The 48,720-nt window shown below is 73.0% G+C and carries 38 protein-coding genes; 31 read left to right on the forward strand and 7 right to left on the reverse strand.

Annotated elements, in window-relative coordinates; all coding sequences use genetic code 11:
• Positions 1–99: 99 nt before the first annotated feature.
• Positions 100–873, reverse strand: a complete 774-nt coding sequence (locus tag ACFWGZ_RS10550) for an SDR family NAD(P)-dependent oxidoreductase (RefSeq protein WP_382451222.1) — start codon at positions 871–873, stop codon at positions 100–102.
• 86 nt (positions 874–959) lie between these two features.
• Between ACFWGZ_RS10550 and ACFWGZ_RS10555 the strand changes: the two genes are divergently transcribed.
• Positions 960–1,805, forward strand: a complete 846-nt coding sequence (locus tag ACFWGZ_RS10555) for a helix-turn-helix transcriptional regulator (protein WP_382451223.1) — start codon at positions 960–962, stop codon at positions 1,803–1,805.
• 135 nt (positions 1,806–1,940) lie between these two features.
• Positions 1,941–4,256: a beta-L-arabinofuranosidase domain-containing protein gene (locus tag ACFWGZ_RS10560; protein WP_382451224.1), complete on the forward strand. Its 2,316-nt coding sequence runs from the start codon at positions 1,941–1,943 to the stop codon at positions 4,254–4,256.
• A gap of 11 nt (positions 4,257–4,267) precedes the next feature.
• Here the strand turns inward: ACFWGZ_RS10560 and ACFWGZ_RS10565 are convergent, their stop codons facing one another.
• Complete coding sequence (locus ACFWGZ_RS10565; protein WP_382451225.1) at positions 4,268–4,648, reverse strand: winged helix-turn-helix transcriptional regulator; 381 nt, start codon at positions 4,646–4,648, stop codon at positions 4,268–4,270.
• A 110-nt stretch (positions 4,649–4,758) separates the two neighbouring features.
• On the opposite strand from ACFWGZ_RS10565, the gene ACFWGZ_RS10570 reads away from it, so the two are divergent.
• The 3 genes from ACFWGZ_RS10570 to ACFWGZ_RS10580 all read left to right on the forward strand — a co-directional run bounded on the left by ACFWGZ_RS10570 (position 4,759) and on the right by ACFWGZ_RS10580 (position 7,215).
• Entirely contained in the window at positions 4,759–5,583 is an 825-nt protein-coding gene (locus tag ACFWGZ_RS10570) for an enoyl-CoA hydratase/isomerase family protein (protein WP_382451226.1), read from the forward strand.
• A 70-nt stretch (positions 5,584–5,653) separates the two neighbouring features.
• A complete protein-coding gene (locus tag ACFWGZ_RS10575) occupies positions 5,654–6,301 on the forward strand; it encodes a transcriptional regulator (RefSeq protein ID WP_382451227.1) in 648 nt (215 codons plus the stop codon).
• On the forward strand, positions 6,298–7,215 hold the full coding sequence (locus ACFWGZ_RS10580) for an ornithine cyclodeaminase family protein (protein ID WP_382451228.1): 918 nt from the start codon (positions 6,298–6,300) through the stop codon (positions 7,213–7,215). The genes ACFWGZ_RS10575 and ACFWGZ_RS10580 overlap by 4 nt, the downstream gene beginning before the upstream one ends.
• Positions 7,216–7,231: 16 nt before the next feature.
• Here ACFWGZ_RS10580 and ACFWGZ_RS10585 read toward each other — a convergent pair whose 3' ends face one another.
• Positions 7,232–7,381 carry a hypothetical protein gene (locus tag ACFWGZ_RS10585; protein ID WP_382451229.1) on the reverse strand — a complete coding sequence of 50 codons (150 nt, stop codon included), beginning with the start codon at positions 7,379–7,381 and terminating at the stop codon, positions 7,232–7,234.
• 72 nt (positions 7,382–7,453) lie between these two features.
• On the opposite strand from ACFWGZ_RS10585, the gene ACFWGZ_RS10590 reads away from it, so the two are divergent.
• Genes ACFWGZ_RS10590 through ACFWGZ_RS10600 form a run of 3 tightly spaced genes read left to right on the forward strand, consistent with a single transcriptional unit; the run spans position 7,454 to position 9,588 of the window.
• Positions 7,454–8,314: an alanine racemase gene (locus ACFWGZ_RS10590; protein ID WP_382451259.1), complete on the forward strand. Its 861-nt coding sequence runs from the start codon at positions 7,454–7,456 to the stop codon at positions 8,312–8,314.
• Positions 8,315–8,327: 13 nt separating this feature from the next.
• Positions 8,328–8,735 (forward strand): winged helix-turn-helix transcriptional regulator, encoded by a 408-nt coding sequence (locus ACFWGZ_RS10595; RefSeq protein ID WP_382451230.1) that lies wholly within the window; start codon positions 8,328–8,330, stop codon positions 8,733–8,735.
• A gap of 25 nt (positions 8,736–8,760) precedes the next feature.
• Positions 8,761–9,588, forward strand: a complete 828-nt coding sequence (locus ACFWGZ_RS10600; protein WP_382451231.1) for an alpha/beta fold hydrolase — start codon at positions 8,761–8,763, stop codon at positions 9,586–9,588.
• Here ACFWGZ_RS10600 and ACFWGZ_RS10605 read toward each other — a convergent pair whose 3' ends face one another.
• On the reverse strand, positions 9,589–10,011 hold the full coding sequence (locus ACFWGZ_RS10605) for a MarR family winged helix-turn-helix transcriptional regulator (protein WP_382451232.1): 423 nt from the start codon (positions 10,009–10,011) through the stop codon (positions 9,589–9,591). It abuts the gene before it with no gap.
• A gap of 94 nt (positions 10,012–10,105) precedes the next feature.
• On the opposite strand from ACFWGZ_RS10605, the gene ACFWGZ_RS10610 reads away from it, so the two are divergent.
• Positions 10,106–10,849 (forward strand): alpha/beta fold hydrolase, encoded by a 744-nt coding sequence (locus ACFWGZ_RS10610; RefSeq protein WP_382451233.1) that lies wholly within the window; start codon positions 10,106–10,108, stop codon positions 10,847–10,849.
• On the opposite strand, the gene ACFWGZ_RS10615 is transcribed toward ACFWGZ_RS10610, so the two are convergent.
• Positions 10,850–11,605 (reverse strand): NYN domain-containing protein, encoded by a 756-nt coding sequence (locus ACFWGZ_RS10615; protein ID WP_382451234.1) that lies wholly within the window; start codon positions 11,603–11,605, stop codon positions 10,850–10,852.
• 48 nt (positions 11,606–11,653) lie between these two features.
• On the opposite strand from ACFWGZ_RS10615, the gene ACFWGZ_RS10620 reads away from it, so the two are divergent.
• The 12 genes from ACFWGZ_RS10620 (at position 11,654) to ACFWGZ_RS10675 (ending at position 34,008) form a co-directional block, all read left to right on the forward strand.
• Positions 11,654–12,544: an alpha/beta hydrolase gene (locus ACFWGZ_RS10620; protein WP_382451235.1), complete on the forward strand. Its 891-nt coding sequence runs from the start codon at positions 11,654–11,656 to the stop codon at positions 12,542–12,544.
• 38 nt (positions 12,545–12,582) lie between these two features.
• Entirely contained in the window at positions 12,583–12,984 is a 402-nt protein-coding gene (locus ACFWGZ_RS10625) for a hypothetical protein (RefSeq protein ID WP_382451236.1), read from the forward strand.
• A gap of 38 nt (positions 12,985–13,022) precedes the next feature.
• Positions 13,023–14,087, forward strand: a complete 1,065-nt coding sequence (locus ACFWGZ_RS10630; protein WP_382451237.1) for a FecCD family ABC transporter permease — start codon at positions 13,023–13,025, stop codon at positions 14,085–14,087.
• Positions 14,084–15,133, forward strand: a complete 1,050-nt coding sequence (locus tag ACFWGZ_RS10635; RefSeq protein WP_382451238.1) for a FecCD family ABC transporter permease — start codon at positions 14,084–14,086, stop codon at positions 15,131–15,133. Before ACFWGZ_RS10630 ends, ACFWGZ_RS10635 begins: the two co-directional genes overlap by 4 nt.
• 122 nt (positions 15,134–15,255) lie before the next feature.
• A complete protein-coding gene (locus tag ACFWGZ_RS10640; RefSeq protein WP_382451239.1) occupies positions 15,256–16,053 on the forward strand; it encodes a hypothetical protein in 798 nt (265 codons plus the stop codon).
• A 35-nt stretch (positions 16,054–16,088) separates the two neighbouring features.
• A complete protein-coding gene (locus tag ACFWGZ_RS10645; protein ID WP_382451240.1) occupies positions 16,089–16,922 on the forward strand; it encodes an ABC transporter ATP-binding protein in 834 nt (277 codons plus the stop codon).
• A 94-nt stretch (positions 16,923–17,016) separates the two neighbouring features.
• Entirely contained in the window at positions 17,017–18,045 is a 1,029-nt protein-coding gene (locus tag ACFWGZ_RS10650) for an iron-siderophore ABC transporter substrate-binding protein (protein ID WP_382451241.1), read from the forward strand.
• Between the two features lie 33 nt (positions 18,046–18,078).
• On the forward strand, positions 18,079–19,875 hold the full coding sequence (locus ACFWGZ_RS10655) for an ABC transporter ATP-binding protein (RefSeq protein ID WP_382451242.1): 1,797 nt from the start codon (positions 18,079–18,081) through the stop codon (positions 19,873–19,875).
• 15 nt (positions 19,876–19,890) lie between these two features.
• Positions 19,891–30,693, forward strand: coding sequence for an amino acid adenylation domain-containing protein (locus tag ACFWGZ_RS10660; protein WP_382451243.1), 10,803 nt, complete (start codon positions 19,891–19,893; stop codon positions 30,691–30,693).
• Complete coding sequence (locus tag ACFWGZ_RS10665; RefSeq protein WP_382451244.1) at positions 30,680–32,371, forward strand: ABC transporter ATP-binding protein; 1,692 nt, start codon at positions 30,680–30,682, stop codon at positions 32,369–32,371. Before ACFWGZ_RS10660 ends, ACFWGZ_RS10665 begins: the two co-directional genes overlap by 14 nt.
• Positions 32,368–33,333: an alpha/beta hydrolase-fold protein gene (locus ACFWGZ_RS10670; protein WP_382451245.1), complete on the forward strand. Its 966-nt coding sequence runs from the start codon at positions 32,368–32,370 to the stop codon at positions 33,331–33,333. Before ACFWGZ_RS10665 ends, ACFWGZ_RS10670 begins: the two co-directional genes overlap by 4 nt.
• A 282-nt stretch (positions 33,334–33,615) precedes the next feature.
• On the forward strand, positions 33,616–34,008 hold the full coding sequence (locus tag ACFWGZ_RS10675) for a VOC family protein (RefSeq protein WP_382451246.1): 393 nt from the start codon (positions 33,616–33,618) through the stop codon (positions 34,006–34,008).
• Here the strand turns inward: ACFWGZ_RS10675 and ACFWGZ_RS10680 are convergent.
• Complete coding sequence (locus ACFWGZ_RS10680) at positions 33,988–34,320, reverse strand: YciI family protein (protein ID WP_382451247.1); 333 nt, start codon at positions 34,318–34,320, stop codon at positions 33,988–33,990. The genes ACFWGZ_RS10675 and ACFWGZ_RS10680 overlap by 21 nt on opposite strands.
• A gap of 167 nt (positions 34,321–34,487) precedes the next feature.
• Between ACFWGZ_RS10680 and ACFWGZ_RS10685 the strand changes: the two genes are divergently transcribed.
• Genes ACFWGZ_RS10685 through ACFWGZ_RS10700 form a run of 4 tightly spaced genes read left to right on the forward strand, consistent with a single transcriptional unit; the run spans position 34,488 to position 38,850 of the window.
• Complete coding sequence (locus ACFWGZ_RS10685; RefSeq protein WP_382451248.1) at positions 34,488–35,561, forward strand: hypothetical protein; 1,074 nt, start codon at positions 34,488–34,490, stop codon at positions 35,559–35,561.
• A gap of 1 nt (position 35,562) precedes the next feature.
• Positions 35,563–36,696: a toxic anion resistance protein gene (locus ACFWGZ_RS10690; protein WP_382451249.1), complete on the forward strand. Its 1,134-nt coding sequence runs from the start codon at positions 35,563–35,565 to the stop codon at positions 36,694–36,696.
• The gene (locus ACFWGZ_RS10695; RefSeq protein WP_382451250.1) at positions 36,693–38,288 is read left to right on the forward strand and encodes a substrate-binding domain-containing protein; all 1,596 of its coding nucleotides are present in this window, start codon (positions 36,693–36,695) and stop codon (positions 38,286–38,288) included. The genes ACFWGZ_RS10690 and ACFWGZ_RS10695 overlap by 4 nt, the downstream gene beginning before the upstream one ends.
• Positions 38,275–38,850 carry a hypothetical protein gene (locus ACFWGZ_RS10700; RefSeq protein ID WP_382451251.1) on the forward strand — a complete coding sequence of 192 codons (576 nt, stop codon included), beginning with the start codon at positions 38,275–38,277 and terminating at the stop codon, positions 38,848–38,850. Before ACFWGZ_RS10695 ends, ACFWGZ_RS10700 begins: the two co-directional genes overlap by 14 nt.
• Position 38,851: 1 nt before the next feature.
• Here the strand turns inward: ACFWGZ_RS10700 and ACFWGZ_RS10705 are convergent, their stop codons facing one another.
• Entirely contained in the window at positions 38,852–40,519 is a 1,668-nt protein-coding gene (locus ACFWGZ_RS10705; protein WP_382451252.1) for an FAD-binding dehydrogenase, read from the reverse strand.
• A 106-nt stretch (positions 40,520–40,625) separates the two neighbouring features.
• Here ACFWGZ_RS10705 and ACFWGZ_RS10710 point away from each other — a divergent pair, with 106 nt between their 5' ends.
• From ACFWGZ_RS10710 to ACFWGZ_RS10735, 6 genes are all read left to right on the forward strand, one after another.
• Positions 40,626–41,723, forward strand: a complete 1,098-nt coding sequence (locus tag ACFWGZ_RS10710; protein WP_382451253.1) for a PucR family transcriptional regulator — start codon at positions 40,626–40,628, stop codon at positions 41,721–41,723.
• Between the two features lie 390 nt (positions 41,724–42,113).
• Positions 42,114–44,438: a glycoside hydrolase family 3 C-terminal domain-containing protein gene (locus ACFWGZ_RS10715; protein ID WP_382451254.1), complete on the forward strand. Its 2,325-nt coding sequence runs from the start codon at positions 42,114–42,116 to the stop codon at positions 44,436–44,438.
• Between the two features lie 8 nt (positions 44,439–44,446).
• Positions 44,447–45,082 (forward strand): TetR/AcrR family transcriptional regulator, encoded by a 636-nt coding sequence (locus ACFWGZ_RS10720; protein WP_382451255.1) that lies wholly within the window; start codon positions 44,447–44,449, stop codon positions 45,080–45,082.
• A 6-nt stretch (positions 45,083–45,088) separates the two neighbouring features.
• The gene (locus ACFWGZ_RS10725; RefSeq protein ID WP_382451256.1) at positions 45,089–45,364 is read left to right on the forward strand and encodes a PASTA domain-containing protein; all 276 of its coding nucleotides are present in this window, start codon (positions 45,089–45,091) and stop codon (positions 45,362–45,364) included.
• 305 nt (positions 45,365–45,669) lie between these two features.
• On the forward strand, positions 45,670–48,354 hold the full coding sequence (locus ACFWGZ_RS10730; protein WP_382451257.1) for a BTAD domain-containing putative transcriptional regulator: 2,685 nt from the start codon (positions 45,670–45,672) through the stop codon (positions 48,352–48,354).
• 133 nt (positions 48,355–48,487) lie between these two features.
• The gene (locus tag ACFWGZ_RS10735; RefSeq protein ID WP_382451258.1) at positions 48,488–48,661 is read left to right on the forward strand and encodes a thiazolylpeptide-type bacteriocin; all 174 of its coding nucleotides are present in this window, start codon (positions 48,488–48,490) and stop codon (positions 48,659–48,661) included.
• The last annotated feature ends 59 nt before the right edge of the window (positions 48,662–48,720 follow it).

Below are 48,720 nucleotides of genomic sequence, written 5' to 3' on the forward strand. Positions count from 1 at the left end.
GCGTCGCACCGTCCATTTACCGGGCCGGTGCCGCCACCCGCGGGACGGCACCACGGCCAGTTCGTTCGACCGCCGCGGACGAGACTCGCTGGACGGGCGCTAGGCGCCCGCGCCGCCGTCGACCGGCACGATCGCGCCGGTCACCATCGACGCGCGGTCGCTGAGCAGCCACGCCGCCACCTCGGCGACCTCGCGCGGCTCGGCCATGCGTCCCATCGGGACCGACTTGGCGAGCTGCTCGACGATGCCGGGCGTCGCGGCCTCCCACGCGTCGATCATCGCCGTCGCGGTGCCGCCAGGGGTGATGCCGTTGACCCGGATCCCTTCCGGCGCCCAGGTCACGGCCGCGCTCTCGGTGATGCTGTTGAGCGCGCGCTTCATGGCGCCGTAGGCGGGCAGCACCGGGTTCGCCCGGCGGCTGCCGATGCTGGAGGTGTTCACGATCGCGCCGCCTCCGGAGCGGCGCATGAGGGCCGCCTCGGCGGTCATGGCGGTCCAGTGGCCGCGGAAGTTGACCTCGAACTGCCGGTCGACGTCCTCGTCGCTGGTCTGGTCGATCGGGCCGGGCTGCTGGATCGTGGCGCCGTTGTTGAAGGCGCCGTCGAGCCGGCCGTGCAGCTCCTCGACCCGGGCGACGGCGGCGCGGACGCTGTCGCGGTCGCCGAGGTCGACGGAGATCGCGTCGGCGGTGCCGCCGCCGGCCCGGATCTCCCCCACGACGGCGTCGAGGGCGTCGGTGCCGCGGGCGGCGAGCACGACGGAAGCGCCTTCCTCGGCGAAGAGCCTGGCCGCCGCCTCGCCGATGCCGCGGCTGGCGCCGGTGATGAGCACGACCTTGCCGGCGAGCAGACCGGCGGAGTTGTTGTTCGTCATGGTCACCAGCCTTGGTCCCGGCCACGACCGGATACAGGTACCAGCGGTACCAGGCTCCGCCACCGCGGCACGGCCATACTCGGGTCATGGACAAGCAGCAGCTCGCCGAGTTCCTGCGCAGCCGCCGGGAGCGGTTGCGGCCGCAGGACGTCGGTCTGCCCTCCGGCCCGCGCCGCCGCACGCCCGGCCTGCGCCGCGAGGAGGTCGCGGTGCTCGCGCACATCTCCACCGAGTACTACGTCCGCCTCGAACAGGGCCGCGCGCCGCGCCCGTCGGCGGAGGTCCTCGCCGGGATAGCGGGCGCCCTGCTGCTCACCGACGACGAGTCCGGCCACCTGCACGTCCTCGCGGGCACCTCGCCGAACCGCTCCGGCCTGCACCGCCGGGACGTCCGCCCGAGCATCCTCGTGCTGCTCGACCGGCTGCCGCAGACGGCGGCGTTCGTCGTGTCGGCGGCGTTCGAGGTGCTGGCGTGCAACGACCTCACGGCCGCGCTGATGGAGGACTTCCGCGAGCTCGCCCCGCGCGACCGCAACCTGGCGCGCCGCGCGTTCCTCGACCCGGACCGGTCGCTGTACGGGGTGTCCGACGCCACGGAGTTCCGGCACCACGCCGTCATGCGGCTCCGGACGGTCGTCGCGCGCTACCCCGCCGACCCCGCGATCACCGGACTCGTCGACGAGCTGCTCGCCGGCAGCCCCGAGTTCGCGCGGCTCTGGGAGCGGCACGACGTGCAGGCCGCGACGATGCTCACGAAGTCGTTCGACCACCCGATGGTCGGCAGGATCACCGTCGACTGCGACTCGCTGGAGCTCACCGAACGCGACCAGCACCTGGTGCTTTACAGCGCGCCGCCCGGATCGCGCGACGCGGAGGCGCTGGCGCTGCTCGACGTCGTGGGCACCCAGGCCTTCAGCATCGACCGGCCCTGATCATGTGAGCGATAACATCGAGGCCGGTTCCCGCTTCACAGAAGCTAAAGTGAACGCTCACATTTAGCGTTGACCCCGCGGGCCGCCCGCCGCTACACCTGGACGAGCAGCGTTGCCGAGCGGGTGGAGCCCTCCATGTCCTCATCGTTGAGTCGTCGCCGGCTTCTCCAGGCCGCGGGGGTGGCCGCTCTCGCGACCGCCTCCCCCGCCCTCACCCCCGGCGCGGCGCAGGCCGCCGCGGTACCCCCCGCGCGCGGCGACGCCGGCGTCTCGGCCTTCCCGTTCGACCTGACCGAGGTGCGGCTGACCCAGGGCCGCTGGCTCGACAACCAGAACCGGGTGCTGTCCTACCTGCGGTTCATCGACGTCGACCGGCTGCTCTACAACTTCCGCGCCAACCACCGCCTGTCCACCGGCGGCGCCGCGGCGCTCGGCGGGTGGGAAGCCCCGAACTTCCCCTTCCGCACGCACAGCCAGGGCCACTTCCTCACGGCCTGGGCCCAGGCGTGGGCCGTCCTCGGCGACACGACGTGCCGGGACCGGGCGAACTACATGATCGCGGAACTGGCCAAGTGCCAGGCGAACAACGCGTCCGCCGGGTTCGCCTCCGGCTACCTGGCGGGCTTCCCGGAGTCGGACTTCGACGCACTGGAAGCCGGGTCGCCGAAAGCGGTGTCGTACTACTCGCTGCACAAGACGCTCGCCGGGCTGCTCGACGTGTGGCGGCTGATCGGCAACACCCAGGCGCGCGATGTGCTGCTGCGCCTCGCCGGGTGGGTGGACACGCGCACGTCGCGCCTGTCGTACGCCACGATGCAGCGCGTCCTGGGCACGGAGTTCGGCGGCATGAACGCCGTGCTGGCCGACCTGTACCAGCAGACCGGCGACGCGCGGTGGCTGACGGCGGCGCAGCGGTTCGACCACGCCGCGGTGTTCGACCCGCTCGCCTCGGGCCAGGACCGGCTCAGCGGCCTGCACGCCAACACGCAGGTGCCGAAGTGGATCGGCGCGGCGCGCGAGTACAAGGCGACGGGCACCACCCGGTACCGCGACATCGCGCTCAACGCCTGGAACATCACCGTGAACGCGCACACCTACGTCATCGGCGGCAACAGCCAGGCCGAGCACTTCCGCGCGCCCGGCGCGATCGCCGCGTACCTCGGCACGGACACGTGCGAGGCCTGCAACACCTACAACATGCTGAAGCTGACCAGGGAGCTGTGGCTGACCGACCCCGGCCGGGCCGCCTACTTCGACTACTACGAGCGCGCCCTGCTCAACCACCTGATCGGCCAGCAGAACCCGGCGGACCCGCACGGCCACATCTGCTACTTCACCGGGCTCAACCCCGGCCACCGCCGCGGCAACACCGGACCCGCCTGGGGCGGCGGCAACTGGAGCACCGACTACAGCACGTTCTGGTGCTGCCAGGGCACCGGCATCGAGACCAACACCAAGCTCGCCGACTCGATCTACTTCCACTCCGGCACCACGCTCACGGTGAACCTGTACGCGCCGTCGGTGCTGACGTGGTCGGCGCGCGGCATCACCGTCACCCAGAGCACGACCTACCCGGCGAGCGACACCACCACGTTCACGGTCACCGGCACCGCGGCGGGCTCGTGGACCATGAGGTTCCGCATCCCGGCCTGGACCACGGGCGCGACCGTCAGCGTCAACGGCACCGCGCAGGACGTGACCGCCACCCCCGGCAGCTACGCCTCGCTGACGCGGTCGTGGACGTCCGGCGACGTGGTGGCGCTGCGGTTGCCGATGCGCGTGGTCGCCCAGCCCGCCAACGACAACTCCGGTGTCGTCGCGCTCACCTACGGCCCGGCGGTGCTCGCGGGCAACTACGGCAACACCGGGCTGTCGTCGTTGCCGTCGCTGGACGTCGGCTCCGTCACCCGCACCAGCACGTCGTCGCTCTCGTTCACGGCGACGGCCAACGGGACGCCGGTGAGCCTCGGGCCGTTCCACGACGCGCACGGCTTCAACTACACCGTCTACTGGAACTCCGGCGGGGGCGGCGCCGGCAGCCACCGCCTCGTCAACGCGGGCACCGGGATGGTGCTCGGCGTCCAGAACATGTCCACTTCGGATGGTGGCCTGGCCGTGCAGTGGCACGACAGCGGCACCGCGGACCACAACTGGCAAATGATCACCGACGGCTCCGACGTCCGGTTCCGCAACGTCCACAGCGGCAAGGTGCTGGGGGTGGAGAACATGTCGACCGCCGACAACGCGCGCGTGCTGCAGTGGGGCGACACCGGCACCGCCGACCACCGGTGGACGCTGCTCCCCCAGGGCGACGGCACGCACAAGATCCGCAACGCCCACAGCGGCAAGCTGCTCGGCGTCCTGAACGGCTCCACCGCCGCGGGCGCGCAGATCGTGCAGGACTCGGACAACGGCAGCGCGGACAACCGCTGGCGGCTGGTCGCCAACTGACGGCGCGGGGATCAGGCCGTCGGCGCGGCGGCCTGGTCGTCGTACTCCCGCTGGCAGCGCTGGATCTGCTCGCCGTGCTCGACGGTCCAGGCGTAGAGGTGGCCGAACGGCACGCGCAGCGACTCCCCCAGCGGCGTCAGCGAGTACACGACGCCGACCGGCGAGGTCGGCAGGACGGTGCGGACGATCATCCCGTTGCGCTCCAGCCGGCGCAGCGTCTGGGTCAGCACCCGCTGCGTCACGCCGCCGAGCCGCCGCTTCAGCTCGTTGAACCTGGTCGGCTTCTCCAGCACCGCCATGGCCATCATCGACCACTTGTCGGCGATCTGGTCGAGGATCGGCCGGCTCGGGCAGTCGGGGCTGAAGACGAGGTCCGGCTCGGTCGCGGTCACGGGTGGTGTCCTCCGGCATCCCTGGTGTCCCGAAAGTGCGTTCTTGCGCGAGGCTAGCAGCAGATTCGACCCTAGGTATCCATCGAATACCAAGCTGAACGGATCCGCTCATGAACTCCACGCTGCGCACCAGCACCGAAGACGGTGTGCTGACGGTCGTCTTCGACAACCCGCCGGTGAACGCTCTCGGCGCCACGACCATGCGCGAGCTGCGCGACCTGCTGACGGGACTGGAGAGCGACGACTCGGTGAAGGTCGTCGTGTTCGAGAGCGCGAACCCCGAGTTCTTCCTGGCCCACGTGGACATCGCCGTCCTGGACCAGCGCGAGGAACTGGAGGCGCTGGCCGCCTCCGCGCCCGAGGGCGTGAACGTGTTCCAGGCGGTCGGCGAGCAGATCCGCCACCAGCCGCAGGTGACGATCGTGAAGCTCGCGGGCAAGGCCCGGGGCGGTGGCGCGGAGCTGGTCGCGGCCGCCGACCTCGCGTTCGCCGCCGAGGAGACCGCCGGGCTCGGCCAGGTCGAGGCGCTCATGGGCATCACGCCCGGCGGTGGCGGCACCCAGTACCTGAGGGAGAGGGTCGGCCGCCACCGCGCGCTGGAACTGGTGCTGGCCGGCGAGCTGGTCGACGCCCGGACGGCCGCGGCGTACGGCTGGATCAACCGCGCGGTGCCCGCCGCCGAACTCGACGAGCACGTCCGCCGGGTCGCGCGCAACATCGCCTCGCTCGCCGCCGGGGTGATCGCCGCGGCGAAGAAGGCGTTGCCCCCCACCGAGTTCGGCGCGGGGCTCGTCGCCGAGAACGACGCCTGGGCGTCGCTGGTCACCCGTCCCGCCGCCCAGGCACTGCTGAGCGGCGCGCTGGCCGCCGGCGCCCAGACCGTGGAGGGCGAACGGGACCTGGAGGGCCTGATGCGTGGCATCGCCCACTCCTGAGTGACGACCGGCCCGGCCCCGTGTGACACTTCGTCCAGAATCTGACACTTTGTTCAGACCTGGAGGTGGCGTGACAGGAACCGCGGATGCCGTGTTCGCGGCGATGACCCCCGTGCTGGAGGGCATCGCCGCGACGTTCGGGCGCAGTTGCGAGGTGGTGCTGCACGACTACCGCGACCCGGAGCGGTCGGTCGTCGCCGTCGCGGGAGCGGTCACCGGGCGGCGCGTCGGCGACGCCATGAGCGAGATCGGCCTGCGCGTGCTCGCCGCCGGGGACGACGCGCGCAACGAGGTCGGGTACATCACCCGCGCCCAGGACGGGCGGCTGCTCAAGTGCACGACCCTGCCGTTGCGCGACGTGGACGGCACCCTGATCGGCGCGCTGTGCGTGAACGTCGACCTCTCGGCCATCAACCGCGCCACCGGCGTGCTCTCCGACCTGCTCGGGCTGTCGGCGGCGGAGGACACCGGCGCGACGACCGACTTCTCCGGCGACCTGGACCGGGTCGTCGACTCGCTGGTCGGACGCGCGGAACGGGCGCACGCCGTGCCCGTGACCGCGCTGGGCCGCGAGGACCGGCTGGCGCTCGTCCGGTCGCTGCACGACGCCGGGGTGTTCGGCCTGCGTGGCGCGCCGGGACGGATCGCGCAGCGCCTCGGGATCTCCCGCACCGGCCTCTACAACGACCTCGCCGAACTGAAGAAGGACAAGCCGTGACCCCCGTGTTCCTCGGCGAGGCCGAGTCGGCGGCGCTCGTCGACGACGACCTGGCGCTGGCCGCCGCGCGCGAGGCGTTCCTCGCGACCGCCACCGGGGCGACGTTCCCGGTCGTGATCGGGCACTCGTCGGAGCCGCGGAACAGGTTCACCCTCAAGTCCGGGTCCGCGGGCGACCTCGTCGGCGTGAAGGTCGGCAGCTTCTGGCCCGGCAACGCGGACCTGCCGCGGCACAGCTCGACGATCGTGCTGCTCGACCCCGCGACCGGCAGGCTGCGCGCGGTCGTCGAGGCCGCGGCGGCCAACGCCTACCGCACCGCGGCGGCCGACGCGCTCGCCGTGCAAGCGTTGTCACGCGAGGACTCCCGCACGCTGACGGTGATCGGCACCGGGCACCAGGCGCTGCACGAGGTCCGCGCCGTCCGCCGCGTGCGGCCGATCGACCGGGTCCTCGTCGTCGGCCGGCGCGCGGACGCGGCACGGGAGTTCGCCGCCGCGGTGACCGCGCGGCTCGGGCTCCCCGCCGACGCGGTCGACGCCCGGACCGGGGTCACCTCCGCCGATGTGCTCGTCACGGCCACGACCGCCCGCGAGCCGTTGTTCGACGCCGCCTGGGTCCGGCCCGGCACGCACGTGTCCGCGATGGGCGCGGACGGTCCCGGCAAGCAGGAGCTGCCCGTCGCGCTGCACGACCGCGCGTCGCTGTTCTGCGACCTGCCGGACCAGTCGAACGCGATCGGCGAGTTCCAGCACACGCCGGTCGTGCCCGTCGCGCTCGGCGCGGTGCTCGCCGGTGACGCCGCGGGCCGCACCTCGGACGACGACGTGACGGTGTTCGACAGCTCCGGTTTCGCCCTGCAGGACCTCACCCTCGCCGCCGCGCTGCTGCGCCGTTCGTCAGGAGAGCCCCGATGACCGCTGTGGACACCCCCTACGCGGTGGTGGACGTCGATCGCCTGGACCGCAACGCCTCCCGGTTGCGCCACCACCTGCGGTCGCTCGGCGTGCCGCTGCGGCTGCACGTCAAGACGGCGAAGTCCGTCGACGTCGCCCGGCGCGTCCACGGCAGCGGCCCGATCACCGTGTCGACGCTCGCGGAGGCCGAGCACTTCGCCGGCGCCGGGTACCGCGGGACGTCCTGTACGCCGTCGGCATCGCTCCGGACAAGCTGCCGCGGGTGGGCGCCCTGCTGCGCCGCGGCGTCGCGCTCACCGTCCTGCTCGACAGCCTCGCGCAGGCCGAGGCGGTCGCCCGGTTCGCGCGGGAGGAAGGCCTCCGCGTCCCCGCGCTGGTCGAGATCGACTGCGACGGCCACCGCGGCGGCGTGCGACCCGGCGACCCCGCCCTCGTCCCGATCGGCCGGGCGCTCGGCGGCAACCTCGCCGGGGTGCTCACCCACGCCGGGGAGTCCTACTCCGCCTGCACCCCGGACGCGCTGCGCGAAGCGGCGGAGAACGAGCGGGAGGTCGCCGTGCGGGCCGCGACCGTGTTGCGGGACAACGGTTTCGCCTGCGAGGTCGTCAGCGTCGGCTCCACCCCGACCGCCCACGCGGCGACGGACCTGACCGGGGTCACCGAGGTCCGCGCGGGCAACTACGTCTTCTTCGACCTCGTCATGGCGGGCATCGGCGTCTGCACCACCGACGACCTGGCGCTGTCCGTCGTCGTGACCGTGATCGGCCACCAGCCCGGCCGCAACCAGGTGATCACCGACGGCGGCTGGATGGCCACCTCGCGGGACCGCGGCACGCAGGCCCAGGCCGTCGACCAGGGGTACGGGCTCGTCGCCCGCCTGGACGGCGAGCTGGTCGACGGGCTGCTGATGACCGGGGCGAGCCAGGAGCACGGCGTGCTCGGCGCGCGCGACGGCGGGCCGGTGCCGGACCTGCCCATCGGCACGCGGCTGCGCATCCTGCCCAACCACGCCTGTGCGACGGCGGCCCAGCACGACCGGTACGAGGTCGTCGGCACCGGCGTCGCGCCTGCGACGTGGAGCCGGCTGCGCGGCTGGTGACTACCCTCGCAGGATGCCCCAGCGGACCGGTCGCGGAGACCTCTTCACCCCCAGCTGCCCGACCAGGCTGCTGCTCGACCGCATCGGCACCAAGTGGACCTCGATGGTCGTGAAGCTGCTGGCCGAGGCCGGTGCCGGCGAGGTCCGCTTCGCCGAGCTGCAACGGCGGATGCCCGGCGTCTCGCAGAAGATGCTGTCCTCGACGCTGCGGTCGCTCACCACCGACGGCCTGGTGGCGCGGCGGGTCGAGCCGACCGTGCCGCCGAAGGTGCACTACCGGCTCACCGAGCTCGGGCACTCGCTCGAGGTGCACCTGGCCGGCCTGCGGGAGTGGGCGGAGACGCACATCGGCGAGATCGTGCGGGCCGGGGCCGTTACCCGCGAGGAACCACCTGACGCGGAAGTGCCGTCTTCCCGATGACGCCGGGCGTTCCTACCGTCGGGGCATGATCGAACCGCGCAAGATCCACGCCAACGGCGTCGAGCTGAACGTCGCCGTGACGGGCACCGGGCCCGCGATCGTGCTGCTGCACGGGTTCCCGCACACCTGGCAGCTCTGGGAACCGGTCATCCCCGCGCTCGCCGGGACCCGCACCGTGGTGGCACCGGACCTGCGCGGCCTCGGCGCCTCCTCCCGTCCCGCCTCCGGCCACACCGCCGCCGACGTCGCGGCGGACGTGACCGGGCTGCTCGACGCCCTGGGCATCGAGCGCGCCGACGTGGTGGGCATCGACCTCGGCACGCCGCCCGCGTTCCTCGTCGGGCTCGAACACCCCGGCCGCGTGCGGCGGCTGGTGCTGATGGAGGCGCTGGTGGGCACGCTTCCCGGCGCGGAGGAGTTCCTGCGCGGCGGTCCGCCGTGGTGGTTCGGCTTCCACGGTGTTCCCGGGCTCGCGGAGACCGTCCTGCCGGGACACGAGCGCGAGTACCTCGACTTCTTCCTGCACGCGGGCACGGCGGGCGACGGCGTCACCCCGCGGTTCCGCGAGGCGGTGCACCGGGCCTACACCGGCCGGGAGGCGCTGGCGTCCGCGTTCGAGCACTACCGGGCGCTGCCGGAGAGCGCCCGGCAGATCGCCGGGGCCGTCGGCCGGCGGCGGCTGCTCGTGCCGACGTTCACGGTCGGCGCGGCCCCGGTCGGCGACGCGACGCGACGGCAGGTGGAACTCGTGGGCGACGACGTGCGCGGCGTCGTCCTGCCGGACTGCGGCCACATCGTCCCGCAGCACCGGCCGGAGGCGCTTCTCGCGGCGCTGCGGGGATTTCTCGGCTGATCAGGCGGTCGGGTCGGTCGCGAGCGCGACGTCGAGCAGCTCGCCGAGCTGCTGGACCTGCGTCGCGGAGAGGTGCCGGAACGACAGGTCCACGACGCCGTCGGCGAGCTCCTGCCCCGCCACGCGCAGCCGCTCGCCCTCCTCGGTGAGCCGGTGGCGCACGGGCCGCCCCGGCCCCGGCAGCCGTTCGATCAGGCCCCGGTCGGCCATCCGCGCGGCGAGCGTCCCGAACGACTGGTCGGTCTGGAACGTCAGCACCGCGAGGTCGTGCAGCGAGGCGTCCGGGTGGCGGTGCAGGTGCCGCAGCACGTCCCACTGCACGAGCGACAGCCCGAGCGGCGCGAGCGCCCGGCTGAGCGCGCGGTGGTGGCGGTGCTGCAGGCGCTTGACGGCCAGGGCGACTTCGGCGGGCTGGTAGGGCATGCCGCCGAGCCTACCGCAGTGAACTCAGGTTGCTTAGGTAAGGAACCTGATCTAAGTTTCCTTACCTAAGCAACCTGAGTTCAAAGGAGCCCCCATGACCTCCACCCGGATCCCCCTCGGCACGGTCGAGCTGACCGTCCGGGACCGCGACCGCACCCGCCCGTACCTGCTGCTGCACGGCGGCGGTGGCGTGGCGACGATGGCCGGGTTCGCCGACCTGCTCGCCGACCGCGCGCACGCCCGCGTGCTGCTGCCCACCCACCCCGGTTTCGGCGGCACGCCCAAACCGGACGACCTCACCGGCGCCACCGGCCTCGCCCGCACGTACGCCGCCCTGCTCGACGAGCTCGACCTGACCGGCGTCACCGTGGTCGGCAACTCCTTCGGCGGCTGGGTCGCCGCCGAGATCGCCCTGCTCGGCAGCCCGCGCGTGCGGGCCGCGGTGGTGGTCGACGGGATCGGCGTCGAGGTCGAGGGCCACCCGCAGACCGACGTCCGGGGCCTGTCCCCCGCCGAGCTCCAGCAGCTCTCCTGGCACGACCCGGCCCGGGCCCCGCGGCCCGCAGGCGTGCCCGGCCCCGGCCCGGACGTCCAGGCCCTCCTCGGCTACACCGGCCCCGCGATGACCGACCCGACGCTCGCCGGGCGGCTCGGCGGGGTGGAGGTCCCGGTGCACTTCGTGTGGGGCGAGAGCGACGGCATCGTCAGCGCGGACTACGGCAGGGCGTTCGCCGCGGCGGTCCCGGGGTCGACGTTCGCGCTGCTGCCGCGCAGCGGCCACCTGCCGCAGCTGGAGACGCCGCAGGAGCTGCTCGACGTGCTGCTCGCGCCGCGATGACTACGCGACGGGCCGGCGCCGCTTGTCGCGGGTGTAGATGATCGCCGACTTGCCGTCGCCGGGGCTGCGCCGGTCGAACTCGAACAGCGTGGTCGCGGTGATCAGGTCGCTCAGCTTGGAGTAGCCGTAGGTGCGGGAGTCGAAGTCGGGGCGCTGCTTGGTGATGATGCTGCCCACGGACGCGAGCGCCGCCCAGCCGTCGTCGTCCGACGCCGCCTCGACCGCGGTGCGCAGCTGCTTCACCAGCGCCTTGTCCGCCTTGAGCTGCTCGGCGGCCGTGGAGGTCTTCGGCTTCGGGGTGGCCTCGACCGGCGGCGCGATCAGGTTCTCGATGTAGATGAACTTGTCGCAGGCGGCCACGAACGGCTGGGGCGTCTTGCGCTCGCCGAAGCCGTAGACGGTGAGGCCGGACTCGCGCAGGCGCGCGGCGAGCCGGGTGAAGTCGCTGTCGCTCGAGACGATGCAGAAGCCGTCGAAGCGGCCGGAGTAGAGCAGGTCCATCGCGTCGATGACCATCGCCGCGTCGGTGGCGTTCTTGCCGGTCGTGTACGCGAACTGCTGGATCGGCTGGATCGACTGCGCCAGCAGGTGGTCCTTCCAGCCCTTGAGGCTCGTGCCGGTCCAGTCGCCGTAGGCCCGCTTCACGTGGGCGGTGCCGTACTTGGCGACCTCGGCCAGCAGTCCTTCGGTGATCGACGGACGCGCGTTGTCCGCGTCGATCAGCACCGCGAGCCGTGCCGTGTTCTCGCTGGCCATCAGTCCGAGCCCCTCGCCGTCCGTCCACACCGGTCGCTGGGATTATCCGTGATCGGCGGAAGGCGGACAGTGGACCTGCACAGCTTCATCGACCCCGGGCTCCTCCAGCACGTCGGGCAGGCGCGCGCGGAGAACGCACAACGCGGCATCAGACGAGGCCCGGGCACCTACGAGGAGGTGCTGGCCGCGCGGACGCCGCCGGCCGGCGGCTCCGAGGTCGTCGAGGCCGGCGGCCGGAGCGTGCCCGTGCGAATCCATCTGCCCGAGGGCGCCCCTCGGGGCGTTCTGCTCGACTTCCACGGCGGCGGCTTCTACCTGGGCTCGGCCGCGCAGGACGACGAGCGCAACCGGCGGCGGGCGGACGCGCTCGGCGTGGCGGTCGTCAGCGTCGACTACCGGCTCGCCCCGGAACACCCCTGGCCCGCCGCCCCCGACGACGCCGAGACCGCGGCGCTGTGGCTGCTCGAGCACGCCGGGGAGCGGTTCGGCACGACCAGGCTCGCGATCGGGGGCTTCTCGGCGGGCGCCACGCTCGCCGTCGCCGCCCTGCTGCGGCTCGGGGACCGCGCCGCGCGCTTCGCCGGGGCCGCCCTGCAGTTCGGCACGTACGACCTGAGCGGCACGACGCCCGCGGGCAGGCTGATCGCCGGCGAGTACTTCCTCCAGGCCTACGCGGGCCACGCGCCCGACCGCACCCTGCCCGACATCTCCCCCGTCTTCGGCGACCTGCGCCACCTGCCGCCGGTGCTCGTGGTGGTCGGCGCGCTGGACGTCCTGCTGGAGGACAACCTCGCGATGGCGGCCCGGCTGGCGGTGGCAGGCGAGGTCGAGCTGAAGGTCTACCCGGAGTCGCTGCACGGCTTCACCAACCGCGACAACGAGATCGCCCGCGCGGCACGGCGGGACATCGAGCGCTGGCTGGCCGAGCGGCTCTCCTAGACTCCGGGTCCTCAAAGATCGACAACCGAGGTGGCGAGATGAAGCTGGCCGATGTCACGCGGACCGCACTGGCCTGCGTCCGGATCTTCAACGGCGCGCTGGGCCTGGTCGCCGCGAACCGGATGGCGGCGAGCCTGGGCGACGAACTGGGCGACGACAAGCGGTTCGTCTACCCGGCCCGCATGTTCGGCATCCGCACGCTGGTCCTGGGCGTCGACCTGCTGACGCTGCGGCCGGACGCGCCGAACGCCCGCCGGGTGCTGGGCCAGGCCGTCCTGATCCACGCCACGGACACCGCCGCCGCGCTCTACGCCGGCAGGCGCGGCGAGCTGCCGGCCAAGGCGGCGAAGCTCACGACGATCATCTCGGCCGTCAACACCGGGCTCGCCGTCGTCTCGCTCGTGGCGTCGGAGAAGACCGGCCGTCCCGGCACGAAGTAGGTAAGGCTGCCCTGAGCGGACGGGTAACGTACCGGGGCGTGAGCATCGTGGTGGAGCGGCGCGGGCCCGACCCCGCGCCGGTGGGGGCGAGTCCGCGCCGGCGGCGGCTGACCGGGCTGGCGTGCCTGGTCGTGCTGCTCGCCGCCGGAGCGGTGCTGTCGCTGGTGATCGGCGCCCGCGCGCTGTCGCCCGCCGAGGTGTGGCAGGGGCTCTTCGGCGATCCCGGCACCGACCAGCGGCTCGTCGAGATCACGCTGATCGTGCAGACGCTGCGCGTGCCGCGGACGGTGCTCGCGGTCGTCGCGGGTCTCGCGCTCGGCGTCGCGGGGGCGTTGATCCAGGGCCACACCCGCAACCCGATCGCCGACACCGGCCTGCTCGGCGTCAACGCCGGGGCGTCGTTCGCGGTGGTGCTCGCGGTCCACCTGGTCGGCCTGCAGAACCCGGTGCAGTACCTGTGGTTCGCGCTCCTGGGCGCCGCGGCGGCCGGGGTGGTCGTGTTCGGCCTGTCGAGCCTCGGCCGCGGCGCCGGCAACCCGCTGACGCTGGTGCTGGCGGGCCAGGGCATCACGATCTTCCTGACGGCGATGACCGGCGCGGTCGCGCTGGCGGACAAGCAGGCGCTCGACGTGCTGCGGTTCTTCAACGCGGGTTCGGTGCAGGGCGTCGGCTGGAACGTGATCATCGTCGCGTCGGTGTTCATCGCCGCCGGGCTGGTGCTGGCGGCGCTGAACCTGCCCGCGATCAACCTGCTGAACCTCGGCGACGACGTGGCGCGCGGCCTCGGCGTGAACATCGCGCTGGGCCGGACGACCGGCGTGCTGGCCGTGACGCTGCTGGCGGGCGCGGCGACGGCGGCGTGCGGGCCGATCGCGTTCCTGGGCCTGATGGTCGCGCACGTCGCGCGGTGGTTCACCGGCCCGGACTACCGGTTCCTGGTGCCGTGCGCCGGTCTGCTCGGCGCCGTGGTGCTGCTCTTCGGCGACATGGCGGGCCGGCTCGTCGTGCGCCCGGCCGAACTGCAGGCGGGCATCGTCATCGCCCTGCTCGGCGCCCCGTTCTTCGCGGCGCTGGTCTGGCTCGGGAAGTTCAGGCAGGCATGAGCACCGGCATGCACCCCGGAGTCCGCGTCGGCCCCTGGTCGTGGGTCTGGCGGCCGTGGACCGCGCTCGCGACCCTGCTGCTGGCCGCGGCGACGTTCCTGGTCTTCTGCGTGTCGATCTCGGTGGGCGACTTCACGATCGAGCTCGGCGCGGTGCTGCGGACGCTGGTCGGCCAGGGCGAGCGCGTCGACGAGTTCGTCATCATGGACCTGCGCATGCCCCGCGCCCTGGTGGGCCTGATCGCGGGCATCGCCCTCGGCGTCTCCGGCGCGCTCACGCAGTCGGTCGCCCGCAACCCGCTGGCGAGCCCCGACGTCCTCGGCATCACCTCCGGCGCCAGCGCCACGGCGGTGTTCGTCGTGACGGCGAGCGGTGGCGCCGCCCTCGGCGGCTCCCTGGGCCTGCCGGCCGCGGCGCTGCTGGGCGGCCTGCTGACCGGGTTGCTCGTCTACTTCCTGGCGTGGAAGAAGGGCATCGACGGGTTCCGGCTGATCCTGATCGGCGTCTCGGTGAACGCGGCCATGCAGGCGGTCACGACGTGGCTGCTGGTGCTGGCGGACATCCGCGACGTGGCCCGCGCGCAGGCGTGGCTCGTCGGGTCGCTGAACGCGCGCACCTGGACCGAGGTGTGGACGTCGCTGTGGCTGACGATCGCGCTCGTCGTGGTCGTGCTGTTCGTGGCGTTCCAGTTGCGCCCCATGCACTTCGGCGACGACGTGGCCGCCGGGCTCGGCGTCCGGCACGGGGCCGTGCGGGCGGTGCTGCTGCTGTGCGCGGTGCTGCTGGCCGGTGTCGCGGTGAGCGCGGCCGGGCCGGTGCCGTTCGTGGCACTGGTGGGACCGCAGATCGCGATGCGGCTGCTGCGGTCGCCGGTGCCGCCGCTGGTCGCGTCCGGGCTGTTCGGGGCGTTGCTGCTGATCGGGTCGGACCTGGTCGCCAGGGCGCTGCTGCCGAACGACCTGCCGGTGGGGATCGTGACCGCGATCATCGGCGGGCCGTTCCTGGTGTACCTGCTGGTGCGGGCGAACGTGAAACGCGCGGCCTGAACCGTTCTCCGTTGTTCCAGCCGAATCATTGCTGGAAAACGACGCACCGTCGTGCCATCATTCTCGCCGCACCGTTCCGGTGACCATTCCAGAACTATTCCCGGCGAGCGGCCAACATTCCCATGCGAATCCCACACCAGGACCAGGACACACCGGCCGAGTCCGCCGCACCGCCTCCCTCGGCGCGCGCCAAGGTCTTCAGCGGCGCCGGCGTGTTCGCCGACGTCGCGGCCGTGGTGGTCGTCCTCCTGGAGGGCAGGGGCGCCGTCGCGGCGGTCGTGGCGGCGATCGCGGTGCTCGCCGGGATCGGGACGATCGCCCTTCGGTTCCGCGGAAGCCTGCGCATCGGCCTGATCATCCTGACCGTCGCGGCCGTCGTCCTCACCATCGCCTACCTCGGCCCGGAGCGGGTCCGCGGGTGGATCAAGCCGCCGGGCCCCGGCGCGGACGGCCGGACGTCCGTCTCGCACACCACGTCCCCGCCGGCACCTCCGGCACCTCCGGTGAAGGTGCTCGAGATGCCGCTGCACATGCCGTACAAACCGCCGCAGAACTCGCTCGACCTGGAAACGTCGACATTTCCGGTGAGCAGCACCGACAAGAGCGCCGACATCGCGATCGAATGCCGCGACGTCGAGGACTTCCGTTCGAGCTGCCCGCCCGGCGGGACGATCGACTACTACGCCGAGCCCCTCAACGGGACGGAACTGGTGGCCGCGGACTCCCCCGACCCCGCGGCCTGCCGCGACCGGGCCGGGTACAGCGGTTCCCAGGTGCCCGTGCGGCAGTCGGCGTTCTACTGCCTGCGGACGACCGGCGCGTACGCGGTCCTCCGCATCACCTCCGCCCCGGTCACCAGACCCGCCGGCGCGGCCGAGGTGATCACGGTGCGGCTCGAGGTGACGATGACCGCACGGTAGCCCTGAGGCCAGGCTCACCGAAGTAAGGTCGTCCTATGGCCGCGTTGCGCACAGATGCCGCCCGCCTGGGCGCGGAGGGCGTCACGGTCGGGTACGCCGACCGGGTCGTCCTCGACAACCTCGACGTCACCATCCCGACGGGCGTGATCACCACGGTCATCGGCCCCAACGGCTGCGGCAAGTCGACGTTGCTGCGCACGCTGTCGAGACTGCTCAAACCGCGCCAGGGCACGGTGCTGCTGGACGGCGGCGACATCGCGCGGCTCAAGACCAAGGACGTCGCGAAGCGGATGGGCCTGCTGCCGCAGACCCCGATCGCGCCGGAGGGGCTCACGGTCGCCGACCTCGTCGCGCGCGGGCGGCACCCGCACCAGAGCTGGGTGCGGCAGTGGTCGAGCGACGACGCCGACGTGGTGGCCGAAGCGTTGCGGATGACCGGGGTCGCCGACCTCGCGCACCAGCCCGTCGACTCGCTGTCGGGCGGGCAGCGGCAGCGGGTGTGGATCTCCATGACGCTCGCGCAGGGCACGGACCTGCTGCTGCTCGACGAGCCGACCACCTACCTCGACCTCGCGCACGCCATCGACGTCATCGACCTCGTCGACGACCTGCACGAGGGCGGCTGCACGATCGTGATGGTGTTGCACGACCTCAACCTCGCGGTCCGCTACAGCGACAACCTCATCGTGATGAAGTCCGGCTCGATCGTGGCCCAGGGCCACCCGAGCGAGGTGATCACCGCCGAGCTGCTGCTCGACACGTTCGGCCTGCAGGCCGAGGTGATCGACGACCCGGTGAGCGAGCGGCCGCTGATCGTGCCGATCGGGCGGACGCACGTGGTACCGAAGAGTGACCGAGGACTAGGTTAGCCTGCCCTAACCAGGTGATAAGGTTCGGCTGTCCTAATTTCCCCCGCCGCGTGGGCAGCGAAGAACGAGGTGCCGAATGGGCCAGAGAACGACCATGACCTGGAAGCGACTGACCGCCGTGGCAGCAGCCGCGGTGGTCGGTGCCAGCGTCCTCGCCGGGTGCGGTTCCTCCACGCCTGCCACGACTCCCGACTCGGGCAACGCCTCCGGGGGCACGTTCCCGACCAAGGTCGAGCACTTCTTCGGCACGACGGAGATCAAGGAGGCGCCCAAGCGCGTCGTCTCCCTCGGCTACACCGACGACCAGACGATGCTCGCGCTCGGCACCGTGCCGGTCGGCATGGTCGACCAGTACCCCAACCCGGACGGCAAGTCGCCCGACATCAACACCCAGTGGGCCTGGGTGAAGGACAAGTGGGGCTCGGCCAAGCCCGAGGTCGTCATGAAGAACGGCGACACCGAGCCGAACTACGAGAAGATCGCGCAGCTGCGGCCCGACCTGATCGTCGCGGTCTACTCCGAGGCCGACCAGTCCTGGTACGACAAGCTCACCAAGATCGCTCCGGTGGTCGGCCGCACCAAGGCCGAGAAGGAGCCGTTCTCCGCCAAGTGGCAGGACAACGCGCTGCAGGTCGCCAAGGCGCTCGGCAAGGAGGCCGAGGGCGCCGAGATGATCAAGGACGTCGACGACAAGATGGCCGAGGCGAAGAAGGCGAACCCGGCCTGGGCGAACGAGACCGCGGTGGTCACCTCCTGGTACAAGGACGCCGTCGCGCCGTTCGCCACGACCGACGTGCGCGGCCAGGTGATCACCGGCATCGGCTTCAAGGGCAACACCAAGGTCGACGAGCTCGCGGCCGGCAAGTTCTTCGTGACGCTGTCGCCCGAGCGCATCGACGTGATGAACGTCGACCGGATCTTCGTGATCGCGGACGAGGCGGACCAGAAGTCGCTCAAGGGCTTCGAGCTCTTCGGCAACCTGCCCGCGGTGAAGGCCGGCAAGGTCCACTGGCTGCTCGACAGCGAGGGCCCGGCCATCGGCGCGGCGATCTCGCAGGCCACGCTCGCGTCCATGCCGTACGCGGTCGACGAACTGGTGAAGGCCGCCAAGTCGGCTGCCTAGCACGGACAACCCCCTCCGAAAGGCTTCTCCCTCGTGACCACGAGCGTCTCCGCCGCGTCCGCACCGATCCTGCGCACCGCGACCGGACGGGAAGCCCTTCGCTGGGTGCTCGATCACTGCCGTTCCGCTCCCGGGCTGCCGGTCGCCACCGTGGTGGCGACGGTGGCCGGTGCGGTGCTGCAGATCGTCCCGGTGTTCCTGCTGGGCACGGTGGTGGACGGGGTCGCCGGGGGGAGGGACCCGTCCGTCCTGTGGACGATCGGCACCGCCACGGTCGTGGCCGCGCTCCTCGGCGCGGTTATGACCGCGGTGTCCACCTACCTCGTCGGCCGGGTCGGCGCGGAGATGCTGGCACGGCTGCGGGAAGGCGCTGTCCGCGCGGTGCTCGGGATGCCGAGCGCGCGGATCGAGCAGGTCGGCCGCGGCGACGTGCTGTCGCGCGTCGGCGACGACGTCGCGGTGATCTCCAAGGGTTTCCGCACGGCCATCCCGACGATCTTCTCGGCGGTCGTGCTGGTCGTGATCGCGACGGCGGGCATGTTCGGGCTCGACTGGCGGCTCGGCCTCGCCGGCGCCTGCGCGCTGCCCGCCTACTGGTTCGCGCTGCGCTGGTACCTGCCGCGCTCGCAGCCGCTCTACCGCGCCCGCTCCGAGGCGCAGGCCGCCCGCGCCCAGGCGTTGATCAGCGGCCTCGACGGCATCGCCACGGTCCGCGCCTACCGCCTGGAGAGCACCTTCCGCGACCGGGTGACCGCCGAGTCGTGGCGGGTGCGCGACATCGGCATCGACGTCTTCCGGTTCTTCGGCCGGTTCATCGGCCGGGAGAACCGCGCCGAGTTCATCGGGCTCGGCCTGATCATCGTCGTCGGCTACCTGCTGGTGACCAACGGGCAGTCGTCGCTCGGCCAGGTCTCCGTCGCAGCGTTGCTGTTCCACAAGCTGTTCGTACCACTCGGGCTGATCATGGCGTTCTTCGACGAGGCGCAGAAGTCCGGCGCCGGGCTGACCCGGCTCGTCGGCGTCACCACCGAGTCCGGCGGCGACGAGCTCGTGCGCAGCGCGGTCGCGGTCGCGGCGGACGCCCGGCCGCTGCCGGTGTCGGTGCGCGGGCTTTCCTTCCGCTACCCCGATTCCGAGCACGACGTGCTCCAGGACGTCGACCTGGAGATCCCCGCCGGCACGTCGCTCGCGCTGGTCGGCGCGACCGGTGCGGGCAAGACGACGCTGGCCGCGCTGGTGGCCGGCACCGGCACCCCGCGGACCGGGTCCGTCCACATCGGACCGACGAACCTCGCCGACGTCGACGAGGCCGGCGCCCGCGCGCTGGTCAGCATCCTGACCCAGGAGGCCCACGTCTTCGCCGGTCCGCTGGCGGACGACCTGCGCCTGGCGGCACCGGACGCGACCGACGAGGAGCTGATGGACGCGCTGCGGACCGTCGGTGCCGGCACGTGGGTCGAGGCGCTGCCCTCCGGGCTCCGGACCGACGTCGGCGAAGGCGGCGAACGCCTCGACGTCACGAAGGTCGCCCAGATCGCGCTGGCCCGGCTCGTGCTCGGCCGCTCCCCCGTCGTCGTGCTCGACGAGTCGACGGCCGAGGCGGGCAGCCAGGGCGCTGCCGCATTGGAACGCGCCGCCCTCGCGGCGTGCCGCGGCCGCACGACGCTCCTGGTCGCGCACCGGCTCACCCAGGCGGTCGCGGCGGACCGGATCGCCGTGCTCGACGCGGGTCGCGTGCTCGAACAGGGCACGCACGACGAGCTCGTCGCGCGTGACGGGCGTTACGCGGCACTTTGGGCTGCTTGGCGATTCGGATCCACAAGTGGTTAGGTTAGGCTCACCTTTATGGAACAGGTGCTGCTTTCGACCGCCCGGATCGCTTCCGTCCGGCGCCGTGCCGGTGAGTACCCGCAGCGGACCATCGCGGTCGCGAGCGCTGTCGCACTGACCCGCTGGGCGGATCCCTCGCTGCAGGTCGACGGACTGGACCTCGGCCCCGGCACCCCGTTCGGCGACCTGCTCCTCTGGGCCGACAAGGGCCAGCACTGGGACGTCGCGGAAACCCCCGGCGGCTGGACGATCCCGCTGCCGCGCGGCACCGACCCCGTTGCGGCGCAACGGGTGCTCGACGACCTGGCCGAGTTTCCCCACCGCACCGTCGGCACCCTGACCGCGCAGACGCCCGGCGAACGCCTCGCGGACCTGGCGCGGTGGAACGACACCGAGCACCCGCGCGAGCGGCCGAGCATCGTCGAGCTGTTCCGCGAGCAGGCCCGGCAGCGCCCGGACGCGGTGGCGGTCAACGACGGCGACCGCGCGTTCACCTACGGCGAGGTGCTGGCGCGCTCGAACCAGCTGGCCCGCCACCTGCTCGGCCGCGGGCTCACCACCGAGCAGGTCGTCGGCGTCTCGCTCGACCGCTCGGCGGAGATGGTCGTCGGCCTGCTCGCCGTGCTGCAGGCCGGGGGCGCGTTCGTGCCGCTCGACCCGCAGTGGCCGGCGTCGCGCCGCGAGTCCGTGATCACCGACGCCCAGGTCGTGCTCCTGCTGGGCGCGGGTCTGGAGGGCGAGCCGGAGGCCGTCGGCGTGGACCTCTCCGACTGGGCATTCGAGGGCTTGCCGGCGGAGCCCGCCGACGTCGCGATCGCGGGCGCGCAGCTCGCGTACGTGATGTTCACGTCCGGCTCGACCGGCCGCCCCAAGGGCGCGATGATCCGCCACGAGGCGATCAGCGAACGCCTGCTGTGGCAGGTGGACCAGATCCTCCACTTCGGACACTCGGACGCGTCGCTGTTCAAGGCGCCGCTGTCGTTCGACATCTCCGTCAACGAGATCTTCCTGCCGCTGGTGTGCGGCGGGCGGACCGTCGTCGTGCGGTCCGGCGGCGAGCGCGACCCGCACCACCTGCTGGCGACGATCGACCGCCACCGCGTGACGTTCGTGTACCTGGTGTCGTCGATGCTGGACGTGCTGCTGACCATCGCGGGCGAGGGCGAGCTGGCCAGTCTGCGGCACGTGTGGTGCGGCGGCGAGGTGCTCACGCCGGAGCTGTACGACCGGTTCCGCACGCGGCTCGACATCCCGATGTACCACGGCTACGGCCCGGCCGAGGCCACGATCGGCGTCTCGCACGTCGTCTACCGCGGCGAGGCCGAGCGGCTGTCGACGTCGATCGGCAGGGCCAACCCGAACACCTGCCTGTACGTGCTCGACGACCAGCTGCGGCCGTGCCCGGCCGGTGTCGGCGGCGAGCTCTACATCGGCGGGTTCCTGCTGGGCCGCGGGTACGTGAACGCGCCGGGGCTGACGGCGTCGCGGTTCGTGGCGAACCCGTTCGCCGGCGACGGATCGCGGCTCTACCGCACCGGCGACCTGGCGCGGTTCGCACCGGACGGGTCGCTCGACTTCCTCGGCCGCGCCGACAACCAGGTCAAGATCCGCGGCATGCGGCTGGAGCTGGAGGACGTCGAGGTCGCGCTCGCCGAGCACCCGCGGGTGCGCCACACCTGCGTGGTGGTCAGGAAGAACTCCGCGGGCGGCAACTACCTCGTCGGCTACGTCGTGCCGTCCGACGACGAGCTGACGCCGGACGCCGTGAAGCGGTGGGCGACCGAGAACCTCGTCGAGTACATGGTTCCCGCGCACATCGTGGTGATGAGCGAGTTCCCGTTGACGCCCAACGGGAAGCTCGACCGCCGCGCCCTGCCGGAGCCGGTGGCCGACACCGGGCCGGTGTCGGCCGCGGAGAACGACGACGAGGCCGCGGTCTGCGCCGCGGTCGCGTCCGTGCTGGGACGGGAGCAGGTCGGCGCCGACCAGGACTTCTTCGAGCTGGGCGGCGACAGCATCCTCGCGATCTCGCTGCTGTCGGCGTTGCGCGCGGAGGGCGTGTTCGTCACGGCCACGCAGATCTTCGTCCACCGCACGCCGCGCGCGCTGGCCGCCGTCGCGACCCGGGACGGCGCAACGGCGGTGGACCACGACGACGTGCCGACCGGCCCGGTGGCGGGCCTGCCGATCGTGCAGTGGCTCGGCGAGACCACGGACGCGGTCGACGGGTTCGTGCAGTCGGTCGTGCTCAACACCCCCGCCGCGCTGACCGCCGACGCCCTGACCCGGATCCTGGACGCCGTCGTCGAGCGGCACGACATGCTGCGCGCCAAGCTGGTTCGCGGCGAGCGCTGGTCGTTCGACATCCCCGCCGACGGCCGGGCGTGGTGGGAGGAGAACAACGCGCCGGTCGACGAGTGCGTCGCCTCCGCGACCGCCGGGCTGGACCCCGAGGCGGGCGTGATGCTGCGTGCCGTGTGGCGGTCCGAGGCCCGGCAGCTCGTCGTCGTGATCCACCACGTCGTGGTCGACGGCGTGTCGTGGCGCATCCTGTTCGACGACCTCGCCCAGGCGTGGCACCAGATCTCGTCCGGTGAGCCCGTCGAGCTGCGGCCGGTCGGCACGTCGTTCCGACGCTGGACCCAGCTGCTGGAGCAGGCCGACTTCGCGGCGGACCTGTCGTACTACCGGCGCCCGTTGCCGGGTGAGGACCAGCTGCTCGGCCGGCGTGCGTTGGGTGAGTCCGACGTCGTCGCGGGCGAACAGGTCCGGACGGTGGCGGTCGGCGCGGCGGCCACCGCGGCGTTGCTGGGCGACGTGCCCAAGTTGTTCCACGCCAAGGTCAACGACGTCCTGCTGACCGGTCTCGCGGTCGCGCTGGCGAAGTGGCGGCGGGACAACGGGCAGGACCAGACGTTCGCGCACGTCGAGCTGGAGGGCCACGGCCGTGAGGGCCGGTTCGTGCCGCTCGACCCCGACCTGTCCCGCACGGTCGGGTGGTTCACGACGCTGTTCCCGGTGACCGTCGACCCCGGTGACGTCGACGACCTGCCGTCGGCGTTGAAGCGGGTGAAGGAAGACCTCGCGCGCGTGCCGAGCAACGGCGTGTCGTACGGCGCGCTGAAGTACCTGGGGCGCCACGAGCTCACCGCGCCGCGGCCGCAGGTGCTGTTCAACTACCTCGGCCGGTTCGGTGGTGGCGCCTCGGGCGACTGGCAGCTCGCGGAGAACGCGGGCCAGCTCGGCGAGAAGCGCGACCCGGCCATGCGGCTGCCGCGGGCGCTCGAGTTCAACGCCTCCGCCGAACCCGGCGCGGACGGCGAGCTGGAGCTCGTCACGGTCCTCTCGTGGCCGTCGGGGGTGTTCACCGACGACGACGTCGCGACCATCGGCGCGTACTTCGCCGAGGCGCTGGAAGCCTTGGCGGCGTCGACCCGGGGAGGTCACTCGCCCAGCGACTTCGACCTGCTGCCGCTCACCCAGGCCGACGTCGACGCGCTGGACTCGCCCGCGCTGCGGGACGTCCTGCCGCTGACGCCGTTGCAGGAGGGCCTGTACTTCCACTCGGTGTTCGACGACGAGTCGGCGCACCGCTACGTCGAGCAGCAGCTGCTGACGCTGACCGGCGCCGTCGACGCGCGCCGGCTCGAAGCCGCGGCGGCGCGCGTGCTGGAGCTGTTCCCGAACCTCGCGGCGCGGTTCGCGTCGCTGGCCGACGGACGGGTCGTGTCCGTGCTGGAGTCGGGGGTGCGGCCGGAGTTCTCCACCGTGGACGGTCAGGGCATGACCGGCGAGGAGATCGCCGGCCTCGCCGAGCGGGACCGCGTCGCCGGGTTCGACCTCGCCCGCGGGCCGCTGATGCGCTTCTCGCTGATCCGCACGGCACCGCAGCGGTACGTGCTGGTGCAGACCGTGCACCACATCATCGCGGACGGCTGGTCGGTGCCGCCGATGCTGCGCGCGTTGCTGGCGGAGTACGACAAGCCCGGTTCGGTGCACGTGCGCGGGTCGTACGCCGACTACGTGCGCTGGCTCGTGCGGGCCGACGCCGCGGAGAGCGACCGCGTCTGGGCGGACGAACTGGCCGGGCTGCCCGGTCCGTCGTTCGTGGCGCCGGGACACACGCCGTCGGAGCTGTTCGCCGACGCGGTGGCCGACGCGGCGCCCGACCTCGATGACCGGACGCGCGCGGCCGGTGTGCCGCTGAGCGTCGCCGTGCACAGCGCGTGGGGTGTGACGCTGGGCGCGCTGCTGGGCCGCCACGACGTCGTGTTCGGGTCGACGGTATCCGGCCGGGACGCGGACGTGCCGGGCATCGCCGAGATGGCCGGCCTGTTCATCAACACGATCCCCGTGCGCGTGAAGTGGTCCACGTCGTCGCGCGAGCTGCTGGACTCGGTGCGCGCGCACCAGACGGCGGTGTTGCCGCACCAGCACGTCTCGCTGACCCGCATCGGCCGGCAGACGCCGCACGGCTCGGCGTTCGACACGCTCGTCGTCTTCGACGTCGCGACGGACGTGACGTCGTTGCAGGGCCCGTTCACGATCGCCGAGGTCGTCAACGAGGGCGCGCCGCACTACCCGTTGACGCTGGTGGTCGAGCGCGGCGGTGACGGCGCGCTGCGGTTCAACCTCATCCACGACACCGCGGTGGTGCGCGAGGCGGGTGCCCGGGCGATCCTGAAGGCGTTCTGCGACACGCTGGACGCGCTGCTGCGCCTCGACGGCGTTCCCGTGCCGGAGCTGCCGGCCGGGCGTGCCGCGGCCGAGATCGCGCCGGTGACGCTGGCCGGGTTGTTCGACGCGGCCGCCGAGCGCGACCCGTCGGCGCGGGCCGTGACGGCGTGCCACCTCGACGGCAGCTCCGAGAGCCTGACGTACGGGATGCTCGCCGACGCCAAGACCCGCCTGGCGCGCACTCTCGTGAACGCCGGTGCCGGGCCGCACAAGCGGGTCGCGGTGGCGATCCCCCGGTCGCTGCAGCAGGTCGTCGCCCTCGTCGCGATCGTGTCGGCCGGTGGCGCCTACGTGCCGCTCGACCTCGCGTACCCGGACGAGCGGCTGGAGTACGTCCTCGCCGACTCGGCCCCGGAGGTCGTGCTCGTCGAGGCGGAGCACCGCGACCGCTTCGAGCGCCTGCTCGCCGCCGCCGGTGTCGCGGCACGGGTCGTGGTCTGCGGCGAGGACGTGGTTGGCGACGGCGTCCTGCCGGAGTTCGACTGGCGCGCCCCGGCCTACGTGATCTACACGTCCGGTTCGACGGGCAGGCCCAAGGGCGTCGTCGTGCCGCACTGCGCCGTGGTCGCGTTGCTCGCGAACACCCGGCAGGACATGGACTTCGGGCCGGACGACGTGTGGACGCAGTTCCACTCGTACTCGTTCGACTTCGCCGTGTGGGAGCTGTGGGGCGCCCTGGCCCACGGCGGCGAGCTGATCGTCCCCGACCACGGCCTGACCCGGTCGCCGGTCGACTTCCACCGGCTGGTCCGCGCGCGCGGCGTGACGGTGCTGAACCAGACCCCGTCGGCGTTCTACCAGTTCATCGAGGCGGACCGGCGGGCGGAACCGCTGCCGGCGCTGCGCCGCGTGATCTTCGGCGGCGAGGCGCTGGAGCTGTCGCGGCTGCGCGGCTGGGTGGAGCGCCACGGCACCGGCCGGCCCGAGCTCGTGAACATGTACGGCATCACCGAGACCACGGTGCACGTGACGCACCGGGTGCTGGACGACGCCGACTTCGCCTCCGGCCGCGAGGTCAGCCCGATCGGCGGCCCGATCCCCGGCCTGCGCACGTACCTGCTCGACGCGGCGCTGCGCCCGGTCGGCGTGGGTGAGGTGGGCGCGATCTACGTGTCCGGGCCGCAGCTGGCCTCCGGCTACCACGACCGGCCCGCGCTGACCGCGCACCGGTTCGTGGCGGACCCGTTCGCGGGCGGCGGAGCGCGCATGTACAACTCGGGCGACCTGGCGCGGCGCACCCCGGACGGCTCGCTGGAGTTCGTCGGCCGCGCCGACGACCAGGTGCAGCTGAAGGGCTTCCGGATCGAGCTGGGCGAGGTGGAGTCGGCGATCCGCGCGGTCGCCGGCGTGGTCGACGTGGCCGTGACGGTCGCGGACTCCCGCGACCACCTCGTCGCGCACGTGGTGGGGACGCCCGCCCGGGACGTCCAGGCGGCCCTGGGGGCGGCGCTGCCGGCGCACATGGTGCCGCAGCGGGTGCTCACCCTGGACGCGTTGCCGTTGACGGTGAACGGCAAGCTGGACCGCAAGGCGCTGGAGGACCGCGCGCGGTCCGAGGAGCCGGCGGCCGTTCCCGCGGCACCGGCGCTGGACTCGCTGGTCGCGCTCTTCTCGGAGGTGCTGCCGGGCTCCGCGGTGGACGCGGACACGGACTTCTTCGCGGCGGGCGGGGACAGCATCATCGCGATCTCGGTGGTGAACCGGGCCCGCGGCCTGGGGCTGCGGATCGCGCCGCGCGACCTGTTCCTGGACAAGACACCCCGTGCGCTGGCCGCGCGGTTCGCGGTGGCCCCGGTCGCGGCGCCGGTCGTGGCCGAGGCCGCCGACGGCCCGGTGGTGCCGACGCCGATCGTGCTGCGGCAGCGGGAACTGGGCGGCGACCTGCGGCGCTTCGCCCAGGCGCGGCAGGTGGAGTGCGCGAGCCGGGAGGCGGCGGAGCGCGCCGCCAGGGCCGTGCTGGAGACGCACGCGGCGCTGCGGACGCGGCTGACGGTCGAGCACGGCGTGTGGTCGTTCGGAATCGATCCGGACTGGCGGGCCCCCTGGGGAGATCGGGTCCCCACTCCCATCGTCTCAAGCGGGTCTGACAATTCCGGCGACCCGCGGGCCGCCGCCGACGCCGCCGCCGACGAGGCCGCGGACCGCCTCGACCCCGAGGCCGGCGTCCTGGCGGCGTTCACCTGGCTCGAGCACAGCAAGACGCTCGTCGTGGTCGTCCACCACCTCGCGGTCGACGCCGTCTCCTGGGTGATCCTGCTCGACGACATCGCGGCGGCCGCCCGCGGCGAGGACCTCGCGCCGGCGACCACCCCGTTCGGCACCTACGCGAGTGCCCTCGCCCTCGCCGCGCAGTCCGCCCCGGACCTGGCCCGCTGGGTCGGCAGCCTCGACGCCCCGCCGCTCACCCCGCGCACCGGGAACCGGCGCGAGGTGACCGTCACGCTGTCCGCCGAGATCACCACCGGCGTGGTCCACACCGCGCCCACGGCGCTGGGCCTCGGTCTCACCGAACTGCTCTGCGGTGCCCTGCGCACCGCCCTCACCGAGATCCAGGGCACCCCGACGGACCTCGTCGTCGAACTGGAGCGCCACGGCCGGGTCCCGGTCCACGAGCACCACGACTACACGCGCACGGTCGGCTGGTTCACCTCGATCGCGCCGGTGCGGCTCAGCCCGCACACCGACCCGGTCGCGGCGGCCCGCGAACTGACCGAGCGCCAGCCGGACGAGCAGGCCCACGTCCGGTTCGGGCAGCTGCGGTACCTCAACCCGCAGACCGCGCCCGTGCTCGCCGCCCTGCCGCGGCCGCAGGTGCTGTTCAACTACCTGGGCCGCGGCAGCGAGGACAGGGCGCTGCACGTCGACGCCGGCCACCAGCCCAGCCCGTACGCGGTCGAGGTCAACTGCTGGGCCGACACCGCGACCGGGAGCATCAAGGCCACGTTCGCGCTGACCGAGGACGTGTCCGACGAGATCGCGGCGCGGTGGCTGCTGGCGCTCGAACGGATCGCGGACGCCTCCGCCACCGCGCGCCGCACCGCGCCCCTCTCACCGTTGCAGCGCGGCCTGTACTTCCAGGCCGCGCTCGGCTCCGGCGGGCAGTACGTGGCGCAGAGCTGCTTCGCGTTCGGCCGGCGCCTCGACGTCGACGCGCTGCGCCGGGCCGTCGAGCACGTCATCGCCCGGCACCCGGTCGTCGGCGCCGGGTTCGAGGACGAGGACGGCACGCCGGTCCAGGTGCTCACGCCCGGCGGGCAGGCCCGGGTCCGCGCGGTCGACGTGCCGGACCAGGACGCCGTCGAGGCCATCCGGACCGAGGACCGCGCCACCGGGTTCGACCTGCAGGACCCGCCGCTGGTGCGGCTCACCGTCCTGCGACTGCCGGACGGCCGGGACACGCTGCTGTTCAGCTACCACCTGCTGCTGTGGGACGGCTGGTCGCGCGAGATCGTGCTGCGCGAGCTGTTCGGGGCCTACCGGGCGTTCCTCGCGGGCGACCCGGTCGACTCCTCCCCCGCCTCCCCGAGCTTCGAGGGGTACTGCCGGGCGCTCGCGCGGAAGGACGTCCAGGCGGCGGAACGGTTCTGGGCCGGCTACCTCGCGGAGCTGCCGGGGCCGACGCTGCTCGGCAACGGGTCCACTTCGGACACGCTGCCGGTCAAGATCGTGCGCACCCTCGGCGAGGAGGAGTCCGCGCGCGTCAAGGACGCGGCCGCGCGCAACGGCGTGACGCTCAACTCGGTCGTCACCGGCGCGCTGGGGTTGCTGCTGGGCAGCGAGACCGGCCGGGGCGACGCGGTCTTCGGCGTCACGGTCTCCGGGCGCGAGGAGGAAGGCACCGAGGACGTCGTCGGCGTGCTGCTCAACACCGTGCCGATGCGGGTGTCCGCGCGGCCCGGTGACACCGCGGCCGAGTTCCTCGCCGGCGTGCAGGCCTCGCGGGTCGCGGCGATGGAGCACGAACACCTCGGCCTCGGTGAGATCCAGCGCGCGAGCGGGCACGACCAGTTGTTCGACAGCCTGTTCGTGCTGCAGAACTTCCTGGGCGACGACACGTTCGCCGAGTTCGACGCGCAGAACGGGATCGTCGCGCACGAGTCGGAGGACTCGACGCACTACCCGTTCACCTGGGTCGTGACGCCGGGCAGGCAGCTCACCGTCAAGCTCGAGTACCGGCCGGAGGTCACCGATCCCGCGCTGGCACAACGACTCTTCGACGAGTACGTGCGGATCCTCGGCGACCTCGCGAGGACCGGCGGACCGATCGGCGCCATCCGCGGCACCGGACCCGAGCCGGAACCGAATCCCGCCACCGACTTCGGCACCGAGACGGTCGTGGACCTGTTCGACGTCGCAGCGGATCGCAACCCGGACCGGGTCGCCCTCGTCGCGCACGGCAAGACGATGACGTTCGCGGAGCTGCGCGACCGCAGCCGTGACCTCGCGGGTGTCCTGGCGGACAGGGGAATCGGCGTCGAGACGTCGGTCGCCATCGCCGTGCCGCGCTCGCTCGACTGGGTCGTCGCGCTGTTCGGCGTCCTGCGCTGCGGCGCGGCGTACGTGCCGCTGGAGCTCGACCACCCGGACGAGCGGATCGCCGCGATCATCGACGACGCCCGGCCGGCGCTGACCGTCACGACCGGTGCGGTGGCGCCGCGGATCCAGGGCCCGGTGTTCGAGCTCGACGCGCCGTGGCCGGACGCCGAACCGGTGGTCACGTTCGCGCAGGACGACCCGGACCGGCTCCGGCACGCGGCCTACACGATCTACACCTCCGGTTCGACCGGCAAGCCCAAGGGCGTCGTCACCGAGTACGCGGGCCTGACCAACATGCTCGTCAACCACCAGCGGCGGATCTTCGCACCGGTGCTGGCCGAGCACGGGCACCGGACGTTCCGGATCGCGCACACCGTGTCGTTCGCGTTCGACATGTCGTGGGAGGAGCTGCTCTGGCTCGCCGACGGCCACGAGGTGCACATCTGCGACGAGGAGCTGCGCCGCGACGCCACCGGGCTCGTCGAGTACTGCCGGGAGCACGAGATCGACGTCATCAACGTGACGCCGACCTACGCGCAGCAGCTGGTGGCCGAGGGGCTGCTCGGCGGCGGGCACAAGCCCCCGCTGGTGCTGCTCGGCGGTGAGGCGGTGACGCCCGCGTTGTGGCAGCTGCTCGCCGACACCCCCGGTGTCGTCGGCTACAACCTCTACGGGCCCACGGAGTACACGATCAACACGCTCGGCGTCGGCACGTTCGACTGCGTCGACCCGGTGGTGGGCGTGCCGATCGACAACACCGACGTGTACGTGCTCGACCCGTGGCTGCGGCACGTTCCGGACGGCGTCGCCGGCGAGCTGTACGTCTCGGGCGTGGGCATCGCGCGCGGCTACCTCGGGCAGCCGGGGCAGTCCGCGGAACGGTTCGTGGCCTGCCCGTGGGTGCCGGGCGAACGCATGTACCGCACGGGCGACCTGGTGATCCGGCGCCCCGACGGCAACCTGCTCTACCTGGGCCGCACCGACAAGCAGGTCAAGATCCGCGGCCACCGGGTGGAGCTCGGCGAGGTCGAGGCGCGGTTCGCCGCCCACGAGGGCGTCCGGTTCGCCGCCGCGGTCGCTCAGGCCGACCCGCAGGTCGACGGCGCGTACCGGCTCGCGGCCTACCTCGTGCTCGCGGACGGGGCCGACCTCCCGGTGATCGCCGCCGAGGTCGGGGCGGGCCTGCCGGACTACCTGCGGCCCACGCACTTCGCCGCGGTGGACGCGATCCCGCTGACGGTCAACGGCAAGGCCGACACCGCCGCCTTGCCCGAGGCCCGTCCACTCGGCACGCTGGTCGCGCAGGAGGTCGGGGATCTGACCGAGACGGAGGTCGTCGTCCGGGAGCTGTTCGCCGAGGCGCTCGACCTCGACGACGACGAGGTGGGCATGACGAGCGGCTTCACGGACCTGGGCGGGCACTCGATGCTCGCGGTCCGGCTGATCGGCCTGCTGCGCCGCGAGTTCGGTCCCGTCGTGACGATCCGCGACCTGCTGTCCCTCTCCACCCCCGAAGCGATTGCGCGCCACGTTGACGAACACTGAAGTCCGCACCGGCCGGGAGATCCTGCGGATCGCCCTGCGCCGCAACCGCGGAGCCATGACCTCCGGGACCCTGCTGATGGGGTCCTACCAGGCGGCCGAGACCGCCGTGCCGATCCTGCTCGGCGTGATCGTCGAGTACGCGCTGCGCGGCGGTGAGGTCGGCTCGCTGGGCCTCGCGCTGCTGGCGCTCGGGCTCGTCATGGCGACCGTGTCGTACTCGTGGCGCTTCGGCATGCGGATCCTGCAGAAGGCCAACACCACCGAGGCGCACCGGTGGCGGGTCGCGGTCGCGGACCGCGGGCTGCAGCCGGTGGCGCGCGAGGCCGGCCTGAAGTCCGGCGAGGTGCTCACCGTCGCCACCGAGGACGCCGACCAGACCGCGGACATCATCGAGGTGGTGCCGCTGCTGATCAGCTCGCTGGTGTCGGTGGTGATCACGGGCGTGGTGCTCGCGGTGATCAGCGTGCCGCTGGGGGTGCTGGTGTTCGCGGGCACGGCGGCGATCCTCGGAGTGCTGAGCGTGCTGTCCCGCCGCATCGGCAGGAACACGCAGGTGCAGCAGGAGAAGGTCGCGCGGGCCGGGGCCAAGGTGTCGGACCTGATCGCGGGACTGCGGCCGCTGCACGGGTTCGGCGGCAGCTACGCGGCGTTCCAGGCCTACCGCCGGGTGAGCACCGAGGCGAAGGAGCAGTCGATCGTCGTCGCACGGGCCAACGGCGTCTACGCGGGCCTGGCGCTGGCGCTGAACTCGGTGCTGGCCGCGGCGGTGACGCTGTGGGCGGGCTACCTGACGTTCCAGGGCACGATCACGATCGGGCAGCTGGTCATGGTGGTCGGCCTGGCGCAGTTCCTGATCGAGCCGCTGAAGCTGTTCTCCGAGATGCCGAAGTACGTGATGATCGCGCGGGCGTCGGCGGACCGCATGGCGCTGGTCCTGGCCGCGCCCGCCCGCATGACGCCGGGCACCGGGGTGCCGGGGCCGGAGAGCGGCCTGGAGGTCGCCGGTGTCTCCAGCGGACCGCTGCGGGACCTGACGTTCTCGGTCGCGCCGGGCGAGTTCGTGGCGATCGCGGCCTACCAGCCGCAGGCCGCCGCCGAGCTGGTGTCGGTGCTGTCGGTCGAGACGCCGCCCGCCTCGTACGCGGGTGCGGTCCGGGTGGGCGGGCAGGAGATCGCCGCGCTGACCATCGAGAGCGTGCGGGCCTGCCTGCTGGTCAACCCGTCGCACCACGAGGTGTTCGCCGGAACGCTGCGGGAGAACGTCGACCCGTCCGGCACCAGCACGCTGGTGGACGAGGCCGTGTCGGCCGCGATGCTCACCGACGTGGTGGCGCTGCACTCCGACGGTCTCGACCACGCGGTGCGCGACCGAGGCGCGAACCTGTCCGGCGGCCAGCGCCAGCGGCTCTCGCTCGCCCGCGCGCTGGCGGCCGGCCCGGAGATCCTGGTGCTGCACGACCCCACCACGGCCGTCGACGCGGTCACCGAGCAGCTGATCGCCCGCAACGTCGCGGACCTGCGCCGCGGCCGCACGACCGTCGTGATCACCAGCAGCCCGGCGCTGCTCGACGTGGCCGACCGCGTCGTCGTGCTCGACGACGGCGCGGTCGCCGGCGAGGGAACGCACCGCGAGCTGCTCGGCCGCGACTCCTCCTACCAGCTGGCGGTGGCCCGATGACGAGGTTCGAGTGGCGCGGCGGCCCGGCCACGCTCAGGTTCGAGAGCGCGCTGGACCCGGTCGAGCTGACCCACGAGCACGGCGACCTCTGGTCCGCCGAGGTGCAGATGCCGCCCCGGCTGCGCGTGACGTACCACTTCGTGGACGCCGGCGGCGACGAGCACGCCGACCCGGCGAACCCCGCGGGCGCGGGCCCGAACCGATCGCTCTTCAGCACCCCGGACCTCGGCCCGCAGCCGCACTGGCCGCTCGTGGGCCCGGACGACGTGGCCGACGTGCCGTCGCTGCGCATCCGGTGGACCGGGGCGTTGGGGCGCAAGACGGTGCGGGTGCACCAGGGCGGTGAGCCGGTCGTGCTGCTGCTCGACGGCGACGACTGGATGTACGCGCATCCTTTCGCGGCCGCGTTCGAGTCGGCGGTGAAGGCGGGCGAGATGCCGTCCGCCACGCTCGTCTTCCTGCCCACCCCCCGTGATCGCGACGCCGAGTACGCCTCTTCCGCGCTGTGGCGGGCGATCCGGGACGAGCTGCTGCCGCTGCTGGCCGGCAACGGCGTGGCGGCCGACCCCGCGCGGCTCGTCGTGGCCGGGCAGAGCCTGGCCGGGTTCAGCGCCTTCCAGGCCGCACTGGACTTCCCGTCGCTGGTGACGCGGGTGGCGTGCCAGTCGGGGTCGTTCTGGCACACCCGCGCCCTGCCGGACAGCGGGCTCTCGCTCGACGGGCCGGCCGGCGGTGACACCGCGGAGCGGTTGCGGCGGGTCCCGGACCTGTCGGGGCTGCGGGTGGCGTTCGACGTCGGCGAGCACGAGCCGCGGATGCACCGGCACTGCGCGGCGGTGGAGGAGCTGGCCGCCCGGGCGGGCGCCGTGGTGCGGGTGCACCGCTCCCCCGCCGGGCACGACCGCGCGGGGTGGCGGCACGCGCTGCTGCGGGACGTCGGCTGGCTGCTGTCCGATCTCTGACACGCTGCCCGTGTGCGCCATCGTGGCCGGAGCGAGTCTCGGGCACGAGGACGACCGGGTGGTCGCGTTCACGGACACCGGTGCCATGACGGATCGGCCACCGCGTCGGCCGGGCGCCGCGCCGGTCCGGTCTGCGGTGCGAGAGCGTCACTTTCGACGGTGACGGCTTCCGCGTCTCCGCGGACCGGGCCGCCCGCGCCCGCCACCTCCCCGGCTCCGGAGCCGGAGCGGTCCGCCGCGGATGATCAGCGACCGGGAAGCGGATCCGGCAGGCTGTGGGACATGGCAGAGCCACCCGTGATCTCCGTGATGCTGATCGTCCCCGACGCCTACGCGGCGGTCGCCTGGTACAAGTCGGCGCTGGGCGCCACGGAGCTGTGGAACCTCGGCGGCGTCGCCGGGCTCGACGTCGGCGGCGCGCCGTTCTTCGTGCACGAGGTCAACCCCGAGAACCCCGCCGAGGCCGCGCCCGGCGAGGTCACCAGCGTGCGGGTCGAGCTGTTCACCGACGACCCCGTCGACCTCGTCGCGCGTGCCGTGGCCGCGGGGGCCACGCCCGGTTCCACGGTGGTGAGCCACCAGATGCCGTGGGGCACGCACCGGCAGGGCAGCTTCACCGACCCGTTCGGGCACAGGTGGTCCGTCGGCGACCGGTCACCCCTCGAGGGTGTGTAGCGGCCACACCTCCACGACCCCGTGCGCGACGGCGCACGGGGTCTTCGCCACCAGGTCGACCGCCTCCTGCAGCGACGCCGCCTCGATCACCGCGAAGCCCGCCACCGGCAGCGCCGAGGTGAGGAACGGGCCTTGCTCCACGGTCGTGCCGGCGTCGTCGTGGTTGCGCACCTGCACGGGCGCCCCGGCGACCCCCGCCTCCACCCCCGCCGCGCGCAGCCGGTCGTCGTGCGCGTGCGCCGCGTCGCGGACCGCCGGGGCGGTGCGGTCGTAGCCCTCGCGGTCGCCGTAGCCGATCGTCACGAACTTCATCACTGACCTCCTCGGTGGAACTCTGCTGCACCACCGACCTCCGGGCAGCGCGGAACTCATCGGTGCGTTCATCGACTGTTCACCTCGCGGTTGCGGCCGCACACCGGGAAACGGCGTCGAAGTGACGAAGGATCTGTTCCCCGACAGGGTGTCAGCAGAGGTGGACAGTGAAGAGAACGCTCGGCATCGGCCTCGCCGTCGTGCTGCTGGTGGGCGTGGTGACCGCCGTCGTCCTGGGCCAGGGCGGCGACGAGCCGGCGCGGCTGCAGACCGTGCGCGGGGTCATCGGATCGGAGAAGCTCGCCTTCTTCGCCGACCAGCGGGTCAGGGACGTGTTCGCGAAGCACGGCCTCCTGGTGCAGGTCGATCCCGCCGGGTCGCGGCAGATCGCGACGACCGTCGGCCTGGACGCCTACGACTTCGCGTTCCCGTCGTCCGCTCCCGCCGCCGAGAAGATCCAGCGGGACCGCAAGGCGGCGCGGACGTACGCGCCCTTCTCATCGCCGATGGTGGTGGCGACGTTCGACCCCGTCGCCGAACTGCTGGCGAAGGCCGGCGTGGTGAAGTCCGGGCCGGGCTACCCGACGTTCGACGTGCGGGCCTACCTGGACCTCGCGGCCAAGGGCACGCGGTGGGACCAGCTGCCCGGCAACACCTCCTACCCCGCGCGCAAGAACCTGCTGGTGACGACGACCGACCCGCGTGACTCCAACTCCGCGGCGATGTACCTCGCGATCACCTCGTTCGTCGCGAACGGCGGGGTCGTGTCGTCGCCGGACGCCGAGGCGAAGGTGCTGCCGTCGGTGTCGAGGCTGTTCCTCGACCAGGGGTACACGCAGAGCAGCACCGAGGGCCCGTTCGAGGACTACCTGTCCGCGGGGATGGGCAAGACGCCGCTGGTGCTCGCCTACGAGGCGCAGTACGTCGACCGGGTGGTGCGCGGCGACTCGAGCGTCCAGCCCGGCATGCGGCTCCTCTACCCGGCGCCGACCGTGCTGTCGAAGCACACGCTCGTGCCGTTGCGCGAGAGCGGGGACCGGGTCGGGCAGCTCCTCTCGACCGACGCCGAACTGGTGAGGCTCGCCGCCACGTTCGGCTTCCGCACCGCCGATCCCCGGCACTTCGCCGACGTCGTGAAGGAGAAGAACCTGACCGTGCCGCAGACCATCGTGGACGTCGTCGAACCGCCCGCGCACGAGACGCTGGAGCGGATGCTCGAAGCGATCGCGAAGCAGTACTGACGTGGCCGGCTTCGTGCTGACACCCCCGGAGCCGGTCGAGCCCGTGCCGGCCGGCCGGGCCGCCGGGCTGATCCCCGTCGACGACGAGGTGCGGGCCTCGCTTTCTCTGCGCGCCACCGAGTTCGTCGACGCGTTGGCCGCGGCCGACCCGCGGTCGCCGGACTTCGGCCGCGTCGTGGACGAGGCGCTCGTGCTCGGCGAGGCGGAGATGCGGGTGGCCGCCGGGATCGCGGGCCGGCTGCTCGACCGCGCGCTCGCCTCCGCCGCGGCACCGCCGGCCGTCTCCACGAGCCTCGCGGAGCTGCGGAGGTCGGTGCGCGAGCTGGACCCCGCCGACCTCACGAAGCTCACCGGCCGCAAGGTCTGGGGCTTCCTGCCCGGTGGCCACGCCGCACGCGGCCTGCTGGCCCGCCTGCGCGCCGCCGACGAGCCGGTGAACCGGATCGTGCTGAGGCTGCGGTCCGGTCAGGACGCCCTCAAACGCGACAACGCCGCCGTCAAGGGCGAACGGCAGCGCCTGTGGGAGCTGATGACCGCGCTGTCGCGGCACGTCGCGCTCGCCGCCGCGATGGACGAGGCCGTCGAACGCCAGGTGGCGGTCCTGGACCTGTCCGACCCCGCACGCGCGCAGGCGTTGCGCGCGGACGTGCTCTTCGTTCTGCGGCAACGTCACCAGGACCTGCTGACCCAGCTCGCGGTGTGCGCGCAGGGGTACCTGGCGCTGGACGTCGTGCGCCGCACCAACGACGAGCTGATCAAGGGCGTCGACCGCGCCGTCGGCACCACCGTGACGGCGTTGCGGATCGGTGTGGCGGTCGCGGCGGCGCTGGCCGGGCAGCGCGAGGTGGCCGACCAGGTCGACGCCGTGCGCGGGCTGACCGACTCGATCCTGCGCTCCAACGCGGCCGCGCTCTCCGCGCAGGGACAGGACGTCCAGCGCATCGCGGCCACCCCGGCCGTCGGCGCCGAGGCGGTGCGGACGTCGTTCGACCAGATCTACGCGGCCATCGACGCCATCGACACGTTCCAGGCCCGCGCCGCCGACTCGATGGCGAGCACCGTGTCCGCGCTCGACGCCGAGATCCGCCGGGCCCACGACCACCTCCGCCGTCAGCACTCCCGGGAGCAGTCATGATCCGCCACGTCATCGGGGTGGCCGCCGCCGCGGCACTGCTCGCGGGGTGTTCCGGCGAGCCCGGCCCGGACAGCCCGGTCGGCGAGGCCGCCCCCGGCACCCTCCGGGTCCTCGCCGGCAGCGAGCTGGCCGACCTCCAGCCCGTCCTCGACGAGGCCGCCCGGGCCACCGGGGTCACCGTGGAGTTCCGCTTCACCGGCACCATCGAGGGCGCCGACCAGGTCGCGAGCGGCGCCGCCGAACAGGGCTTCGACGCCGTCTGGTTCTCCTCCAACCGCTACCTGGAACTCGTGCCGGACGCCCAGAAACGGCTCGGCACCGCGACCAAGGTCATGTCCTCCCCCGTCGTGCTCGGCCTGCCCGCGCGCAAGGTGCGGGAGCTCGGCTGGGACGGCCGGCGCGCCGGCTGGGCCGAGATCGCGCAGGCGGCCGGGGCGGGGAAGTTCACCTACGGCATGACCGACCCGTCCGCCTCCAACTCCGGGTTCTCGGCGCTCGTCGGCGTCGCCGCGGCGCTGTCCGGCGACGGGGCGGCGCTCGACGCCGGCCGGATCGCCGCGGTCGCACCGCAGCTCACCCGGTTCTTCAGCGCGCAGAAGCTTTCCGCGGGCTCGTCCGGCTGGCTGGGCGAGGCCTACCGGCAGCCGGGTTCCGGAGTGGACGGTCTGATCAACTACGAGTCGGTGCTGTTGTCCCTCAACGCGTCGCTGCCCGAACCGCTGACGATCGTGCACCCGGCCGACGGCGTGGTGACCGCCGACTACCCGCTCACCCTGCTGACGTCGGCGAACACCGACGCGCGCGAGGCGCACCGCAAGCTCTCCGACCACCTGAGGAACGCGGACGTCCAGCGCAAGATCATGGACACCACACACCGCCGCCCCGCCGTCGCCGGGGTGCGGCTGGGTGACGAGTTCGCGGTGAAGGACCTCGTCGAACTGCCCTTCCCCGGCAGCCAGTCCGCTGTGGACGGTCTGATCACGGCGTACTTCGACCGGCTGCGCCGCCCGTCGCGCACGCTCTACGTGCTGGACACGTCCGGCTCGATGCGGGGCGACCGCATCGACGGCCTCAAGCAGGCGCTGTCCGGGCTGACCGGCGCGGACGCCTCGCTCGCCGGGAAGTTCAGCCGGTTCCACGGGCGGGAGCAGGTGACGCTGCTGCCGTTCAGCAGCACGGCCCGCGCTCCGCAGCTGTACGAGGTGCCGCAGGACGACCCGCAGCCCGTCCTCGACCAGATCCGCGGCACCGCCACCTCGCTCGACGCCTCCGGCGGCACGGCGATCTACAGCAGCCTGCGCGGCGGGTACGACGTGCTGCGCCGGCAGGTCGACGCCGATCCCGACCGCTTCACCTCGATCGTGCTGATGACCGACGGCGAGAACACCGGCAGCGAGGACGCCGGCGACTTCCAGCGGTTCCACGGCACCCTGCCACCGGACCTGAGGGGCGTCCCGATCTTCCCGGTGCTGTTCGGCGAGAGCGCCGCCGCCGAGATGGACCAGCTCGCGAAGATGAGCGGTGGCAAGGTGTTCGACGCCCGCGGCCGGTCGCTCTCCGCCGCCTTCAAGGAGATCCGTGGCTACCAGTGACCGGGTGCTGCGCCACCTGGGGTCGTGGAAGAACCTCGCGGGCTGCACCGGCGGGCTGATCGGCCTGGCGCTGCACTTCACGGGCCTGGCCGGGTCGTACTGGGTCGCGGTCGTCGCCGGCCTGTACGGCGTGGGCGCGCTCGCCGCCCCTCCCGAGCGGATCACGCTGGTGACCGCCCCCGAGGAGGAGGCGGGCGAGCTGCGCCGGGAGCTGGACGCGCTCGTGGCCCGCGTGCGGGCCCTGCGCGTGCCGGACGAGGCCGTGCCGAGGCTGGACGAGATCGCCGAGGTGCTGCGCGGCGTGCTGGACCGGCCGCGGGAGCTGCGGGCCGACCCGGACGCCCTGCACGCCGTCACCCGGCTCGTGGGCACCGACCTGCCGCTGTCCGTGCAGACCTACCTGAACCTGCCGTGGTGGTACGCCGCCACTCGCGGTTCCGGCGCGGAACTGGTGCGGCAGCTCGACCTCCTGCACGCCGACGCGGTGCGCGCCGCCGAGCGGTTCCACTCGGCGGACGCGCGGCGCCAGGCCGACCACACGCGCTACCTGGAGGACCGGTAGCTCACCCGATCGCCGCGGCGGCGGCCCGGCCCGCGGTGCGGCCGGAGAACAGGCAGCCGCCGAGGAACGTGCCCTCCAGCGCGTTGTAGCCCATCATCCCGCCGCCGCCGAAGCCGCTCGCCTCACCGGCCGCGTACAGGCCGGGCACGGGCGTCCTGCCGTCCACGAGGCACCGGCCGGACAGGTCGGTCTCCAGGCCGCCCAGCGTCTTGCGGGTCAGGACGTTCAGCCGCACGGCGATGAGCGGGCCGTTGGCCGGGTCGAGGAACCGGTGCGGCTTCGCGGTGCGCAGCAGCTTGTCGCCGCGGTAGGAGCGGTGCTGCTGCAGGAACGTCACCTGCGCGTCCTTCGAGAACGGGTTGGTGAGCTCGCGGTCGCGCGCCTCGAGCAGCGTGCGCACGGACGCCTCGTCGATCAACTCGGCGTCGCCTACCTCGTTCATGCCGGCGACGAGCTCGGTCAGCGTGTCCGCGACGACGAAGTCCGCGCCGTGCTTCTTGAACATCTCGATCGGCGAGTTCGGGTTGTTGCCGCGGGCCCTCGCGAGCAGCAGCTTGAGGTCCCGGCCGGTCAGGTCGGGGTTCTGCTCGGAGCCCGAGAGCGCGAACTCCTTCTCGATGACCTTCTGGGTGAGCACGAACCACGAGTAGTCGTAGCCGGTGCCGCGCAGGTGGCTCAGCGTCCCGAGGGTGTCGAAGCCGGGGAAGTACGGGGCGGGCAGGCGCTTGCCGGTCGCGTCCAGCCAGATGCTCGACGGGCCGGGCAGGATGCGGATGCCGTGGTTCTCCCAGATCGGGTTCCAGTTGCGCAGGCCCTCGACGTAGTGCCACATCCGGTCCGCGTTGATCACGCGGGCGCCGGCGGTCTTCGTGATGCCGATCATCCGCCCGTCCACGTGGGCCGGGACGCCGGCGACCATCGTCTTCGGCGGGGTGCCCAGGCGCTCGGGCCAGGCCTCGCGGACGAGGTCGTGGTTGCCGCCGATGCCGCCGGAGCTGACGACCACCGCCTGCGCGCGGAGCTCGAACTCCCCCGCCACGTCCCGGGAGGAGGCCTGGCCGCGTTCGATCGTGCTCGGGGCGAGCACCCGGCCGCGCACGCCGGTCACGGTCCCGCCGTCGACCAGGAGCTCGTCGACGCAGTGGCGGAACCGGAAGGTGATCCGCCCGGTGGCCGCGTGGGCGCGCACCCGCCGTTCGAAGATCTCGACGACACCGGGCCCGGTGCCCCAGGTGATGTGGAACCGCGGCACGGAGTTGCCGTGGCCGTTCGCGCGGCCGTCCCCGCGCTCGGCCCAGCCGACGACCGGGAACACCTTGAGCCCCATGCCCTTCAGCCAGCTGCGCTTCTCGCCGGCCGCGAAGTCGACGTACGCCTCGGCCCAGCGCCGCGGCCACTCGTCCTCGGGGCGGTCGAACTGCGCGCTGCCCAGCCAGTCCTGCCAGGCGAGCTCGCGGGAGTCCCTGATCCCCAGCCGGCGCTGCTCGGGGCTGTCGACGAACAGCAGCCCGCCGAGCGACCAGAACGCCTGTCCTCCGAGCGACTGCTCGGGCTCCTGGTCCAGCAGCAGCACCTTCTTGCCCGCATCGGCGATCTCCGCCGCGGCGGCGAGGCCGGCCAGACCGGCCCCGACCACGATCACATCGGTGTCCACGCGCACTCTCCACATCGTCCCTGTCCTGCGCCGCCACTCTCCTCGGCGCGCGCACGGCGAACCAGATGACTTGTCAGCATCCGACAGCTAGGTTTGTCATCCTCTGACAAGGAGCTGTCCCGTGCCCGACACCCGCGACCAGGTGCGCCGGCAGATCGCCGGCGACGCCGTGCTGACCGAGCACCTCATGGACGTGATCCTGGCGGAGATCCCCGGCTACCAGGTGCTCGACGCGGTGCAGCTCGAGGAGGTGCGGGCGCAGATCCGCTGGAACGTCGACCGGGTGCTCGAGCTGTGGGCGACCGGCACGGCGCTGACGGAGGCCGACGCCAACCGGTTCCGCGGGGTCGGCGCCGTGCGGGCGCGCGACGGCCGGCCGCTGTCGGTGATCCTGCGGTCCTACCGGGTCGCCGCCAGCGCGTTCATGGGCTACGTGGCCGACCGCTTCGGCGAGGTGCTGACCGCCGGCGACATGGCCGACCTCACCAGGGTCTGGCTGGCCGCCGACGACCGGCTCTCCGACGCGCTGCACGACGGCTACCAGGCCGCCGGGAACTCGATCAGCACCGACCGCGACCGCGCGATCGGGCGGCTGGTCAGCGACCTCGTGCTGGGCCGCCACGCGCACGAAGGCGCGTTCGGCGCCCGCCTGCGCGAGCTCGGCGTGCGGCTCCCCCCGCAGTTCACCGTCGTCGTGCTCCAGCCCGGTGCGCCCGCCGACGCCGTGCTGCCGGCCGTGGCCGAGCCGGCGATGCACGCGGTCATCGACGGAACGGGCGTCGTCGTCACCGGGCAGGCGGACCTGAAGGCGGTGCACCGCCGCGGCACGCGGTGCTGCGTGCTGGCGGACATCGGCGCGAACGAGGCCCCGCGCTGGTTCCGGCTGGCGAAGGCGTGCCTGGACCGCGCGCCCGCGGACCGGCTGGTCTTCGACCGCGGCGACGCCGAGGTGCTGGCGCTGCTGGCCGGGCGCGCCGACGCGGACCCGGACCGCGCGGCGTCGACCGTGCTGGCGGCGATCGCGGCCCAGGCGCACCTCCTCGAGACCCTGGACGCGCTGTTCGTCTCGGCCAGCGCTGAGGAAGTCGCGGCACGGCTGGGAGTCCACCCGCAGACCGTGCGCTACCGGATCCGGCGGATCACGGCGCTGACGGGACGCGACCCGCGCCGGCCGTGGGACCTGTTCGTCCTGCAGTGCGCCCGGCTTTCCCGGCGCTGACCGGAGAACACGATCCGCTCCGCGGCGCGGCTCCCGTCCTTCAGAGCGTGTCGACCGCCTGGGTGGCGGTCGCCGGTCTCCGCCAGGTTCCTCGGGTCCTGGCGGGGGAAGTGCAGTCGAAGGTGAAGCGGTGCTGCCGACGACACCGGGAGCCCCCACCGGTTCCAGCGCCCGGCGGACCTTCGCCACGTACCCCTGCAGCGTCTTCGCCGCCGTCGGCGGCACGTCCTCGCCTCACAGGGCGTCGACCAGCGCCGACCTCGACACCACCCGTCCGGATCCCAGCGCCGGCAGGGCGAACACGGCGGCACATCACCGCCAGATAACCGAACGGTCACGGCCGCATATACCGACCGACCACTTGGTCGGTGCCGCTGGTTGGCTCGGCACATGGACATCGAGACGGCGATCGCGAGCCTGGACCTCCCCGCCAAGGTGCGGCTGCTGACCGGTTCCGCGCTCTTCGCGCTGCACGCCGAGCCGCGCATCGGGCTGGCGGCGCTCAAGCTCTCCGACGGCCCGACCGGTGTCCGCGGCGCGGAGCTGCGCGGCGGCACGATCGCCTGCGTCCTGCCGAACGCGACCCTGCTCGCGCAGCACTGGGACCCCGGCCTGGCCCGCGAGGTCGGCGAGGTGCTCGCGGACGAGGCGGCGGCGCAGCAGGTGCACGTCGTGCTCGGCCCGACGATCAACCTGCACCGCACCCCGCTCGGCGGCAGGCTCTTCGAGGCCTACAGCGAGGACCCGCTGCTCACCGGCGTGCTCGCCGCCGCGTACGTGCGCGGGTTGCAGGACAAGGGGATCGCGGCGACGCCGAAGCACTACGTGGCCAACGAGTCCGAGACCGAGCGGCGCACCGCGAGCATGGTGCTCGACGAGAAGACGTTGCGCGAGCTGTACCTGCTGCCGTTCGAGATCGTCGTCGAGGACTCCTCGCCGTGGGCGGTCATGGCGGCCTACAACAACGTCAACGGCGTACCCGCGACCGAGCACACCGAGCTGGTCGAGGGCGTGCTGAAGGGCGAGTGGGGCTTCGACGGCCTGGTCATGTCCGACTGGTTCGCCACGAAGTCCACCGCCGCCAGCGCGAACGGCGGCCTCGACCTCGTCATGCCCGGCCCCGGCGGGCCGTGGGAGGACGAGCTCGTCGCCGCCGTCGAAGCGGGCGAGGTGAGCGAGCAGACCGTCGACGACCACGTGCGCCGCCTGCTGCTCCTGGCCGCGCGGACCGGCGCGTTCGGCGGCGAGCGCGCGTGGCCCTCCGGCCTTCCCGCGCCGGACGGCGCGAGCAGGCGCGAGCAGCTGCGGCGGTTCGCCGCCGGGGGCATGGTGGTGCTGAAGAACTCCGGGGCACTGCCGCTCGAAACGTCGTCACGGGTGGCGTTGATCGGCCGGCACGCGCTCGACACCGTCGCCCAGGGAGGCGGCTCCGCCGGACTGCGGCCACCGCACGTGATCAGCGTCGCCGACGGCCTGACCGCGGCGGCCGGGCCGAACGTGTCCGTTGTGGACGGTGTGGAGGTGCGGCAGCGGTACGCGGCCCCGAAGATCCTCACGAACATCCGCGCCACCACGTACGACGACGGCGGGGAGGTTCTGGCGTCGCGGGAGATGGAGGTCGCCGAGCTCGCGGCGTACGGCGGCTGGGCGCAGGGCGCCGCGTCGATCGAGGTGTCCGGCGAGGTCGTGCTGGACGAGCCGGCGACGCTGCTCGTCGGCGTGCGCGGCTTCGGCGACTGGACGCTCGAGGCGGGCGGCGGGACGCACTCCGCGCGACTGGCCTGGGCGGACGGCATCGTCGAGGAGGCGCTGCTGAAGCCGCCGCACTGGACCACCGAGGTGCGGCTCCGTCCCGGCGACCGGATCACGGCCCGGGTCCGCGGGGCCAGCGCGCTGGCCGGGCTGATCGCCCAGCCCGTGCCGCGCCCTCCCGCCGACGCGATCGGCGCCGCGGTGCGGGCGGCGCGCGAGGCCGACGTGGCGGTCGTGGTCGTCGGTCTCACGGACGAGCAGGAGACCGAGGGCTTCGACAAGACCACGCTGGCGTTGCCCGGCGAGCAGGACGCCCTGGTCGCGGCGGTGGCGGCGGCCGCACGGCGCACGGTGGTCGTGCTGAACGCGGCGACCCCGGTGCTGATGCCGTGGCTCGGCCAGGTCGACGCCGTGCTGTGGGCGGGCCTGCCGGGCCAGGAGGCCGGTGACGCGGTGGCGGCGGCGTTGCTCGGGCACGTCGAACCGGCGGGACGGCTCGTGACCACGTTCCCGCGCACCGACGCCGGGGCGTTGCCGCCGGTGCCGGTCGACGGTGAGCTGAAGTACGACGAGGGCACCGCGATCGGCCACCGGGGTGCGTCCGATCCGCTGTTCTGGTTCGGCCACGGCCTCGGCTACACGACGTGGGAGTACGGCACGCCATCGGTGTCCATTGTGGACGGACTGGTCGGCGTCGTGTCAGTACCGGTCACCAACACCGGCGACCGGCCCGGCCGCGAGGTCGTGCAGGTCTACCTGCGGCCCGAGGCCGAACCGGTCCGGCTGATCGGCTGGGCCACCGCCGACGTCCCCGCCGGGGAGACCGCGCGGGTGGAGGTGACGTGTTCGCCTCGGGTGCAACGGGTCTGGCTCGACGGCTGGCAGCCGCTGCGCGGCGGCGAGGTGCTGGTGGCCCGCGGGCTCGGCGACGTCCGGGCCACCCTGCGGACCGGACGGGAATGAGGTGAGCCGTGTCGTTCCCACCCCGGTCCAGAGCCCGGTCGCGCGTGGACGTCTCCGGTGAGGAGTCCCGGGCGAAGGCCGTGGCCGCCGCCACCGAGCTCTTCGCCCTGGCGGGCTACCGGGGCACGTCCGTCGCGGCCGTCGCGGCGAGGACCGGACTCTCCCAGTCCGGTCTGCTGCACCACTTCCCGACCAAGGCCGCGCTGCTCGCGGCCGTGCTGCAGGAGCGCGACCGGCAGGACGGCGCGTTCCTGGCGGGCGGCACCGGCGCCCCGCTGGGCTGGGCGGCGTTCGACGCGCTGACCGCGCTCGTGGCGCGCAACTCGACGAGGCCCGGCCTGGTCGGGCTGTTCGTGCGGCTCGCTGCGGAGGCGGTCGACCCGGCGCACCCGGCGCACGACTGGGTGCAGCAGCACTACGCGGGCATTCGGACCTGGCTGTGCGAGGCCGTTCGCGCGGGCGTCGACCGCGGCGAGTTCCGGCCGGACACGCCGGTCTCGTCGATCGTGAGCACGACGATCGCGGTGGTCGACGGGTTGCAGCAGCAGTGGTTGCTGCGCCCGGACGAGGTGCCGATGGTGGCCGAGTTCGAGGTTTTCACCTCCGCGCTGCGGGCGAGGTGGGGTACCGTCGGTCGCGGGTGAAGTCAGATGGTGGTGGTTCCGAACTTCCACGGCAAGCAGGCGCTCGACGCGTGGCTCGAAGGCCACGACGCGGGTGTGCTCCTGCAGGGTCCCGATCCGGACGGTCCGCGGCCCGTGCTCAACGGCGTCGTCGTGGCGCAAAGTCCCGCCCCCGGCACGCGGATGCGGCGCTGGGACGTCGTGACGGTCCGGATCGAGGGCGGCGGGGACGGCAGCGGGGTGCGAGAGCCGCGGAGACCGTTGCCCGAACGTCGTGAGGCGCTGAAGCGCTCCGACGGCTGATCTCGCGAGGTGGTGGCCCGGAGTGCAGTCTGGGGGACCCGTCCGGGCCACCGGTCTCGAGGAGAGGTGGCCGACGTGTGCGGTGACTTTCACACGCCGGCCGGGTTCGTGGGCCAACCGGGTCCGGCAACTGCGCCGACCCCCAAATCCCGGGTGTTCCCGGGCCTGGCGGCGCAGGTACCGGCTCTGTGGACAAAGGTGCCAGGAGGCGTGCACAGATTTCGCCCAGGCCGTGCACAGACGGTCAGGATGTGCGCGAGGATGGCGGTGCCGACGGTTGCCGATCATCGAGGAGAGACACGCCCGTGGAGTTCCTGCTGCTCGGCTCGCTGGCGGTACGGCGGGAGGGCGCACTGCTGGAGCTGGGAGGACCGAGACAGCGCGCGGTGCTGACGATGCTGCTGCTGCACGCGAACGAGGCGGTCAGCGTCGCCCAGCTGACGGACGCGGTGTGGGACGTCCCGCCGGTGTCGCCCGAGTCGAACCTCCGCACGTACGTCGCCGGGCTGCGCAAGGTCGTCGGCGACCGGCTGGTGACGCGGCCGGGGCACGGCTACCAGCTCACCGTCGAGCCGGGCGAGCTGGACCTCGACGCGTTCGACGAGCAGGTGCGCGCCGGTGAGGACGCGCTGGCGGACAACGACACCGAGGCCGCGGCGGCGGCGTTCGCGCAGGCCCTGGCCCGCTGGCACGGCATCCCCACCGCGGAGCTGAACGCGGGACCGCTGCTGCGCGCGGAGTTCACCCGCATCCAGGAGCGCAGGCTCTCCGCCGTGGAGCGCCACGCGAGGGCCGCGCTCGAGCTCGGCCGGTTCGACGACGTGATCGACCGGCTGCGGCGGGAGACGGCGCTGCACCCGTTGCGGGAGGAGCTGTGGGCGCAGCTGATGCTCGCGCTCGATCGGTCGGGCCGCCGCGGTGAGGCCCTGGAGATCTATGCGACGGCCCGCAGGCACGTGGTCGAGCAGCTCGGGGTGGAGCCGGGCGCGCGGTTGCGCCAGTTGCAGCAGGTGGTCCTGGAAAGCCGGGTGCCCTCGCCCGCGGCCTTGACCGCGCACCGCCAGCTGCCGATGGACATCGCCGAGTTCACCGGGCGCGAGGCCGAGCTGCGCCGGCTGTGCGAACCGGGCCCGCACACCACGGTCGTGATCTCCGCGATCGAGGGCATGGCCGGGGTCGGCAAGACGAAGCTCGCCGTGCGGGCGGCGCACCGGCTCGTGCAGCGGTACCCGGACGTGCAGCTGTGGGCCGACCTGCACGGGTTCGACGCGGACGAGCTGCCCGCCGACCCGGCCGCGGTGCTGGAGAGCTTCCTGCGGCTGCTGGGCGTGCCGGGCGGGCAGATCCCCGAGTCGCTGGAGGCGCGGGCCGCCCTGTACCGGGACCGGCTGGCCGGCAAGCGCGCACTGGTGCTGCTCGACAACGCCGCGAGCGAGGACCAGGTCCGGCCGCTGCTGCCGGGCAGCGCGTCGTGCACGGTCCTGATCACCAGCCGCCGCACGCTGCTGCGGCTCGACGGCGTGCGGTCGCTGTTCCTCGACGTCTTCACCCCCGGCGAGGCCGTCGGGCTGCTCTCCCGGATCGCCGGCGCGGACCGGGTGGACGCCGACCGCGAGGCGGCGCTGCGGGTGGCCGAGCTGTGCGGGCATCTGCCCATCGCCGTGGCGCTGGCCGCGAAACGGCTCGCCCGGCGTCCTCAGTGGACGGTGCTGGACCTCGTGTCGCAGCTGGAAAGAGGGGGCGGTCTCGGTGCTCGGGGCGTGTTCGACCTCTCGTACCAGGCGCTGCCGGACAACCAGAGGCGCCTGTTTCGCCTCCTCGGACTCCACCCCGGCGAGGACGTCACCGCCGACTCCGCCGCCGCCCTCGCCGGCCTGACCGCCCACGAGGCGGGCGACCTGCTGGAGACGCTGCTCGACGAACACCTGCTCCAGCAGCACACCCCCGGCCGCTACAGCCTGCACGACCTGCTGCGCGCCTACGCCGTCGACCAGGTCACGGCCGCCGAACCCCCGCCCGCCAGGGCCCTGGCCCGGCGGCGGGTGCTGGACTGGTACGTGCACACGTCGTGGCTGGGAGCCCGGCAGCTCAACCCGCAGCGCAAGCTCGAGGTCCCGCCCGCCGACCCGGCCGTGCACCCCCGCGCGTTCGCCGACCGCGACGCCGCCCTGCTGTGGTGCGACACCGAACGCGCGAACCTGGTGGCCGCCGTCCGCGACGCGGCCGAGCACGACCTGCCGGGACACTCCTGGCTGCTCGCCCAGTGCCTGTGGGACTTCTTCAACCTGCGCAAGCACTGGGCCGACTGGATCGACACGCACGGCGTGGGGCTGGCCGCCGCCCGTGCGGCGGGCGACCACGTCGCCGAGGGCAGGATGCTGATCACCCTGGGCATCGGCCTGCGCGAGGTCCGCCGCCACGACGAGGCCATCGACTGCTACCAGCGGGCACTGGCGATCTTCCGCGCGATCGGCGACCGGGCGCGCGAGGAACCGGCCTGGAACAACCTGGGCATCGTCCACCTGGTGCAGGGCAGGTCCGAGGAAGCGCTGACGTGCTTCGAGAACGCCGCCGCCCTCGCCCGCGAACTGGGCAACCCGCACACCGAGGCGGTGACGCTCAACAACATCGCCCTGCTGCACGCCGACGCGGGCCGCTTCGACGTGGCGCTGGCGCGCTACCTGCGGGCGCTGGAGATCCGGCAGGAGATCAAGGACCCGTACAGCGAGGCCATCCTGCTCAACAACATCGGCGAGGTGCACCGGGGCCTGCTCGACTTCCCGCAGGCCGTGTCGTACGTGGAGCGCGCCCTGGAGACGTTCCGGGAGATCGGCGACCTGTACGGACAGGCCGAGTCGCTCGACAACCTGGGCCTCGCGCTCGACGGGCTCGGGGACCGGCGCGGCGCCGAGAAGTGCTGGCTCGAGTCGGTGGCGCTGTTCGAGGAGCTGGGCGAGCCGAAGGCGGACGAGGTGCGGTCCCGGCTCTGAGCCCCGGAGCGTGCCACCCGGAGTGCCGTGGCGATCAAGCAAGGCGCGATCCGTGCCGTACCGCGCCTTGCGACCGTGTCCGGACGGCCTGCCCCCTGGCCGGTTCGACACAACTTAATGCGAAGGACACGGCATGAAGGACCTTTCGTTCGACCTCGACGACCTGGAGCTGGGCGACCTCGCGGTCACCACGATGCGCGACTCCGTCGCCCTGCCCGAGTCCGGCGCGTCCGGCGCGGCCTCGTCCTGTTCCTGCGGCAGCTCGTCCTGCAGCAGCTGCGTTCAGCCCCAGCTCCCGGCCGCATGACCGATCGCGTGCAGGGAGAAGCAGCGCCGTACGCCCTCGTGCGTCTGGCGGCCCTGCCG

This window comes from Lentzea sp. NPDC060358 (assembly GCF_042725365.1).
In the GTDB taxonomy this organism is placed as follows: Bacteria; Actinomycetota; Actinomycetes; order Mycobacteriales; family Pseudonocardiaceae; genus Lentzea.

Excerpts from the sequence above, each read along its gene's own strand:
- ACFWGZ_RS10550 (WP_382451222.1), bottom strand. The coding sequence starts at position 873 with ATGACGAACAACAACTCCGCCGGTCTGCTCGCCGGCAAGGTCGTGCTC.
- ACFWGZ_RS10555 (WP_382451223.1), top strand. The coding sequence starts at position 960 with ATGGACAAGCAGCAGCTCGCCGAGTTCCTGCGCAGCCGCCGGGAGCGG.
- ACFWGZ_RS10560 (WP_382451224.1), top strand. The coding sequence starts at position 1,941 with ATGTCCTCATCGTTGAGTCGTCGCCGGCTTCTCCAGGCCGCGGGGGTG.
- ACFWGZ_RS10570 (WP_382451226.1), top strand. The coding sequence starts at position 4,759 with ATGAACTCCACGCTGCGCACCAGCACCGAAGACGGTGTGCTGACGGTC.
- ACFWGZ_RS10595 (WP_382451230.1), top strand. The coding sequence starts at position 8,328 with ATGCCCCAGCGGACCGGTCGCGGAGACCTCTTCACCCCCAGCTGCCCG.
- ACFWGZ_RS10600 (WP_382451231.1), top strand. The coding sequence starts at position 8,761 with ATGATCGAACCGCGCAAGATCCACGCCAACGGCGTCGAGCTGAACGTC.
- ACFWGZ_RS10605 (WP_382451232.1), bottom strand. The coding sequence starts at position 10,011 with ATGCCCTACCAGCCCGCCGAAGTCGCCCTGGCCGTCAAGCGCCTGCAG.
- ACFWGZ_RS10610 (WP_382451233.1), top strand. The coding sequence starts at position 10,106 with ATGACCTCCACCCGGATCCCCCTCGGCACGGTCGAGCTGACCGTCCGG.
- ACFWGZ_RS10615 (WP_382451234.1), bottom strand. The coding sequence starts at position 11,605 with ATGGCCAGCGAGAACACGGCACGGCTCGCGGTGCTGATCGACGCGGAC.
- ACFWGZ_RS10625 (WP_382451236.1), top strand. The coding sequence starts at position 12,583 with ATGAAGCTGGCCGATGTCACGCGGACCGCACTGGCCTGCGTCCGGATC.
- ACFWGZ_RS10635 (WP_382451238.1), top strand. The coding sequence starts at position 14,084 with ATGAGCACCGGCATGCACCCCGGAGTCCGCGTCGGCCCCTGGTCGTGG.
- ACFWGZ_RS10640 (WP_382451239.1), top strand. The coding sequence starts at position 15,256 with ATGCGAATCCCACACCAGGACCAGGACACACCGGCCGAGTCCGCCGCA.
- ACFWGZ_RS10645 (WP_382451240.1), top strand. The coding sequence starts at position 16,089 with ATGGCCGCGTTGCGCACAGATGCCGCCCGCCTGGGCGCGGAGGGCGTC.
- ACFWGZ_RS10650 (WP_382451241.1), top strand. The coding sequence starts at position 17,017 with ATGACCTGGAAGCGACTGACCGCCGTGGCAGCAGCCGCGGTGGTCGGT.
- ACFWGZ_RS10660 (WP_382451243.1), top strand. The coding sequence starts at position 19,891 with ATGGAACAGGTGCTGCTTTCGACCGCCCGGATCGCTTCCGTCCGGCGC.
- ACFWGZ_RS10670 (WP_382451245.1), top strand. The coding sequence starts at position 32,368 with ATGACGAGGTTCGAGTGGCGCGGCGGCCCGGCCACGCTCAGGTTCGAG.
- ACFWGZ_RS10675 (WP_382451246.1), top strand. The coding sequence starts at position 33,616 with ATGGCAGAGCCACCCGTGATCTCCGTGATGCTGATCGTCCCCGACGCC.
- ACFWGZ_RS10680 (WP_382451247.1), bottom strand. The coding sequence starts at position 34,320 with ATGAAGTTCGTGACGATCGGCTACGGCGACCGCGAGGGCTACGACCGC.
- ACFWGZ_RS10695 (WP_382451250.1), top strand. The coding sequence starts at position 36,693 with ATGATCCGCCACGTCATCGGGGTGGCCGCCGCCGCGGCACTGCTCGCG.
- ACFWGZ_RS10705 (WP_382451252.1), bottom strand. The coding sequence starts at position 40,519 with ATGTGGAGAGTGCGCGTGGACACCGATGTGATCGTGGTCGGGGCCGGT.
- ACFWGZ_RS10715 (WP_382451254.1), top strand. The coding sequence starts at position 42,114 with ATGGACATCGAGACGGCGATCGCGAGCCTGGACCTCCCCGCCAAGGTG.
- ACFWGZ_RS10725 (WP_382451256.1), top strand. The coding sequence starts at position 45,089 with ATGGTGGTGGTTCCGAACTTCCACGGCAAGCAGGCGCTCGACGCGTGG.
- ACFWGZ_RS10735 (WP_382451258.1), top strand. The coding sequence starts at position 48,488 with ATGAAGGACCTTTCGTTCGACCTCGACGACCTGGAGCTGGGCGACCTC.